Annotated in this window: 54 protein-coding genes, 1 tRNA gene and 1 pseudogene (1 of these 56 running past the window's edge); 20 read left to right on the plus strand and 36 right to left on the minus strand. The window is 72.4% G+C overall.

Annotation, left to right across the window (positions count from 1 at the left end; genetic code table 11):
- Nucleotides 1–164 carry the start of a bacterial proteasome activator family protein gene (locus BU52_RS24855; protein WP_037938192.1) on the minus strand. The gene continues 376 nt to the left of window position 1, outside the view, so 164 of the gene's 540 nt are visible here — the first part of the coding sequence; the start codon lies at nucleotides 162–164; the stop codon falls past the left edge of the window.
- 558 nt (nucleotides 165–722) lie between these two features.
- On the opposite strand from BU52_RS24855, the gene BU52_RS36490 reads away from it, so the two are divergent.
- A complete protein-coding gene (locus BU52_RS36490) occupies nucleotides 723–956 on the plus strand; it encodes a hypothetical protein (RefSeq protein WP_235216414.1) in 234 nt (77 codons plus the stop codon).
- A gap of 30 nt (nucleotides 957–986) precedes the next feature.
- Here BU52_RS36490 and BU52_RS24865 read toward each other — a convergent pair whose 3' ends face one another.
- A complete protein-coding gene (locus BU52_RS24865) occupies nucleotides 987–1970 on the minus strand; it encodes an NAD(P)H-quinone oxidoreductase (RefSeq protein WP_037938281.1) in 984 nt (327 codons plus the stop codon).
- A gap of 121 nt (nucleotides 1971–2091) precedes the next feature.
- Between BU52_RS24865 and BU52_RS34045 the strand changes: the two are divergent.
- Nucleotides 2092–2418 (plus strand): annotated as a pseudogene (locus BU52_RS34045) (ABC transporter permease); the annotation flags it as partial.
- A 6-nt stretch (nucleotides 2419–2424) separates the two neighbouring features.
- Here BU52_RS34045 and BU52_RS24870 read toward each other — a convergent pair.
- The 6 genes from BU52_RS24870 to pdhA all read right to left on the minus strand — a co-directional run bounded on the left by BU52_RS24870 (nucleotide 2425) and on the right by pdhA (nucleotide 9467).
- Nucleotides 2425–3522, minus strand: coding sequence for a potassium channel family protein (locus tag BU52_RS24870; RefSeq protein WP_037938194.1), 1098 nt, complete (start codon nucleotides 3520–3522; stop codon nucleotides 2425–2427).
- Entirely contained in the window at nucleotides 3519–4859 is a 1341-nt protein-coding gene (locus tag BU52_RS24875) for a molybdopterin molybdotransferase MoeA (RefSeq protein ID WP_037938196.1), read from the minus strand. Before BU52_RS24875 ends, BU52_RS24870 begins: the two co-directional genes overlap by 4 nt.
- Entirely contained in the window at nucleotides 4856–5806 is a 951-nt protein-coding gene (locus BU52_RS24880; protein ID WP_037938198.1) for an NTP transferase domain-containing protein, read from the minus strand. Before BU52_RS24880 ends, BU52_RS24875 begins: the two co-directional genes overlap by 4 nt.
- 84 nt (nucleotides 5807–5890) lie before the next feature.
- Nucleotides 5891–7324 (minus strand): dihydrolipoamide acetyltransferase family protein, encoded by a 1434-nt coding sequence (locus BU52_RS24885; RefSeq protein ID WP_037938201.1) that lies wholly within the window; start codon nucleotides 7322–7324, stop codon nucleotides 5891–5893.
- A complete protein-coding gene (locus tag BU52_RS24890; protein ID WP_037938202.1) occupies nucleotides 7324–8328 on the minus strand; it encodes an alpha-ketoacid dehydrogenase subunit beta in 1005 nt (334 codons plus the stop codon). Before BU52_RS24890 ends, BU52_RS24885 begins: the two co-directional genes overlap by 1 nt.
- A complete protein-coding gene (pdhA, locus tag BU52_RS24895; RefSeq protein WP_037938203.1) occupies nucleotides 8328–9467 on the minus strand; it encodes a pyruvate dehydrogenase (acetyl-transferring) E1 component subunit alpha in 1140 nt (379 codons plus the stop codon). Before pdhA ends, BU52_RS24890 begins: the two co-directional genes overlap by 1 nt.
- A gap of 185 nt (nucleotides 9468–9652) precedes the next feature.
- Between pdhA and BU52_RS24900 the strand changes: the two genes are divergently transcribed.
- Entirely contained in the window at nucleotides 9653–10138 is a 486-nt protein-coding gene (locus tag BU52_RS24900) for an Lrp/AsnC family transcriptional regulator (protein ID WP_037938206.1), read from the plus strand.
- 36 nt (nucleotides 10139–10174) lie between these two features.
- Here the strand turns inward: BU52_RS24900 and BU52_RS24905 are convergent, their stop codons facing one another.
- Both BU52_RS24905 and BU52_RS24910 read right to left on the minus strand, forming a co-directional pair.
- Complete coding sequence (locus BU52_RS24905) at nucleotides 10175–10765, minus strand: TetR/AcrR family transcriptional regulator (RefSeq protein ID WP_037938208.1); 591 nt, start codon at nucleotides 10763–10765, stop codon at nucleotides 10175–10177.
- Nucleotides 10762–12276: a 3-hydroxyacyl-CoA dehydrogenase gene (locus BU52_RS24910; protein WP_037938209.1), complete on the minus strand. Its 1515-nt coding sequence runs from the start codon at nucleotides 12274–12276 to the stop codon at nucleotides 10762–10764. Before BU52_RS24910 ends, BU52_RS24905 begins: the two co-directional genes overlap by 4 nt.
- Nucleotides 12277–12437: 161 nt before the next feature.
- Between BU52_RS24910 and paaN the strand changes: the two genes are divergently transcribed.
- On the plus strand, nucleotides 12438–14129 hold the full coding sequence (gene paaN / locus BU52_RS24915; RefSeq protein WP_037938210.1) for a phenylacetic acid degradation protein PaaN: 1692 nt from the start codon (nucleotides 12438–12440) through the stop codon (nucleotides 14127–14129).
- Nucleotides 14130–14145: 16 nt separating this feature from the next.
- Here paaN and BU52_RS24920 read toward each other — a convergent pair whose 3' ends face one another.
- Genes BU52_RS24920 through BU52_RS24930 form a run of 3 tightly spaced genes read right to left on the minus strand, consistent with a single transcriptional unit; the run spans nucleotide 14146 to nucleotide 17127 of the window.
- Nucleotides 14146–14931 carry a TrmH family RNA methyltransferase gene (locus tag BU52_RS24920; RefSeq protein ID WP_037938211.1) on the minus strand — a complete coding sequence of 262 codons (786 nt, stop codon included), beginning with the start codon at nucleotides 14929–14931 and terminating at the stop codon, nucleotides 14146–14148.
- A gap of 10 nt (nucleotides 14932–14941) precedes the next feature.
- On the minus strand, nucleotides 14942–16189 hold the full coding sequence (locus BU52_RS24925; protein ID WP_037938212.1) for an HTTM domain-containing protein: 1248 nt from the start codon (nucleotides 16187–16189) through the stop codon (nucleotides 14942–14944).
- Nucleotides 16186–17127: a DUF5819 family protein gene (locus tag BU52_RS24930; protein ID WP_037938214.1), complete on the minus strand. Its 942-nt coding sequence runs from the start codon at nucleotides 17125–17127 to the stop codon at nucleotides 16186–16188. The genes BU52_RS24925 and BU52_RS24930 overlap by 4 nt, the downstream gene beginning before the upstream one ends.
- Nucleotides 17128–17442: 315 nt before the next feature.
- On the opposite strand from BU52_RS24930, the gene paaA reads away from it, so the two are divergent.
- Genes paaA through paaE form a run of 5 tightly spaced genes read left to right on the plus strand, consistent with a single transcriptional unit; the run spans nucleotide 17443 to nucleotide 21059 of the window.
- Complete coding sequence (gene paaA, locus BU52_RS24935; protein ID WP_037938215.1) at nucleotides 17443–18456, plus strand: 1,2-phenylacetyl-CoA epoxidase subunit PaaA; 1014 nt, start codon at nucleotides 17443–17445, stop codon at nucleotides 18454–18456.
- Complete coding sequence (gene paaB, locus BU52_RS24940; RefSeq protein WP_037938218.1) at nucleotides 18453–18740, plus strand: 1,2-phenylacetyl-CoA epoxidase subunit PaaB; 288 nt, start codon at nucleotides 18453–18455, stop codon at nucleotides 18738–18740. Before paaA ends, paaB begins: the two co-directional genes overlap by 4 nt.
- A complete protein-coding gene (gene paaC, locus BU52_RS24945; protein ID WP_037938219.1) occupies nucleotides 18737–19471 on the plus strand; it encodes a 1,2-phenylacetyl-CoA epoxidase subunit PaaC in 735 nt (244 codons plus the stop codon). The genes paaB and paaC overlap by 4 nt, the downstream gene beginning before the upstream one ends.
- Nucleotides 19465–20001, plus strand: coding sequence for a 1,2-phenylacetyl-CoA epoxidase subunit PaaD (gene paaD, locus BU52_RS24950; protein WP_037938220.1), 537 nt, complete (start codon nucleotides 19465–19467; stop codon nucleotides 19999–20001). Before paaC ends, paaD begins: the two co-directional genes overlap by 7 nt.
- Nucleotides 20001–21059 carry a 1,2-phenylacetyl-CoA epoxidase subunit PaaE gene (gene paaE, locus BU52_RS24955; protein WP_037938221.1) on the plus strand — a complete coding sequence of 353 codons (1059 nt, stop codon included), beginning with the start codon at nucleotides 20001–20003 and terminating at the stop codon, nucleotides 21057–21059. Before paaD ends, paaE begins: the two co-directional genes overlap by 1 nt.
- A gap of 8 nt (nucleotides 21060–21067) precedes the next feature.
- Here paaE and BU52_RS24960 read toward each other — a convergent pair whose 3' ends face one another.
- From BU52_RS24960 to BU52_RS24975, 4 genes are all read right to left on the minus strand, one after another.
- Nucleotides 21068–21397 carry a rhodanese-like domain-containing protein gene (locus BU52_RS24960; RefSeq protein WP_037938223.1) on the minus strand — a complete coding sequence of 110 codons (330 nt, stop codon included), beginning with the start codon at nucleotides 21395–21397 and terminating at the stop codon, nucleotides 21068–21070.
- Between the two features lie 52 nt (nucleotides 21398–21449).
- A complete protein-coding gene (locus tag BU52_RS24965; protein WP_037938284.1) occupies nucleotides 21450–22289 on the minus strand; it encodes a hypothetical protein in 840 nt (279 codons plus the stop codon).
- Nucleotides 22290–22379: 90 nt separating this feature from the next.
- Nucleotides 22380–23831: a DUF2252 domain-containing protein gene (locus tag BU52_RS24970; RefSeq protein ID WP_051858570.1), complete on the minus strand. Its 1452-nt coding sequence runs from the start codon at nucleotides 23829–23831 to the stop codon at nucleotides 22380–22382.
- Nucleotides 23832–24006: 175 nt separating this feature from the next.
- On the minus strand, nucleotides 24007–24687 hold the full coding sequence (locus BU52_RS24975; protein WP_037938226.1) for a ScbR family autoregulator-binding transcription factor: 681 nt from the start codon (nucleotides 24685–24687) through the stop codon (nucleotides 24007–24009).
- A 233-nt stretch (nucleotides 24688–24920) separates the two neighbouring features.
- On the opposite strand from BU52_RS24975, the gene BU52_RS24980 reads away from it, so the two are divergent.
- On the plus strand, nucleotides 24921–25892 hold the full coding sequence (locus BU52_RS24980; RefSeq protein ID WP_327150825.1) for a ScbA/BarX family gamma-butyrolactone biosynthesis protein: 972 nt from the start codon (nucleotides 24921–24923) through the stop codon (nucleotides 25890–25892).
- A complete protein-coding gene (locus BU52_RS24985) occupies nucleotides 25889–26815 on the plus strand; it encodes an NAD-dependent epimerase/dehydratase family protein (RefSeq protein WP_037938227.1) in 927 nt (308 codons plus the stop codon). Before BU52_RS24980 ends, BU52_RS24985 begins: the two co-directional genes overlap by 4 nt.
- 46 nt (nucleotides 26816–26861) lie before the next feature.
- Here BU52_RS24985 and BU52_RS24990 read toward each other — a convergent pair whose 3' ends face one another.
- Both BU52_RS24990 and BU52_RS24995 read right to left on the minus strand, forming a co-directional pair.
- Complete coding sequence (locus BU52_RS24990; protein ID WP_037938229.1) at nucleotides 26862–27494, minus strand: response regulator; 633 nt, start codon at nucleotides 27492–27494, stop codon at nucleotides 26862–26864.
- 396 nt (nucleotides 27495–27890) lie between these two features.
- A complete protein-coding gene (locus tag BU52_RS24995) occupies nucleotides 27891–28457 on the minus strand; it encodes a rhodanese-like domain-containing protein (protein ID WP_037938231.1) in 567 nt (188 codons plus the stop codon).
- Between the two features lie 86 nt (nucleotides 28458–28543).
- Between BU52_RS24995 and BU52_RS25000 the strand changes: the two genes are divergently transcribed.
- On the plus strand, nucleotides 28544–28822 hold the full coding sequence (locus BU52_RS25000) for a metal-sensitive transcriptional regulator (protein ID WP_037938233.1): 279 nt from the start codon (nucleotides 28544–28546) through the stop codon (nucleotides 28820–28822).
- 26 nt (nucleotides 28823–28848) lie between these two features.
- Here BU52_RS25000 and BU52_RS25005 read toward each other — a convergent pair whose 3' ends face one another.
- From BU52_RS25005 to BU52_RS25015, 3 genes are read right to left on the minus strand one after another with little or no spacing between them, the layout of a single operon-like run.
- Nucleotides 28849–29598 carry a sulfite exporter TauE/SafE family protein gene (locus BU52_RS25005; protein ID WP_037938234.1) on the minus strand — a complete coding sequence of 250 codons (750 nt, stop codon included), beginning with the start codon at nucleotides 29596–29598 and terminating at the stop codon, nucleotides 28849–28851.
- Complete coding sequence (locus BU52_RS25010; RefSeq protein WP_037938236.1) at nucleotides 29595–29954, minus strand: rhodanese-like domain-containing protein; 360 nt, start codon at nucleotides 29952–29954, stop codon at nucleotides 29595–29597. The genes BU52_RS25005 and BU52_RS25010 overlap by 4 nt, the downstream gene beginning before the upstream one ends.
- A gap of 37 nt (nucleotides 29955–29991) precedes the next feature.
- Nucleotides 29992–31356, minus strand: coding sequence for an MBL fold metallo-hydrolase (locus tag BU52_RS25015; RefSeq protein ID WP_037938238.1), 1365 nt, complete (start codon nucleotides 31354–31356; stop codon nucleotides 29992–29994).
- Nucleotides 31357–31542: 186 nt separating this feature from the next.
- Here BU52_RS25015 and BU52_RS25020 point away from each other — a divergent pair, with 186 nt between their 5' ends.
- Nucleotides 31543–31938: a DUF302 domain-containing protein gene (locus BU52_RS25020; RefSeq protein WP_037938241.1), complete on the plus strand. Its 396-nt coding sequence runs from the start codon at nucleotides 31543–31545 to the stop codon at nucleotides 31936–31938.
- 18 nt (nucleotides 31939–31956) lie between these two features.
- Here BU52_RS25020 and BU52_RS25025 read toward each other — a convergent pair whose 3' ends face one another.
- From BU52_RS25025 to BU52_RS25055, 7 genes are all read right to left on the minus strand, one after another.
- Nucleotides 31957–32223, minus strand: a complete 267-nt coding sequence (locus tag BU52_RS25025; protein ID WP_037938242.1) for a metal-sensitive transcriptional regulator — start codon at nucleotides 32221–32223, stop codon at nucleotides 31957–31959.
- 41 nt (nucleotides 32224–32264) lie between these two features.
- Nucleotides 32265–32633: a thioredoxin gene (gene trxA, locus BU52_RS25030; RefSeq protein ID WP_037938245.1), complete on the minus strand. Its 369-nt coding sequence runs from the start codon at nucleotides 32631–32633 to the stop codon at nucleotides 32265–32267.
- 156 nt (nucleotides 32634–32789) lie between these two features.
- On the minus strand, nucleotides 32790–33650 hold the full coding sequence (locus BU52_RS25035; RefSeq protein ID WP_037938247.1) for a sulfite exporter TauE/SafE family protein: 861 nt from the start codon (nucleotides 33648–33650) through the stop codon (nucleotides 32790–32792).
- A gap of 5 nt (nucleotides 33651–33655) precedes the next feature.
- A complete protein-coding gene (locus tag BU52_RS25040) occupies nucleotides 33656–34237 on the minus strand; it encodes a rhodanese-like domain-containing protein (protein ID WP_051858572.1) in 582 nt (193 codons plus the stop codon).
- On the minus strand, nucleotides 34234–35628 hold the full coding sequence (locus BU52_RS25045) for an MBL fold metallo-hydrolase (RefSeq protein ID WP_037938250.1): 1395 nt from the start codon (nucleotides 35626–35628) through the stop codon (nucleotides 34234–34236). The genes BU52_RS25040 and BU52_RS25045 overlap by 4 nt, the downstream gene beginning before the upstream one ends.
- The gene (locus BU52_RS25050; RefSeq protein ID WP_037938252.1) at nucleotides 35625–35981 is read right to left on the minus strand and encodes a rhodanese-like domain-containing protein; all 357 of its coding nucleotides are present in this window, start codon (nucleotides 35979–35981) and stop codon (nucleotides 35625–35627) included. The genes BU52_RS25045 and BU52_RS25050 overlap by 4 nt, the downstream gene beginning before the upstream one ends.
- Before the next feature lie 322 nt (nucleotides 35982–36303).
- A tRNA-Leu gene (locus BU52_RS25055) sits at nucleotides 36304–36387 on the minus strand.
- Nucleotides 36388–36908: 521 nt separating this feature from the next.
- Here BU52_RS25055 and BU52_RS25060 point away from each other — a divergent pair.
- The 6 genes from BU52_RS25060 to pknB all read left to right on the plus strand — a co-directional run bounded on the left by BU52_RS25060 (nucleotide 36909) and on the right by pknB (nucleotide 45090).
- Nucleotides 36909–37763, plus strand: a complete 855-nt coding sequence (locus tag BU52_RS25060; protein WP_037938255.1) for an FhaA domain-containing protein — start codon at nucleotides 36909–36911, stop codon at nucleotides 37761–37763.
- Nucleotides 37764–37773: 10 nt separating this feature from the next.
- Nucleotides 37774–38283, plus strand: coding sequence for an FHA domain-containing protein FhaB/FipA (locus BU52_RS25065; protein ID WP_037938256.1), 510 nt, complete (start codon nucleotides 37774–37776; stop codon nucleotides 38281–38283).
- Nucleotides 38284–38376: 93 nt separating this feature from the next.
- Nucleotides 38377–39963 (plus strand): Stp1/IreP family PP2C-type Ser/Thr phosphatase, encoded by a 1587-nt coding sequence (locus BU52_RS25070; protein ID WP_200881278.1) that lies wholly within the window; start codon nucleotides 38377–38379, stop codon nucleotides 39961–39963.
- 27 nt (nucleotides 39964–39990) lie between these two features.
- Nucleotides 39991–41427, plus strand: coding sequence for an FtsW/RodA/SpoVE family cell cycle protein (locus tag BU52_RS25075; RefSeq protein ID WP_037938259.1), 1437 nt, complete (start codon nucleotides 39991–39993; stop codon nucleotides 41425–41427).
- The gene (locus tag BU52_RS25080) at nucleotides 41424–42899 is read left to right on the plus strand and encodes a peptidoglycan D,D-transpeptidase FtsI family protein (protein ID WP_037938260.1); all 1476 of its coding nucleotides are present in this window, start codon (nucleotides 41424–41426) and stop codon (nucleotides 42897–42899) included. The genes BU52_RS25075 and BU52_RS25080 overlap by 4 nt, the downstream gene beginning before the upstream one ends.
- 169 nt (nucleotides 42900–43068) lie before the next feature.
- The gene (pknB, locus tag BU52_RS25085) at nucleotides 43069–45090 is read left to right on the plus strand and encodes a Stk1 family PASTA domain-containing Ser/Thr kinase (protein ID WP_037938261.1); all 2022 of its coding nucleotides are present in this window, start codon (nucleotides 43069–43071) and stop codon (nucleotides 45088–45090) included.
- Between the two features lie 84 nt (nucleotides 45091–45174).
- On the opposite strand, the gene BU52_RS25090 is transcribed toward pknB, so the two are convergent.
- The 5 genes from BU52_RS25090 to BU52_RS25110 all read right to left on the minus strand — a co-directional run bounded on the left by BU52_RS25090 (nucleotide 45175) and on the right by BU52_RS25110 (nucleotide 48850).
- Complete coding sequence (locus tag BU52_RS25090; RefSeq protein ID WP_037938263.1) at nucleotides 45175–45945, minus strand: class E sortase; 771 nt, start codon at nucleotides 45943–45945, stop codon at nucleotides 45175–45177.
- A gap of 13 nt (nucleotides 45946–45958) precedes the next feature.
- On the minus strand, nucleotides 45959–47062 hold the full coding sequence (locus tag BU52_RS25095) for a class E sortase (RefSeq protein ID WP_037938266.1): 1104 nt from the start codon (nucleotides 47060–47062) through the stop codon (nucleotides 45959–45961).
- On the minus strand, nucleotides 47059–47697 hold the full coding sequence (locus BU52_RS25100) for an aminodeoxychorismate/anthranilate synthase component II (protein WP_037938267.1): 639 nt from the start codon (nucleotides 47695–47697) through the stop codon (nucleotides 47059–47061). Before BU52_RS25100 ends, BU52_RS25095 begins: the two co-directional genes overlap by 4 nt.
- Nucleotides 47694–47855 (minus strand): hypothetical protein, encoded by a 162-nt coding sequence (locus tag BU52_RS25105; protein ID WP_200881280.1) that lies wholly within the window; start codon nucleotides 47853–47855, stop codon nucleotides 47694–47696. Before BU52_RS25105 ends, BU52_RS25100 begins: the two co-directional genes overlap by 4 nt.
- A gap of 215 nt (nucleotides 47856–48070) precedes the next feature.
- Nucleotides 48071–48850 (minus strand): DUF881 domain-containing protein, encoded by a 780-nt coding sequence (locus BU52_RS25110; protein WP_037938270.1) that lies wholly within the window; start codon nucleotides 48848–48850, stop codon nucleotides 48071–48073.
- Nucleotides 48851–48991: 141 nt separating this feature from the next.
- On the opposite strand from BU52_RS25110, the gene crgA reads away from it, so the two are divergent.
- A complete protein-coding gene (crgA, locus tag BU52_RS25115) occupies nucleotides 48992–49246 on the plus strand; it encodes a cell division protein CrgA (RefSeq protein ID WP_037938272.1) in 255 nt (84 codons plus the stop codon).
- 278 nt (nucleotides 49247–49524) lie between these two features.
- Here the strand turns inward: crgA and BU52_RS25120 are convergent, their stop codons facing one another.
- Together BU52_RS25120 and BU52_RS25125 are read right to left on the minus strand one after the other, a co-directional pair.
- A complete protein-coding gene (locus tag BU52_RS25120; RefSeq protein ID WP_037938274.1) occupies nucleotides 49525–50412 on the minus strand; it encodes a rhomboid family intramembrane serine protease in 888 nt (295 codons plus the stop codon).
- 109 nt (nucleotides 50413–50521) lie between these two features.
- A complete protein-coding gene (locus BU52_RS25125) occupies nucleotides 50522–51049 on the minus strand; it encodes a peptidylprolyl isomerase (protein ID WP_037938277.1) in 528 nt (175 codons plus the stop codon).
- Nucleotides 51050–51058 lie beyond the last annotated feature (9 nt).

Genomic DNA, 51058 nt, shown 5'->3' on the forward strand with positions numbered 1-51058 from the left:
ATGCTGCCGATCCGCATGACCTTCGCCGGCTGTTCGACCTGCTCCGTCACCGGGGTCTCGCGGGACTCCTCGTCCCCGCTGCCGCCGCTGAGCGCCATGCCGTCCTGGCCGACTACCAGGATCTGGGGATTTTCCGGCGACCGTTCGTTCCTCGGCATCTCCATGACCTCATTGTCTCGCACGCCCGTGGTCCTCCCGGGGGTGCCCCCGGAAGTCGGCGTCCGCCCGGGGTCCACCGGACGGCGGCATCCGGAATGCCCGGTCGATGGAGCGGTGCGAGGCTGTTGGGCGTCCATCCGGCCCATCTTGCCGACGGTGTGACCGAGCACCGGACGGCGCGGGAGGTCACGGTCGTGACTCCATGGCTGCGTGTAGTGGGGGCGGCGGTTGTTCTGGGGGCGGGGGCGGTGGTGCTGCCGTACGGCCCCGCCGTGGGGCCGCCGGCCACGACGGTGGCGTACGGGGCCGTGGGGGCCGGCGCCGAGCCCGCGTCCCGTCCTCCCTCGTCCTCGTCGTCGTCCTTGTCGTCGCCCTTGTCGTCGCCCTCGTCGTCACCCTCGTCGTCGCCCGCCGAGAGGCCGTCGCGGGCCGGGAGCCGGCCGGGTGAGGGCCGCGAACGGCCCGGACGGCACGAGCCGCGGGACACCGCGCCGCACGGGCGGCACCAGCGGGGCGAGGCGGAGCGCGGGGAGACGGACACCCGCGGGACCGAGCGTCCGGACGTGCCGCGCCCGCGGGGCGAGGAGGCCGTCCCCCGGGTGCCCGGCCGGGACGGCACGCCGTCCCGGGGGGCGGCTCCGGTGCCCTCCACGACCTCGCGGACGGCGGAGCCGAACGCGGTCGCGGACGCCGGGCCCGTCCCGCGCATCCTCCCTCTCGGCAGCGGCCTGGTGCTCATCGGCCTCGGCTTCGGCCTCGCCTTCGTCGCCCTGCGGATGCGTCAGGCCTCGGGCTGAGGACGGCCCGGCGCGGCGCCCCCGCCGGGTTCAGTTCGGGGTGACCAGCAGGACCTTGCCGACGTGGCCGCTGTCCTCCACCACGCGGTGGGCGGTGGCCGCGTCCGGCATCGGGATCTCGCGGTCGATCACGGGGCGGACATGGCCACCGGCGACGAGCGGCCAGACGTGTTCTCGTACGGCCGCCACGATCGCCGCCTTCTCCTCCAAGGGCCGGGCCCGCAGCGAGGTCGCGCTGATGGCGCCCCGCTTGCCGAGGAGGGCGCCGATGTTCAGCTCGCCCTTGACGCCGCCCTGCATACCGATGATCGCCAGCCGGCCGTTCACGGCGAGGGCCCGGACGTTGCGGTCCAGGTACGCGGCCCCCATGTTGTCGAGGATGACGTCCGCGCCGACGCCGTCGGTGGCGCGTTCCAGCTCGGCGACGAAGTCCTGCTCGCGGTAGTTGATCAGGATGTCGGCGCCGAGTTCGGCGCAGCGCTCCAGCTTCTCCTTGCTGCCCGCGGTCACGGCGACCCGCGCGCCGACGGCCTTGGCGAGCTGGATCGCCATGGTGCCGATGCCGCTGGAGCCGCCGTGCACGAGCAGGGTCTCCCCGGGGCGCAGATGGGCGACCATGAAGACGTTCGACCAGACCGTGCAGACGACCTCCGGGAGCGCCGCCGCCTGGTCGACGGCGAGCCCCCCGGGGACGGGCAGCAGCTGTCCGGCCGGGACGGCGACCTTCTCGGCGTAGCCGCCGCCCGCGAGCAGCGCGCAGACCTCGTCGCCGACGGCCCAGCCGCCCACCCCGGGACCGAGCGCGGCGATCCGGCCGGAACACTCCAGACCGGGATAGGGGGAGGCGCCGGGCGGGGGGTTGTAGAAGCCCTGCCGCTGGAGGATGTCGGCCCGGTTCACGGCGCCGGCCACCACCTCGACCAGCACCTCGCCCTCGCCGGGCACGGGATCGGGGACCTCGGCCCACACCAGCGCCTCGGGTCCACCGGGTTCGGGAATCGTGATCGCATGCATGAGGGGACGGTACCTCCGGCGGCGGGGGCGACGGGTGCGGCCGGCGGACATCCCCGTGCGGGACCGATGAGTTCGCGCGGCCGTGCAGGTCTCTCCCCGCGTGGCCCGAGCACGCGGAAGGATCACGATGTACACCGGCGTCTCGGTCGACGCGGACATCGGGAAGGGTGTCTTCGACCGGTTCCGCAGCCTGCCGATCTGGCGGCCGTCGACGATGGTCGGCCATCTGCTCGGCGACGCCCTGCGCCACACCATCGCATCCGTCGTGATGCTGGCCGTCGGCATGATCCTCGGCTACCGGGCCGACGGCGGGGTCGTCGGCGTGCTCGCCGGGATCTCGCTGCTGGTGCTGTTCTCGTTCGCCTTCTCGTGGATCTGGACGATGTCCGGGCTGATGCTGCGCACCGAGAAGTCGGTGATGGGCGTCAGCATGACGGTGATCCCCCCGGGGGCCTCAGCCCCGGGGGAGCGGGCGGATGTCGGGGGCGATCTGCGTGCCCGGTGTCGCCCGCACGATCGTGATCAACCGGTCCGTCAGCTCCAGCCTCCCGACGTCCGGATCGTCGTAGCCGAGCACCCGGTGCCCGCGAACGACACTCACCACCAGGTCGTTCGTCTCCCGCGGGGTCTTGCCCACCTCGGCCTTTATGACCGGCCTCTCCACGATGTCCAGCCCGGTGCCCTGCTGGATGAGGTCCTCCATGACCATGCCGGCCGACGGGCTGAGCACCGAGAGGCCGAGCAGCCGCCCGGCCGCGCTGGCGCTGGTGATGACCGCGTCGGCGCCCGACTGCTTCAGCAGCGGGGCGTTCTCCTCCTCGCGCACCGCGGCCACGATCTTCGCGCCCCGGTTGAGCTGGCGCGCCGTGAGCGTCACCAGGACGGCCGTGTCGTCGCGCTGCGTGGCGATGATGATCTGCCGCGCCCGGTACACCTCGGCCCGCTTCAGCACCTCGCTGCGCGTGGCATCCCCTATGACGCCCGCGTAGCCGTCCGCCGTGGCCGCGTCGATCGCCTTCGCGCTCGGATCGACCACCACGACCTGCTCCTTGCGGAGCCCCGTCGCACAGACCGTCTTGATCGCGGACCTGCCCTTGGTCCCGAACCCGACGACAACGGTGTGATCGCGCAACGTGGACCTCCAGCGGTTCAGTCGCCACTCCTCCCGGGTGCGTTCGGTGAGGGCCTCGAGGGTGGTGCCGACCAGGATGATCAGGAACAGCACACGCAACGGCGTGATGACGAAGATATTGGTGAGCCGGGCGGCGTCGCTGACCGGCGTGATGTCGCCGTACCCGGTGGTGGAGAGGGTGACGGTCGCATAGTAGAACGCGTCGAGCAGGTCGAGGGATCCGTCGGAGTTGTCGTTGTAGCCGTCGTGGTCGGCGTACACGACGAACGCCGTCACCACGAGCACCACCAAGGCCATCGACAGCCGTTTGGCGACCTGGCGGATCGGATGCTCCACCATCTTCCTCGGGAGTTTCACCCGATGCGTCACCAGATGTTCGTCCGCCTGTCGGGCGATGGCGTCCTGGCCCGGAAGTTTCACGTGAAACACACTCCGATACCCCCGGACGCCCAGGGCAGGTCCAGCAGTTCCGCCTCCGCGCCGGGCTTCGCCCCTCCGGGAGGTACGACGGCGAGCGCGTCGGCCGCCGCGACGCCCCGCAGCATGGCCGGGCCGTTGTAGAGCAACGGCAGTGCCCGGTCGCCGCGCAGGGCGACGGGGACCAGCCGCGTGTCGTACGGGTGTCCCTGCACCCCGTCCCGCAGCGTCAGCGTGTACGACTCCGGGGCGGGGCGGGCCGCGAGGGTCCGCAACAGCGGCTCGGCGAGGGTGAGCAGACCTGACACGGCGGCGAGGGGGTTGCCCGGCAGGCCGACGAGATGCTGGTTCTCCTTGGTGCGGGCCAGCAGCATCGGATGACCGGGGCGCACCCTGACCCCGCTCACGAGGAGTTCGGCGCCGATGCGGCGCAGCGTGGGATGCACATGGTCCACGGGGCCGGCGGCGGTGCCGCCGGTGGTGACGACGACGTCGGCGTCGCAGGCGGTGATCGCCTCGTGGAGCGCGTGCTCGTCGTCGCCGACCCGGCGCACGTCGGTGACCTCCGCGCCGAGTGCGCGCAGCCAGGGCGGCAGCAGCGGACCGAGCGCGTCCCGGATCAGCCCGTCGTGCGGCAGTCCCGCGCCCAGCAGCTCGTCACCGAGGACGAACACGGCGGCACGGGGCCGGGGGACGGCCATGAGCGTGTCGTATCCGGCGGCGGCGGCCATGCCCAGGACCGGCGGGGTCACCAGAGTGCCCACGGGCAGCAGCTGGTCACCGCTGCGGCACTCCTGGCCGCGGGGGCGGATGTCCTGGCCGTGGGTGACGGTGTGCGGTGCCCGGTCGGCGGTGGTGACGTGCAGCCGGCCCTTGTCGTCGGTGCGGCCGTGTTCGCTGCGGAGCACGGCGGTGGTGTCCGGGGGGATGCGGGCGCCGGTGGCGATGCGGACGGCCTCGCCGTCGGTGAGCGGCGGGTGCGCGGCGTGCCCGGCGAGGACGCCCTCCTCCCGTACGTCCCAGGGGCCGGGGCCGGAGACCGCCCAGCCGTCCATCGCGGAGGTGTCGAAGGAGGGCAGGTCGGTGAGGGCGGTGAGGGGGGTGGCCAGGGTGAGGCCGAGGGCGGAGGCGAGGGGGACGGCCACGGGAGTCAGGTATCCCGTACGGCTGCCGTGGCGCGGGGCGCGTGCGGCGATGGTCCGGGCCTCGGTCCAGTCCGTGGCGTGGTGGCGCGGGGTGCCGCCGGGGGTGTGGTCGGGTCGTTGCTTCACGAGGGCGAGCGCCTCCTCGACGTCGAGGTCATCGGCGTCCTCTTCGGCCCGGGTGGCATGCGCGGTCATTCTGCGTCCGGGCGGGTTTCGGGGGCCGCGTCGGGCGCGGTGCCGCCGGCCCGGTCGTCCTCGTCCGCCCAGCGTACGGCGAGCGCCGCGGCCTTGCGGGCCGCCTCGGCGACGGCCTCGCGGTCGCCGCCGGCCCGGGCGGCCGCGTAACCGACGAGGAAGGTGGTCAGCGGAGCGGCGGGCCTGGCCACGCCGTGGGCGGCGTCGCGGGCGAGGTCGAGCAGCACGCCGGTGTCGACGTCCAGGTCGATGCCCAGCTCGTCCTTGACTGCGGAGATCCATTCGTCCAACACGTGTCCATGCTCCCTGATGCGTGCCCTGGCGGTGGCGATGTCGTCCCAGGTGTCGCAGTCGAAGGACGCCACCGGGTCGGAGATGCGGGTGAGGCGGAGTGCGCCGGTCAGCCGGCGCAGGGGAAGTCCGGTCAGCCCGCCGTGCCGGCCGGTGAGCGCGGCCAGTTCGCGGCGCAGAGACGAGGTCCGGTATGCGGCCACGAGCGGCTGGTCCCGGCCGTCGGAGTCGGTCAGCAGCACGCCGTCGGCCGTGCCGCCGCGGAGGGCCGTCAGCAGTCCCTCGACGGTGCGCCGGCCGAGGAACGGCAGATCGGCGGAGAGGAGGACGACATGGCCGGCGGTGGTGTGCCGGAGTCCGGCGTCGAGCGCGGCCAGGGGTCCGCCGCCCGGGGGCTCCTCGCGGGCCCAGATCACGGGCCGGAAGGTGGGGCGGGGACCGGCGACGACGACCGTGGTCCGGGCGTCGGCGCAGGCCGCGAGCACCCGGTCCAGCAGTGCCCGTCCGCCGACGCGCACACCGGGCTTGTCCGCGCCCCCGAGCCGGCGGGCGGCACCACCGGCGAGCACGACGGCGTCGTACGCGGCGCCGGACCCCCCGCGACGATCGCCGGAGGGACCGTCGGAGGAAACACCGGGTGGCTGGTACTCGGTCACCCCCCGAGTATGCGTGCCCCCGCGATCACAGAGAACGCGGGGGCACGCGGACGCGGCCGGGGAGCCCCGGGAGCAGGAGCGGACTCACAGCGTCCGCAGCAGCACCGCCGGTTGTTCCACGCAGTCCGCCACGTACCGCAGGAAGCCTCCCGCCGTGCCGCCGTCGCACACCCGGTGGTCGAAGGTGAACGAGAGCTGCACGACCTGCCGCACCGCCAGCTCGCCCTCGTGCACCCACGGTTTGGGGACGATGCGGCCGACGCCGAGCATGGCGGCCTCGGGGTGGTTGATGATCGGGGTGGAACCGTCGACGCCGAACACGCCGTAGTTGTTCAGCGTGAAGGTGCCGCCGGTCAGTTCCGCCGGTGTCAACGTCCCGGCGCGGGCCGCCTCGGTCAGCCGGGCGAACTCCGCCGTGAGCGACTCCACGTCCCGCGTGTGCGCGTCGCGGACGACGGGTACGACCAGCCCCCGTTCGGTCTGCGCGGCGAAGCCGAGGTGCACCTCGTCGTGGCGGACGATCTCCCTGGCCCCGGTGTCGACCGAGGAGTTGAGATCGGGGAAGCGGGCCAGCGCGGCGGTGCAGATCCGGGCCAGCAGGGCGAGGACGGAGATCTTCGGCCCACCGGCCGCGTTCATTGCGGCCCGCGTCCGCATCAGTTCGGTCGCGTCGGCGTCCACCCAGCAGGTCGCGTCCGGTATCTCCGTGCGGCTGCGGGAGAGCTTGTCGGCGACGGCACCGCGGATGCCCTTGAGCGGCACCCGGGTGACGGCCGGCGTGCCCGCGGTGGCCGTCGCCGGGGCGGCGTGCGTGAGCGGTTCGGCGGGCCTTCCGCCGGTGCGGCCGCCTTGTGTGGCGGCAGCACGCAGGGCGTACTCCACGTCCGCCCGCAGGATCAGCCCGTCGGGACCGGAACCGGTCATCTCCCGCAGGTCCAGGCCGTTCTGCCGGGCCAGCCTGCGCACCAGCGGGGAGATCACCGGGACGGGGCCGTCCGCGGCGCCGGGGGCGGCGGCCCGCGTGCCGGCGGCCGGCTTCGCCGTCCCCGTGGGCCTCGGCCGCCCGTTCGCCGCGGGTGCGGCGGGCGCGGCGGGTGCGGCGGGTGCGGGCTCCGCGGGGCGTACCCGGCGGCGACGGGCCGGTGCCTGGGAGGTGCCGTAACCGACCAGGACGTTGCCGGAGCCCTCGGCAGCCGGTGCCCTGTCGGGTGCCCCCTCGGAGCCGGCGGCGCCGGAGGCGTCCGCGCCGCCGGCCGGGCGCTCCTCGGCCGCCTCCCCCACCGCCACCGTCAGCAGCGCGGCGCCGACGGGCAGTTCCGTGCCCTCGGCGCCGAAGCGGGCCGTGACCACGCCGCCGTAGGGGCAGGGCACCTCCACCATCGCCTTGGCCGTCTCGACCTCGACGACCGGCTGGTCCACGGCGACGACATCGCCGACCTCGACCAGCCAGCGCACGATCTCCGCCTCGGTGAGCCCCTCACCGAGGTCGGGCAGCTTGAACTCCAGCACCTGTGCCATCAGCTCTCGGCCTCCCACTGCAGGCGCCCCACGGCGTCCAGGATCCGGTCCACACCGGGCAGGTGGTGACGCTCCAGCATCGGCGGCGGATACGGCAGGTCGAACCCGGCCACACGGAGCACCGGCGCCTCCAGGTGGTGGAAGCAGCGCTCCGTGACCCGGGCCGCGATCTCCCCGCCCGGGCCGCCGAAGCCGCCCGATTCGTGGACCACGACCGCGCGTCCCGTCCGCCGTACCGAGGCGCACACCGTCTCGTCGTCGAACGGCACCAGCGAGCGCAGATCGACGACTTCGAGGTCCCAGCCCTCGGACCGGGCCGCCTCGGCCGCCTCCAGGCATACGGGTACGGACGGCCCGTAGGTGATGAGCGTGGCGCTCCTGCCGGAACGCCGCACCACCGCACGGCCTATCGGTTCAACGGTCGCCGGCTCCTCCGGGTTCCAGGAGTCCTTCGACCAGTACAGCCGCTTGGGCTCGAGGAAGACGACCGGGTCGTCGGAGGCGATGGCGGCGCGCAGCAGACCGTAGGCGTCCGCGACGGTCGCGGGCGTGACGACATGGAGCCCCGGAGTCGCCATGTAGTACGCCTCTGAGGAGTCGCTGTGGTGCTCGACCCCGCCGATGCCGCCGCCGTAGGGGACGCGGATGGTGATCGGGAGGGGCATCTTCCCGCGCGTGCGGTTGCGCATCTTCGCGACGTGCGAGAGGAGCTGCTCGAACGCCGGGTAGGCGAACGCGTCGAACTGCATCTCCACGACCGGCCGCAGCCCGTACATGGCCATGCCCACGGCCGTGCCGAGGATGCCCGCCTCGGCCAGCGGCGTGTCCGTGCAGCGGTCCTCGCCGAACTCCTTGGCCAGTCCGTCGGTGACCCGGAAGACACCGCCGAGGGTGCCGACGTCCTCGCCCATGACGTGCACGGACGGATCGGCGGCCATGGCGTCGCGCATGGCCCGCGTGAGGGCCTGCGCCATGGTGGCCGGTTTGACGGCGACGGTGGTCATCACTGCGCCCCTTCCGGCTCGGCCTCGGCAGCCAGCTCGGCCCGCAGCTGCTCCCGCTGCTCGACCAGCTGGGGGGTGGGCTCGGCGTAGACGTGGGCGAAGAGGTCCATGGGGTCCAGCGCGGCGTCCTGGTTCATGTGGGCGCGCAGGGCGGCGGCCATGGTCTCGGCGTCCTGACGCGCCCTCTCGACACCGGTCTCGTCGAGCAGCCCGCGCTCGGTCAGCTCCCGCTCCAGGAGCGCGATCGGGTCGTGCTGCTTCCAGGTCTCGACCTCGGCGTCGCCGCGGTAGCGGGTGGCGTCGTCGGCGTTGGTGTGGGCCTCCACGCGGTAGGTGATCGCCTCGACCAGGGTCGGACCGCCCCCCTCACGGGCGCGGCGCACGGCGGCGGCCAGGACTTCGTGCACGGCGGCGGCGTCGTTGCCGTCGACCAGACGCCCGGGCATGCCGTAGCCGACGGCCTTGTGGGCCAGCGACGGGGCCGCGGTCTGCTTGGCGAGCGGTACGGAGATCGCGAAGCCGTTGTTCTGCACGAGGAAGACCACCGGCGCCTGCCAGACGGCCGCGAAGTTCAGCGCCTCGTGGAAGTCGCCCTCGCTGGTGCCGCCGTCGCCGACCATGGCGAGCGCGACCACGTCGTCGCCCTTGAGGCGGGCGGCGTGGGCGAGACCGACGGCGTGCGGCAGCTGGGTGGCGAGGGGGGTGCTCAGCGGCGCCACGCGGTGCTCGCAGGGGTCGTAGCCGGTGTGCCAGTCGCCGCGCAGCAGGGTGAGGGCCTCGACGGGGTCCACGCCGCGCGCGACGACGGCGAGGGTGTCGCGGTAGCTCGGGAAGAGCCAGTCGCGCTCTTCGAGGACCAGCGCGGCGGCGACCTCGCAGGCCTCCTGGCCGGTGCTGGAGGGGTAGACCGCGAGACGGCCCTGCTTGGTGAGGGCGGTGGCCTGCGCGTTGTACCGGCGGCCCTTCACCAGTTCCGCGTACAGCCGGCGCAGCAGCTCCGGGTCGGCCCCGGCGGCGGCCTCGGTGCCGAGGACGCGGTACGGCTCCGCGTCGGGCAGCAGCGGCGCGGGGTCGGTACGGGGCTGCCAGGCGGGCGGCGGGGTCGGCCGGTAGGCCCCCCGCTGCTCCATGACCGTCATGACGGCACCTCCTCGTGGGACGTCGGAGGCGCGGCGTCTGTGACGCGCCTCACCAACCGATTGTTCGGTCGTCGGCACATTTTGGCTACGGGTGGCACCAGGCTGTGGACAAACGGTTCTCCACAGCCTGAGATGGATGCAGGACGTCCACGGCTGAGAGGTGGGGGCGGGTGGCATCTGAACAAATGGCCGAGGGTCAGGAGGGGACCGGGCCGCTTCCTCCCGCGCGGCCCCTGGACGCCATCGACCAGGACATCCTGCGGATGCTCCAGGCGGACGGCCGCGCGTCCGTACGCTCGGTCGCCGAGCGGGTCCATGTGTCCCGCGCGAACGCCTACGCGCGGATCAACCGTCTCGTCGAGGACGGCGTCATCCGCGGCTTCGGGGCCCGCGTCGACCACGAGCGGGCCGGTCACGGGACGTCCGCGTACGTCACCCTGAAGATCGTCCAGAACAGCTGGCGCACGGTCCGCGAGCAGCTCAGGCGGCTCCCGGGGGCCTCGCACATCGCGCTGGTGGGCGGCGACTTCGACGTCCTGCTGCTGGTGCACACGCCCGACAACCGGGCGCTGCGCGAGCTGGTGCTGACCCGCCTCCAGGCGATCCCCGAGGTGCTCAGCTCACGCACCCTGCTGGTGTTCGAGGAGGAGGACCTGGAGCCGCAGGGCTGAGCGGGGCCGGAACGCCGCCGGCCGGCCCGGGACGTCTCAGCCGGCTCTGCGCAGTCCTCCGAAGGCCAGCCGGGCCACCGCGTCGGCCACCTCGCGCTCGTTCATGCCGCGCCCGTCCGGCCGGTACCACTCCACGATCGAGTTGATCATCCCGAAGACCAGCCGGGTCACCAGGCGCACCTCTATGTCCTCGCGCACGTCCCCGTCGGCCGCCGCGGCCTTCAGCAGCGCCGCCACCCGGTGGTCGAACTCGCGCCGCCGCTCCAGCGCCCACCGCTCGGTGTCCGTGTTGCCGCGCACCCGCAGCAGCAGGGTCACGTACGGCAGCTCGGCTATCAGCACCTCCACCATGCGCCGTACGACGTACTCCAGACGCTCGGCGGCACGCCCCACGCACGCCTGCTCCTCGTCGAGGATGCCGAAGAGCCCGTCCAGCGCCCGGCTCACCGCGCGGCGCAGCAGTTCCTCCTTGCCGGCCACGTGGTGGTAGATCGACGACTTGGAGATGCCGGCCGCCCTGGACAGGTGCTCCATGGAGGTGCCGTCGTAGCCGCGTTCGTTGAACACCTGGACGGCGACGGACAGCAGCGTCTCCGGGGTGTACGTGTCGCGCCTGGCGGTGGTCATGAGGTGCCCTCCCGCCGGTCCGAGGCGTAGGCGTGGCGGTACAGGGCGAGGGAGGGCGCGTAGCGGCCGGACTGGTCGCACTGGTGCAGGTTGTCCAGCACGGAGCAGGCCCAGCCGCTCCCGAGCCGGCGGCTCCACTCCAGCGGGCCCAGCGGGTAGTTCACACCCAGCCGCATCGCGGTGTCGACGTCCTCCTCGGTGGCGACGCCCTTGGCGACGGCGTCGACCGCGAGGTCGATGATCCGGGCCACCGTCCGCGCGACGATCATGCCGGGGACGTCCCCGATGACGCTGACCTTCTTGCCGAGCGCCTGGAACAGCCCGGTGGCCTCGGCGACGGTCGCCGGGGAGGTGTTCCGGGCGTGGGACAGGGCGATCCGCGTGGCCCCGCGGTAGTCGAGCGCGAGGTCGAAGTAGACGACGTCGCGGAACTCCACGGAGGTCTGGCCGTCGGCGAGCACCAGCTGGCCGCCGCCGGGCAGCACCAGGCGGGTGCCGTTGTCCTCGTCCTCCTCGCGCACCTCGATTCCCGCCTCGCGGATCAGGGCGAGCAACTCCGACGCGGGCCCCAGGTCGCCCTCGGCGACGACGTACGCGGGCGGTTCGGCGGGCTCGGCGGTGTGCGGTTCGGGGCGCTCGGCGCCCTCGCCGTGGTCGTACCAGCCGTGCCCGGTCTTGCGGCCGAGGCGGCCGGACTCGACCAGACGGCGCTGGGCGAGCGACGGGGTGAAGCGCACGTCCTGGAAGAAGGACCGCCACACCGAGTGGGTGACCGACTCGTTGACGTCCTGGCCGATCAGGTCGGTCAGTTCGAAGGGGCCCATCCGGAAGCCGCCGGACTCCCGCAGGACCGCGTCGACGGTCGCCGGGTCGGCGCCCTGGGACTCGTACACCGCGAAGGCCTCGGCGTAGAAGGGCCGGGCGACACGGTTGACGATGAAGCCGGGAGTGTCGGCGCAGGCGACCGGCGTCTTGCCCCAGGCGCGCGCCGTCTCGTACGCGCGGGTGGCGGAGGTGACGTCGGTGGCGAAGCCGGAGACGACCTCGACGAGCGGCAGCAGCGGCGCGGGGTTGAAGAAGTGCAGGCCCACGAAGCGGCCCGGCGCCCGCAGGGCACCTCCGATCGCGGTGACCGACAGCGACGAGGTGTTGGTGGCGAGCAGGCAGTCGTCGGGCACGACGTCCTCCAGCGCGCGGAACAGCTCCTGCTTGACGTCGAGACGCTCCAGGACGGCCTCGACGACCAGCGCGCAGCCGGCGAGCCCGGTGAGCTCGTCGACGGGCCGCAGACGGGCGCGCGCCGCGTCCCGTTCGTCAGCGGTGAGGCGCTCCTTCTCCACCAGCCGGTCGAGCCGGGCACCGATCGCGTCGGCGGCCTGACGGGCCCGGCCGGGAGCGGCGTCGTACAGCCGCACGGGGTGGCCCGCGACCAGCGCGACCTGGGCGATTCCCTGGCCCATGGTGCCGGTGCCGACCACGGCCACGGGACTGCTGAGGTCGAGTGCTGTCATGAGCGCGATCCTCCCGCACGCGGTTGTCCACAGATGCGGCGGACCCCCTTGTCCCGACCGATCGTTCGGTTACTCTAACTCTGACCGCCCGTTCATGACTATGTTTCCGCACCGGTCCAAGAGCTCGACGAGGAGCTCCTGAGACGAGGAGTTGGTCCCCCATGGCCGCCGAACTCACCGCGCACGAGCTGATCTCCCGGCACCGTCCCACCCTGGACCGGGCGCTGGAAGCGATCCGCACGCGCGCGTACTGGTCCCCGCACCCCGAGCACCCCAAGGCGTACGGGGAGAACGGCAGCCTGGACATGGCGGCCGGCAAGGCCGCCTTCGACGCCCTGCTCGGCACCCGCCTCGACCTCGGCCAGCCGGGCACGGACGGCTGGGTGGACGGCGAGACCTCTCCGTACGGCATCGAGCTGGGCGTGAGCTACCCGCACGCGGACCTCGACGAGCTGCTGCCGGCCATGAGGGCGGGGATGCGGGACTGGCGCGACGCGGGCGCGGAGACCCGCGCGGTGGTCTGTCTGGAGATCCTCAAGCGGATCAGCGACCGGACGATGGAGTTCGCCCAGGCGGTCATGCACACCTCCGGCCAGGCGTTCATGATGGCGTTCCAGGCGGGCGGCCCGCACGCGCAGGACCGCGGCATGGAAGCGGTGGCCTACGCGTACGTGGAGCAGATCCGCACGCCCGACACCGCGGAGTGGACCAAGCCGCAGGGCAAGCGCGACCCGCTCGCGCTCACCAAGCGGTTCGTCCCGGTGCCGCGCGGCATCGGCCTGGTCATCGGCTGCAACACCTTCCCCACGTGGAACGGCTACCCGGGCCTGTTCGCCTCCCTCGCCACGGGCAACGCGGTGCTCGTCAAGCCGCACCCGCGTGCGGTGCTGCCGCTCGCGCTCACCGTCCAGGTGGCCCGCCGGGTGCTCACCGAGGCCGGCTTCGACCCGAACCTGGTGGCGCTCGCCGCCGAGCGGCCCGGCGAGGGCATCGCCAGGACGCTGGCCACCCGCCCGGAGATCCGGATCATCGACTACACCGGCTCCACGGAGTTCGGCGACTGGCTGGAGAACAACGCCCGCCAGGCGCAGGTGTACACCGAGAAGGCCGGCGTCAACTCGGTGCTCGTGGAGTCGACCGGCGACTACCGGGGGATGCTGGCCAACCTGGCGTTCTCCCTGTCGCTGTACAGCGGCCAGATGTGCACCACCCCGCAGAACCTGCTCATCCCGCGCGACGGCATCACCACCGACCAGGGCCCCAAGTCCTTCGACGAGGTCACGGCGGACCTCGCCCAGGCGGTCGACGGCCTGCTCGGCGACGACGCCCGGGCGAACGCGCTGCTGGGCGCGATCGTCAACCCGGACGTCAAGGCCCGTCTGGAGGCGGCAGCCGGGCTCGGCGAGGTCGCCCTCGCCTCCCGTGAGATCGCCAACCCCGAGTTCCCGGGCGCGGTGGTGCGCACCCCGGTGATCGTGAAGCTGGACGGTTCGAAGCCGGACGCCGAGGCCGCCTACATGAGCGAGTGCTTCGGCCCGGTCTCCTTCGCCGTCGCCGTCGACTCGGCCGGCGACGCGGCGGAGCTGCTGCGGCGCACGATCCGCGAGAAGGGCGCGATGACGGTCGGCGCCTACACGACCTCACCGGAGGTCGAGGAGGCCGTCCAGGAGGTCTGCCTGGAGGAGGCCGCCCAGCTCTCCCTGAACCTCACCGGCGGGGTGTACGTCAACCAGACGGCCGCCTTCTCCGACTTCCACGGCTCCGGCGGCAACCCGGCGGCCAACGCGGCCCTGTGCGACGGGGCGTTCGTGGCCAACCGGTTCCGCGTGGTCGAGGTGCGCCGGGAGGCGTAGGCCGTCCGTCCCGCCGCTACGCGGGGGCGCCCCCGGTCGCGCTCCAGTGGTACAGCGTCATGGCCACACTGGTCGCGAGGTTGTAGCTGGAGACCTGGGGGCGCATGGGCAGCGCCACCAGGTGGTCGGCCCGCGCCCGCAGCTCGGGCGACAGTCCGCTGCGCTCGGAGCCGAAGGCGAGCAGCGCGTCGTCCGGCAGCCTCAGGGAGCGGATGTCCTCGCCCTCCGGATCCAGCGCGAAGACCGGCCCGGGCGGCAGTTCCTCCACGGTCAGCCGCTCCACTGCGGTGGCGAAGTGCAGCCCGGCCCCGCCGCGCACCACCGTGGGGTGCCAGGGGTCGAGGGTGCCGGTGGTGACGACTCCGGTCGCCCCGAAACCGGCGGCCAGCCGGATCACCGCCCCCGCGTTGCCGAGGTTGCGCGGGTTGTCCAGGACCACCACGGGCGCGGTGCGCGGCGTGTGCGCCAGCTTCGCGAGGCTGCCCGCGCGGGAGGGGCGTACCGCCAGGGCGGCCACACCGGTGGGGTGCGGGCGCGGCACGAGGGCGGCGTACGTCCCCTCGGGTACCTCGGTGAGCAGCGCCGCCAGCGCCTCCCGTACGTCGGGGGCCAGCTCGCCGGCGAGCGCGAGCGCGGCTCCCCGGTCCGCGGCGATCGCGACCGGCACCTCTGCCCCGAAGCGCACCGCGTGCTTGAGGGCGTGGAATCCGTCGAGCAGGACGGCGCCGTCGGCCAGACGGCGCCACGCGGCCACGGGGCCGGCCGGATCCTCGGACCGGGCCGTGCGGGCGGGGTCGTTCATGGCGTGCAGCCTACGTGCGCGGCCCCGGCACCGCGCCGGGTACCGGTGCCGCCTCCGGCGAGGTCTCCCCGGCAGCCCGACCGGCCGGGGACCGCGGTCCCGGGACCGGTGCCGCGTCCCGGCGCGGGCTCAGCCGTCCACGCGCGCGTGCCGTCAGGCCGCCCAGGCGGCGCAGGAAGGACGTCGGCAGGAAGACCGCGTCGGCCGCGATCATCGCCAGGGAGAAGAAGGGCAGCCCCAGTACGACGGCGATCACCGCGTGCTCGAGAATCATGAAGGACAGCAGGGCGTTCTTGACCCGCCGGTTGAACAGCGTGAACGGGAAGGCGACCTGCACGGCGACGGTCGCGTAGGTCACCAGCATCACGAGGGTGCCGCTGGCCGACAGCAGGTCCGCGAGGGCCGGCCAGGGGGAGAAGTACTCCAGGTGGAGCGGGTAGTAGACGGCGGTGCCGTCCTGCCAGCGGGAGCCCTGGACCTTGTACCAGCCGGCCGTGGCGTAGATCAGGCACGCCTCCGCCATGATCACGAGCAGCGCGCCGTTGTGCACGATGTTCGCGACGACGTCCAGCAGGATCCGCGGCTGTCCGGTCCGCGGGCGGCGCCCGGCCAGCCACCACAGCGCCTGCGCGAGCCACACCGTCCACAGCAGCGCCGGTATGAACGGGTCGCCGTCCGTCCGGCCCGCCAGCGTGGCCAGGAGCAGCAGGAAGCCCAGCACGCTCCACAGGGCCGGTCCGACCCGGTCGCGCGGCCGCTCGCCCCCCGCGCGTGCCCGCGCCGAGCGGCGCGCCCGCCGCGCGTCCAGTGACCAGACCTGGCCGCAGCGGGTGAACACCAGGTAGACCGACATCAGGTGGAGGACGTTGTCGCCGCCGTCCCCCATGAAGACGCTGCGGTTCTGCAGGGACAGCACGCCCACCATGAACAGGACCGACATGGTGCGGGTGCGCCAGCCCAGCAGCAGCAGCAGGCTCCACAGCACGGCCAGCGCGTAGACGGCCTCGAACCAGAGCCGGCCGTCCGACCAGAGCAGCACCGTGAAGGCGTCGTTCGTGGTGACCAGCTGGTCGGCGAGGTCCCATTCCCAGGGCCCGTCGGGGCCGTAGAGCTCCTGGCGGTGGGGGAACTCGCGCAGCAGGAACAGCAGCCAGGTCAGGCTGAAGCCGATGCGGATCACGGCGGTCTGGTGGGGGCCGAGCGCGGAGTCGGCGACGCGGGCGATCACCCGGGACAGCGCCAGCGACAGGCGGTTCACCCGATGCCTCCCCGGGACTCGTCCCCGGGCACGGACCACCAGGGCAGGACGCGGTACGCGGGGGTGGTCGGTATCTTCTCGTCGCTCCAGTCCGGGGGCGGCACGTTGGCGGTGCGCGAGCGGACCTGGACCCGCGCGACGACGCCGTCCGGGCCGGCCGCGTCCGCGCGGTCGAGGCGCATCACCGTGATCCGGCGGAGGTACGCCTCGGACAGCGCTCCGCGCAGGCCCACCGGGCGGTCGTCGCTGTCGTGCGTGGAGACGAAGAAGTCCCAGGCGCGGCGCAGTTCGTTCTGCTGGGTGTGGCTGGGCGCCGGGTTGCCGTCGATGGCCCGGCCGTCCCGCGCCGACAGGTCGTACCAGCCGGTGGTCCGGGACGACCCGTCCGTGGTGCGGATCTCGGCACGCACCTGGACGGCGATGTTCTGCTGCAGGGGGTTCGGCGCGAACAGCTTCCAGTTCTGCTCGAACTCCGGGTAGATCCAGCTGTCGATCGTCTCGCGGTGCTGCTTGCTGACCGTGTTCAGCGGCGCGACGTGCAGGAACGTCAGGCCCAGATGGGCGCAGACCCCGACGGCGACGACCGCGAGCGCCACCGCGGCGCCGAGCTGGTAGCGCAGGGAGAGGGCGGCGACCCCGGTACGGGGTTCGGCCGGGGGACCGGCTCCGGGGCCGGGGCCGGCCTCGCTGCCGGTGTCAGGGCCGCTCCCGGGTCCCGCGCCGGGGTGGGCTCCGGAACCGCCGTCCTGGCCGGGCCCGGTGCCGGGGGTGCGCGCCCCGGGCGGGCGGTCCGCCGGGCCCGCGGAGTCCCGCGGCGGGGTCCCGGGGGCCGGTGGACGGACCGCGGGCACGGGGCCGGGCGGAGCGGCGTCGGAGTGCGGTGCGCCCGGCCCGGCAGGCCCGTGCCGGGCGTCCGAGCCCTTGTCGTACGCGTTCATCCCGCCCCGATCCACCGATCCCGGTCCGTCACTGCTTCCGCCCCCGCCGCGGGGCTCCGTCCACCGCCCCGCGCCTCCGCTCCGCCGCGTCGCACGGAACGGTACTCAGCGCCGGCCGCCCGGGCACAGTCCTGCCGGGCCCCGGATCCGTGGCCGTCACCACATAGCGGCGCGGGCACCGTCGTGCGCGGACGGCCCCCGCAGGTTATCCACAGCGGTTGACACCTCGCGGCGCCCGTCTCACCATGGAATCGCACGAACCGAACGATCGGTCGGGAGCGTGCTCCGGGAAGCATTCAGGTCGAGGGGGACCTCATGGCGACAGCAGCCGCCCGCGACACGGCGGGCAGCCGGGCGTTCGACGCACGGGCCGACGCGGACGACACCGCGGACCACGAGCGCGCGTTCGACGCGGCCGTCGCCGCCGACGAGCGGATCGAACCGCGCGACTGGATGCCGGACGCCTACCGGGCCACGCTCGTCCGGCAGATCGCGCAGCACGCGCACTCCGAGATCATCGGCATGCAGCCCGAGGCCAACTGGATCACGCGGGCGCCCTCGCTGCGCCGCAAGGCGATCCTGATGGCCAAGGTGCAGGACGAGGCAGGGCACGGGCTCTATCTCTACAGCGCCGCCGAGACACTCGGCACCAGCCGCGAGGAGTTGCTCGACAAGCTGCACACCGGCCGCCAGAAGTACTCCTCGATCTTCAACTACCCGACGCTGACCTGGGCGGACGTCGGCGCCATCGGCTGGCTCGTGGACGGCGCGGCGATCACCAACCAGGTGCCCCTGTGCCGCTGCTCCTACGGCCCCTACGCCCGCGCCATGGTCCGCGTCTGCAAGGAGGAGTCCTTCCACCAGCGCCAGGGCTACGAGCTGCTGCTGGCCCTCAGCAAGGGCACCCCCGAGCAGCACGCGATGGCCCAGGACGCGGTGGACCGCTGGTGGTGGCCGTCCCTGATGATGTTCGGCCCGCCCGACGACGAGTCCCCGCACTCCGCGCAGTCGATGGCCTGGAAGATCAAGCGGCACTCCAACGACGAGCTGCGCCAGCGCTTCGTCGACATCTGCGTCCCGCAGGCCGCGTCCCTCGGCCTCACCCTCCCCGACCCCGACCTGAAGTGGAACGAGGAGCGCGGGCACCACGACTTCGGCCCGATCGACTGGGCGGAGTTCTGGGATGTCCTCAAGGGCAACGGCCCGTGCAACGAAGAGCGGCTGTCCCGGCGCAGGCGTGCCCACGAGGAGGGCGCCTGGGTCAGGGAGGCGGCAGCGGCCCACGCGGCCAGGCAGACGAACGGCGAGACAGGAGCGACGCGAGCATGACTCACACCGACTGGCCCCTGTGGGAGGTCTTCGTGCGCTCGCGCCGGGGACTGTCCCACACCCACGCCGGCAGCCTGCACGCACCCGACGCGGAGCTCGCCCTGCGCAACGCCCGCGATCTGTACACCCGGCGCGGCGAGGGCGTCTCGATCTGGGTCGTGCCGTCGTCCGCGATCACCGCCTCCTCGCCCGACGAGAAGGACCCGTTCTTCGAGCCGTCCGCCGACAAGCCCTACCGGCACCCGACGTTCTACGAGATCCCCGAGGGGGTGCAGCACCTGTGACGACGACATCCGCCAAGGACACCGCCGCCACGGCGGCCGCGCTCGCCCTCGGTGACGACGCGCTGGTGCTCTCCCACCGCCTGGGCGAGTGGGCCGGCCACGCCCCCGTGCTGGAGGAGGAGGTCGCCCTCGCCAACATCGCGCTGGACCTGCTCGGCCAGGCCCGGGTGCTGCTGTCGATGGCCGGCGACGAGGACGAGCTGGCCTTCCTGCGCGAGGAGCGCGCCTTCCGCAACCTCCAGCTGGTGGAGCAGCCGAACGGCGACTTCGCCCACACCATCGCCCGCCAGCTGTTCTTCTCCGCACACCAGTACCTCCTGTACGGGGAACTGGCCTCCGGCGACGGCCCGTTCGCCCCACTGGCCGGCAAGGCCGTGAAGGAGACCGCCTACCACCGCGACCACGCCGAGCAGTGGACACTGCGGCTCGGCGACGGCACGGACGAGAGCCACGCCCGGATGCAGCGTGCCGTGGACGCGCTGTGGCGCTACACCGGCGAGATGTTCCAGCCGGTCGAGGGCGTCGACGTCGACTGGACCGGCCTGGAGACGGCGTGGCTGGAGTGGACCGGAGAGGTGCTGCGCCGCGCCACGCTCACGGTGCCCGAGGGCCCGCGCACGGGAGCGTGGACGGCCGGCGCGGGCCGTCAGGGCCTGCACACCGAGCCCTTCGGCCGGATGCTCGCCGAGATGCAGCACCTGCACCGCAGCCACCCGGGGGCGACATGGTGACCACCCCGCTGGAGGCGGAACTCCTGGAGCTCGCCGGCTCGGTGCCCGACCCCGAACTGCCGGTGCTGACCCTGCGCGAGCTGGGCGTCGTGCGCGCGGTGCACGCGCGCGGGACGGACACCGTCGAGGTCGAGCTGACCCCGACGTACACCGGCTGCCCGGCCATCGAGGCGATGAGCCTCGACATACAGAGGGTGCTGCGCGACCACGGGGTCCTCGACGTCACCGTGCGCACGGTGCTCGCGCCCGCCTGGTCGACCGACGACATCACGGACGAAGGACGCCGCAAACTGCGGGAGTTCGGCATCGCTCCGCCACGCGTACGGCCGGCCTCCGGGCCGGTCCGGGTGGGGCTGGGGCCGACCCGGACCCGCGAGAGCCGACCGGGGGACGAGACGGATCCCGTCCGCTGCCCGCACTGCGGGTCCGCCGAGACCGAGCTGCTCAGCCGCTTCTCGTCCACCGCGTGCAAGGCGCTGCGCCGCTGCCTGGTCTGCCGTGAACCGTTCGACCACTTCAAGGAGTTGTGATGGCCCGCTTCCACCGGCTCCGGGTGGCCGCGGTCGACCGGCTCACCGACGACTCCGTCGCCCTCACCCTCGCCGTCCCCCCGCACCTGCGTGAGGAGTACCGCTACGTCCCCGGCCAGCACCTGGCCCTGCGGCGCACCGCCGACGGCCGGGAGATACGGCGCACCTACTCCATCTGCTCCCCCGCCCCCGACGGCGAGGCGCCGAGCACCCTGCGGGTCGGCGTGCGGCTGGTCGACGGCGGCGCCTTCTCCACGTACGCGCTCAAGGAGATCGACCTCGACGACGAGCTGGAGGTGATGACCCCGGCCGGCCGTTTCACGCTCCCTCCCGCGCCCGGCCGGTACGCGGCGATCGTCGGCGGCAGCGGCATCACCCCGGTGCTGTCGATCGTCTCGACGCTCCTCGCCCGCGAGCCGGAGGCCCGGTTCTGCCTGATCCGCAGCGACCGGACGACCGCCTCGACCATGTTCCTGGAGGAGGTCGCCGACCTGAAGGACCGCTACCCCCAGCGGCTCCAGCTGGTGACGGTGCTCTCCCGCGAGGAGCAGCAGGCGGGGCTGCCGTCCGGTCGGCTGGACCATGAGCGGCTGGCGGGACTGCTTCCCGCGCTGCTGCCCGTGGAGCGCGTGGACGGCTGGTTCCTGTGCGGGCCGTACGGACTGGTCGAGGGCGCCGAGCGGGCCCTGCGCGGGCTGGGAGTCGCCCGCTCCCGCGTCCACGAGGAGATCTTCCACGTGGACGCCGGCACGGCACCCGTCTCCACGACGCCCGCCCCCGCCCACAGTACGGTCACCGCCCGGCTCGACGGACGCGGCGGCACCTGGCCCGTCCAGGCCGGGGAGTCGCTGCTGGACACGGTGCTGCGCAACCGGCCCGACGCGCCCTACGCCTGCAAGGGCGGCGTGTGCGGGACCTGCCGCGCCTTCCTCGTCTCGGGCGAGGTGCGGATGGACCGCAACTTCGCACTGGAGTCGGAGGAGACCGAGGCGGGTTACGTCCTGGCCTGCCAGTCGCATCCGGTGACGGAGACGGTGGAGCTGGACTTCGACCGGTAGCGGCCGCCCTACAGGACGTGCCCCGGCTGCCCGTCGTCGGTGACGACGGGACGGCCGGCGGCCTCCCACACCTGCATGCCGCCGTGCACGTTGACGGCGTCGATGCCCTGCTGGGCCAGGTACATCGTGACCTGGGCCGACCGTCCGCCCGAACGGCAGATCACGTGGACCCGGCCGTCCTGCGGGGCGGCCTCGGTCAGCTCGCCGTAGCGGGCCACGAACTCGCTGACGGGGATGTGCAGCGCCCCTTCGGCGTGGCCGGCCTTCCACTCGTCGTCCTCGCGGACGTCCAGCAGGAAGTCGCCGTCCTCGAGGTCCGCGACCTGGACCGTGGGCACACCAGCTCCAAAACTCATGCCCCCGACGCTACCCGACCCGGCGTGCGCCGTCTCAGGCCAGCAGGGCCGCCAGCTCGGTCTCGCGTTCGGTCACCTGGGCCCGCAGTCCGTCGGCGATCTCCTCCAGCAGCGCGTCGGGATCGTCCGGGGCGAGGCGGAGCATCGAGCCGATGGCGCTCTCCTCGAGGTCCCTCGCGACGAGCGTGAGCAGTTCCTTGCGCCGGGAGAGCCATTCGAGGCGGGCGTAGAGCTCCTCACCTGCGCTCGGGACGCGCTTCAGCTCCGGGCCCGCGGCCCACTCCTCGGCGAGTTCCCGCAGCTCGGCCTCGCTGCCGCGGGCATAGGCGGCGTTGACCCGGGTGATGAACTCCTCGCGGCGGGCGCGCTCCTCGTCCTCCTGCGCCAGGTCCGGGTGGGCCTTGCGGGCGAGCTCGCGGTAGAGCCTGCGGGCCTCCTCGCTGGGCCGCACCCGCTGCGGGGGGCGGACCGCCTGCCCTGTGAGCATGGCCGTGGCCTCGGGGAAGAGGCCGTCACCGTCCATCCAGCCGTTCATCAGCTCCTCGACCCCGGGGATCGGCATGAGCCTGGCGCGTGCCTCGTCGGCCCGGCGCCGGTCCTCGGGATCGTCGCTGCGGGCGGCCCGGGCCTCAAGGATCCGGGCGTCCAGTTCCTCGAGTCGGGCGTACATCGGGCCGAGCTTCTGTTCGTGCAGCCGGGAGAAGTTGTCCACCTCGACGCGGAACGTCTCCACGGCGATCTCGAACTCGATCAGCGCCTGCTCTGCCGCCCGTACGGCCTGCTCCAGCCGGTCCTCGGGCCGCGCCGCGCCACCGCCGGGCGTCCGCTCCGCGCCGGCGCCACCGCCACCCTGCTCACCTTCCGAGGTCGTCACCCGGACAGCGTAGGCCACCCGGCGGGGCGCCCGCCCCGCTCCGGCGGCCCGCTGCCCGGCCGGAGGCGCACGATCGTCCCGGGCGCCCGCTCACACCCCCGTCTCCGCCGCGATCCGCCCGGAGCGCACCGCCGTCACCAGGTCGGCGTGGTCCGCCTCCGTGCGGTCGGCGTAGGCGACGGCGAAGGCGGCCACCGCCTCGTCCAGCTCGTCGTTCTTGCCGCAGTAACCGGCGATCAGGCGGGGGTCGGCGCTGTGGGAGTGGGCGCGGGCCAGCAGGGCGCCGGTCATCCGGGCGTAGTCGTCGACCTGGTCGGCGGCCAGCGCCGCCGGGTCCACACTGCCCTTGCGGTTGCGGAACTGGCGCACCTGGAAGGGCCGGCCGTCGACCGTCGTCCAGCCGAGCAGACTGTCGCTCACCACCTGCATCCGCTTCTGGCCGTGCACCACCCGCATGCCCTCGTGACCGGCCTCGGGAGTGGGGAAGCCGACCGCCGGCAGATGCGGCACCAGTGCCGAGGGACGGGCCTCCTTGACCTGGAGCACCAGGGGCTCGCCCCGGTGGTCCAGGAGCAGCACGACGTACGAGCGGGTGCCGACGCTGCCGGTGCCGACGACGCGGAACGCCACGTCGTGCACCGCGTGCCGGGCGAGCAGCGGATGGCGGTCCGGGGGGAGCGTGCCGAGGTACTGCTCCAGGGACGCGGCCACCAGCGCGGCCTCGGCGTCCGGTGTCCGGCGCAGCACCGGCGGCGCGTCGACGAAGCGGCGCCCGCCGTCCGCGGTCTCCTCGGTGGACTTGGCCGCGAACCGGCCGCTGGTGTTCGCACGTGCCTTCTCGGAGACCCGCTCCAGCGTGCCGAGGAGGTCGTGGGCGTCGGTGTGGGAGACCAGTTCCTCGTCCGCGATGGCGTTCCAGGCGTCCAGCGCCGGCAGCTTGGACAGCAGCCGCATCGTGCGCCGGTAGGCGCCCACGGTGTCGTGAGCGGCCGCGCGGCAGGTGTCCTCGTCCGCGCCGGCTTCCCGCCCGGCGAGCACCAGGGAGGCGGCGAGCCGCTTGAGGTCCCACTCCCAGGGGCCGTGCACGGTCTCGTCGAAGTCGTTCAGGTCGATGACGAGGCCGCCGCGCGCGTCCCCGTAGAGACCGAAGTTCGCCGCGTGGGCGTCACCGCAGATCTGTGCGCCGATCCCGGTCACGGGGGTGCGGGCCAGGTCGTGGGCCATGAGGCCTGCGGAGCCGCGCAGGAAGGCGAACGGGGTGGCCGCCATCCTGCCGACCCGCAGCGGTGTCAGCTCGGGCAGCCGGCCGCGGCCGGACTCCTCGACGGCGCTCACGGCGTCGGGGCGGGAGGCATCCGGGTCGAAGGCGGCGTGCGCGTCGCGCGGGACCTTCTCGCGCAGGGCCTTGCCCTCCGCCTTGGGCGAGCCCGCGGCGGGCCACTCGGCGAAGCCGGGCACCCGCGGCAGCCGCCGCACCGCACCCGTGCCGCCGGTCCCGGCATCCTCCCCGGTCCCCGTCCTCCCGGCACTGCATTCGGTCACGGCAACCGCCTCCCCCGTACACCCGCGCGTCGTCCACGGACACCTGTGCGCCGTACACACGCCTCGCCATCGATCGTGCCGACCGTACCGCCGGTGGCCGAAACGTGTCAGGCCCCTGTGGACAACTCACGGCGTGTGGACCACCGGGTGGCCCCAGGGGGCCGCGCGCCGGCGCCTACCCCGCCTCCGCCTCCGCCACCGTCCGCTCCTCCCGCTCCTCCCGATCCTCCCGCTCCTCGGCGAGCAGCCGTCCGGCGCGGTCCGGTGAGATGTCCAGGCGGGCCAGCACCGCGGGAACGGCGACGCCCGGCAGCATGTGCTGGAACAGCACGACGACCCGGTGCTCAAGGTCCTGCCGCTGGCAGCGCAGCTGGGACAGGAGCTGCACCCCCGAGAAGCTCGCGACCAGCAGTTCCGCCGTCTCCGTGGCGTCGACGTGCGGCAGCAGCTCGCCTCTCGCCTTGGCCTCGGCCAGCTGCCGGGTGGTCTGGTCGATCCACATGCCGAACGCCGGGGTGCGGTCCAGCCCCAGCGCCCCCTGGTCCAGGGCCAGTCCGACGCTGGCCCGCACCAGCGGCTCGGTCCTCAGCCGCAGCGCCAGTACCAGGCCGGAGTCGACCAGCTCCTGCAGCTTGCTCGACTGGGGCGGCAGGGAGATCGCCAGCTGCTCCTCGAACACGCCGAGCGCCAGCTCCTCCTTGGAGCCGAAGTGGAAGTAGAGCGCGCCCTTGGTGACCCCGGCCCGCTCCAGGATCTCCCCGATGGTCGCCGAGGTGTAGCCGCGTTCGTCGAAGACGGCCGCCGCCGCCTCCAGGATCGTCCGCCGGGTGCGGATCGCGCGCTCCTGTCGCGCCATCGATGCCTCCTGATCTGCGTGGACTCTCGTGGATCTCATGGGGCGCACCGTGCGGGCGCAGTGAAGCGGGAGTGAAGGCCGCCGTGCGGTCCGACGCGCCGTGCGGGGCACTCGGCACACATCCGGCGATGTGGATCACCCTTGGAAAAAAACCATCCCGTCCGTATCTTAGTGCGAACCGACCGGAGCCAGATTGCCGATCCCGGGGGTTCCTCATGCCGCAGCCGCATTCCTTGAGCACGCCCATGGAGGATCAGGCCGGACGAGAGGGCTCGCCCGCGATCGCCGCGGGAACCGCCCCGTTACGCATCCGCGTCACACCGGAACTGGCCCACCGCTCCCGCGCGGCGGACGTCTTCCCGGTGGAATGGGTCCGGATCTCGGCCGACCGCTTCCGCGTCACCGCGCACTGGCCCGCCGACCACGGCTTCTTCGGCCCCGTCGACGACCGCCACCACGATCCGATGATCGTCGGTGAAACGTTGCGTCAGACCTCGATGGCCCTCGCCCACGCCGAGTACGGCGCCCCCGCCGACACCCATTTCGTCATGCGCGACCTGGAGATCTCGACGGATCCGGCCGCGTTGCTGCTCGCCGAGGCGGCCGAGCCGGTCACCGTGGACGTGGTCTGTTCCGAGGTGCGCCGCCGGGGCCGCGGTCTGAACGGCATGCGCACGACCATGGAGTTCCGCCGCGCGGGCCGGCTCGTCGCCCGCGGCACCGGCAGCACGGGCTGCACCTCACCGGCCGCCTACCGCCGCATCCGGGAACGCCAGTTGGCCGCCCAGGGCGCCCGAATACCGCTGCCGGGCCCGGTGCCGCCCGCGCGGGTGGGCCGCGCCCGCGCGGAGGACGTCGTCCTCGCATCGTCCGGCCGGCCCGAGACCTGGCTCCTGCGCGTCGACACCGGGCACCCGGTGCTCTTCCCGCGCCCCAACGACCACGTCCCCGGCATGGTCCTGTTCGAGGCCGCCCGCCAGGCGGCGACCGCGGCGTCGGGCCGGCGGCCCTTCCTGCCCTCCGACCTGTCCGTCTCCTTCAGCCGCTACGCCGAACTGGACAGCCCCTGCTGGATCGACGCCGAGGTGCTCGACAAGGACGAGGACGGGGTGACGGTGCGGGTGTCGGGGCGGCAGGACGACGAGCCCGTCTTCGCCGCCACCCTCACCTGCTCCCCCGGCGCCCCGGTGCGGTCGCTGACGTGACCGTCGACCTCCTGCTCACCGGCGCGACGGGCTTCATCGGCAGCCGGGTCGCCACGGCGGCCCGCGAGCGCCCGGGGGTCCGCGTCCGGTCGCTGTCCCGCCGTGCGCAGGGCGGGCGCCAGGACCCCGGGACGGTGCCCGGTGACCTGGCCGACCCCCGTACGCTGCGCGGCAGTTGCGCCGGCGTCGACGTCCTCGTCCACTGCGCCTCCCGTGTGGGCGGCGACCCGGAGTCCGCCGCGGCGGTCAACGACCTCGGCACGCGGGCCCTGGTGGAGGAGGCCGTACGGAGCGGGGTGCGCCGGATCGTGTACGTGAGCACCGCCTCGGTCCACGGCCGTGGCCCGTTTCGCGGCGTACGGCCCGGCGCGGTCCCGGTCGCTCCCGTCTCCGCCACCAGCCGCACCCGCGCCGCGGCCGAGCGGCACGTGCTCGGCGCGGGCGGACTGGTGCTGCGTCCCCACCTTGTCCACGGCGAGGGCGACCGCTGGATGGTCCCCGGACTGGTCGGGCTGCTGCGGGAGTTGTGCGCGGTGCCCACCGGCTGCGCGGCCCTCCACTCGATGATCGACGTCGGCACCCTGGGCCGGGCGGTCGTCGCCGCGGCGCTGTCCCCCCACCACGGGCCCGGCGCCCACTACGTCGCCCATCCGGATCCCGTCCCCTCCGCGGACCTGCTCGCGGCCGTGTGCGCGCAGGTGGAGCGGCCCGGCGACGGTGCCACGGTGGACGTGGCCACGGCCCGCGCGCGGGCCGCCGGCTCCCCGCGCGCGCTGCACCACCTGGACCTGCTCACCGTGGACCACTGGTTCGCGGACGACGGCTTCTGGAAGGACCTGGACTGCTCACCGGGTGCGGGCTTCGCCCCGGCCTTCGCGCGGTCGGCCCCCTGGTACCGGGCGCACCTGGCCGGCGCCGGATGAACCGTCCGCCCGGTGTGCGGCGCCCGTCACGCGGCGGTACGCCGGCTCACGCCCGCAGATAGGCCGGTACCGCCAGGACCCGCCGGTGCGTCCCGTCCCCCGGCGGCAGGTCCAGCTCGGAGAAGATGCCGCCGATGTGCTTGCCGACGGCCGCCTCGGACACCACCGGCTCACGCGCGATCGCACCGTTGGACCTGCCCTCGGCGATCAGCGCCAGCACCTCGCGCTCCCGCGGGGACAGCCGCTCCGGCGGATCACGCCGCCTGCGCAGCAACTGCCGTACGACCTCGGGGTCCACCACCGTGCCGCCGGCCGCGACGTCGCCCAGCGCGGCCACGAACTCCTCGACGTGGCCGACCCGGTCCTTCAGCAGGTAGCCGACGCCCGTGCCGTCACCCGAGTCCAGCAGGTCGGAGGCGTACCGGCGCTGGACGTACTGGCTGAGGACCAGGACGGGCAGGGCGGGCCGCTCGGTGCGCAGCCGCACGGCCGCGTGCAGGCCCTCGTCCTGGAAGCCCGGGGGCATCCGGACGTCCGTCACCACGATGTCCGGGTCGTGCTCCCCGACCGCGGCGACCGGCGCCCCGGCGTCGCCGACCGCCGCGACGACCTCGTGCCCGCACCGCTGGAGCAGACCGGTCAGGCCCTCCCGCAGCAGCACGCTGTCCTCGGCCGGCACGACGCGCAGCGCCCGGCCGTCCGTCAGGGGGAGCAGGGGGCGTCACGGCGGTCTGCGCCGCCCTCGCCACGACCACGGCGGTCGTCCGGGCCGCGGTCGCCCTGCGATCGGCCGCCCTGCGCGCGTAGGGCCTGTCCGGCGGATCATGCCGGAGACGTGAGGACCGGCACGCCTGTCTGCGGCGTTGTCGTCGGTCGCCGACTCCGCCCTCCCGGCTTCTCCCCCATGAGCGGGGGGGCGGCGACCGCGTCGACGCCCTCCTCCGTCTCGCGGCCGGCCGCACCAGCCCTCGCTCACCTGGGCCTCAGCGCACCGCCGGTTCCCTCCGGCTTGTCCCGCCGGACAGGCCCCAGGCGGCCGGGACCCCCGCCCCGGCCGCCGTGCGGACGGCCGGGGTCACCGGACGAGGGCCTGCAGGGTGGCGTCCAGGTCGGCGGTGCGGGGCCGGTTGTGCGGGAGCTTGGAGAGGACGGCGGCCATGCCGCAGGTGTCGGTGACGGCGGAGAAGACCAGGCCGCTGCCGATCGCCGCGGACAGCCAGCGGGCGGGCCGGTAGCGGGTGCCGAGCGCGAGGCCGGCCACGACGAGGGAGCCGGCGGCGAGACGGACCTGGCGCTCCATGGGCCAGACGGGCCTGGCGGTGCCGTCACGGTCGACGCGGTGCCCCGCGGCGGCCCAGGCACTGGTGCCGCCGGTGAGGGTGGTGGCGGCGATGTCGGCGGCCGCGAGTTGCTCGCAGGCGGTGACGGAGCGGTTGCCGGAGGCGCACACCATCAGCAGATCGCCGCGGGCGGCTACCGTTTTGAGGGCGGGCAGGGCGGTGTGCAGGTGGTCGAGGGGGATGTTGTGGGCGCCGGGCAGGTGACCGGCGGCGTACTCACCGGGGGTGCGCACGTCGATGACCGTGTAGGTGCTCAGACGCTCGGCGGCCTGGGCGGGGTCGATGGTGGCGGGGGTGCTCATGGGGAGGGGAGCTGCCTTTCGTCTCTTCGTCCGGAATGGTGCCGAACGGACTAGAATACCCTATGGGGTATCAATGAGGAGGATGCGTGGAACTGGACATGGCGGCCGACGAGCTGAAGAGCGTGCTCAACCGGCTGCGACGGGCACAGGGGCAGATCGCGGGGATCATCCGGATGATCGAGGAGGGGCGGGACTGCGAGGACGTGATCACCCAGCTCGCCGCGGTCTCCCGGGCGCTGGACCGGGCCGGGTTCGCGATCATCGCGACGGGGCTGCAGCACTGCATGGCGGAGGGCGGACAGGTGAACGGGGACCGGGACGTGATGCGCGCCCGCCTGGAGAAGCTGTTCCTGTCGCTGGCCTGAGCACCGTCTCCGGCCGGAGCACCGGCTCATGTCACCGCGTCGGCGAGCATGAAGGCGGCCACGGCCAGCAGGACCACCGCGAAGACGCGCTGCAGGCCGGGTCCTGAGACCTTCGCGGCGAGGCGTTTGCCGTCCCACGCGCCCAGGACGGCGGCCGCGATGAAGGGGCCGATCACCGCCCAGTCGAGGGAGACCGCCGCGCCCGAGCGGGTGGCGAGCGAGGCCAGGGAGTTGGCCGTGATGACCAGCAGGCTGGTGCCGACGGCGGCCCGCATCTCGAAGCCCAGGACGGTGACCAGGGCCGGCACGGCGAGGAAACCGCCGCCGACGCCCAGCAGTCCGGTCAGCGCGCCCAGTCCCGCCCCCGTCACGGCGGCCCTGCCCGGCCGTACCGGGCGGGCCCTCCTGCCGGCCGGGTCGGCGGGCCTGAGCATCTTCAGTGCGGCGACGGCCGCGACCACCGCGAAGGCGAGGGTGAGGACGGCCTGCGGCAGACGGGCGGCGGCGGCTCCCGCCAGCGCCGCCGGCAACAGGCCCGCGGCGGCGAACGCCGCGCCGGCTCTCCACCGTACGTTTCCCGCGCGGGCATGGGCGTACAGCGCGGTCAGCGAGGTCACGGTGACGATGACGAGGCTGCCGGTGGTGGCCGCGGCGGGGGAGAAACCGAGCAGGTAGATCAGGGCGGGAACGGCCAGGACGCTGCCGCCGCCGCCGAGCGCGCCGAGCGCCAGGCCGACCACGGCCCCCGCGACCAGGGCCAGGACCAGTGCGCTCACGCGATCCGGCCGCCCTGCCCGCGCTCGTCGACGACCGGCAGCCCGGCCGTCGCCCAGGCCTTCATGCCGCCGGTGACGTCGACGGCGTCGACGCCGCGGGAGGCCAGGAGCTTGGCCGCCTGCTGCGAACGGTGCCCGGAGCGGCAGATCGCCACCACCGGCCGGTCCCGCACGTCCGGCGGCAGGGCGGCTCCGGCCAGCAGCCGGGTCAGGGGCAGGTGGACGGCGCCGGGCGCGTGCCCGGCCCTCCACTCCGGCACCTCGCGCACGTCGAGCAGGACGGCGGTGCCGTCGCCCGTGCGGGTGCGGGCCTGCTCGGGGGTGAGGCGGTCCGTGCCGCGTCGGAAGAGGAACATGGTCGTGCCCTTGGCTTGGGGTGGGCGGATGGGGTGATCAGTGGCGGGTCACGGTCAGGCCCGCCTCGCCGGCGGCGTCGAAGCCGTCGTCGACGGCGACCACGTCCCGTCCGGCGGCGTCCAGCAGGGAGGCCGCGATCGCCGCGCGCATGCCGCTCGCGCAGTGCACCCACACGGTCCCGGCCGGCACCTCGCCGATCCGGCCGTGCACCTCGTGGACCGGGATGTGCACCGACCCGTCGATGTGGCCCCCCACGCGTTCGGAGGTCCGCCGCACGTCCAGCACCACCACGTCCTCGCCGCGCTCGCGCACGCCGGCGAGGTCGGCGAAGCGGGCGCGCGGGAAGGAGGCGGCCTGTTCCCCCTCGCGGACCCAGGCGGCGGGGCCGCCGGTGGCGGCGGCCGCCGGGCGGTCGATGCCGACACGGGCCAGTTCCCGCTGCGCGTCGGCGATCTGCCCGGGGGTGTCGGCGAGCAGGGTGACGGGCTTGCCCCACGGGATCAGCCAGGCCAGGTAGGTGGCGAGCTTGCCGTCCCCCTCGAAGTTGAACGATCCGGCCACGTGCCCCTCGGCGAAGGCCACCCGGCTGCGCAGGTCCACCACCCACTCGCCCGCCGCCAGCCGCCGCGCGATCTGCCCGGCGTCGGCCGGCTCCGGCGGGGTGAGGTCGACGGGCACGGGTCCCGCGGTATTGGCCGGGCCCATGTGCGCGTAGTACGCGGGCACGTCGTCGAGGCCGGCCAGCACCCGTTCCACGAAGGTGTCCACGTCCAGGGTGAGCGCGTCGTTGGTGGCGCGCTCCTTGCCGATCGTGGTCGCGTCCCCCTCGGCCTGGGAGGAGGAGCAGAAGCTGCCGAAACCGTGGGTGGGCAGCACCGGGACCTCGTCGTCCAGCTCGTCGGCCAGGCGGTGCGCGGAGGCGTGCTGGGCGCGGGCGAGCTCCTCCGTCAGCCGGGGCTCCACCAGGTCCGGGCGGCCCACCGTGCCGATCAGCAGGGAACCGCCGGTGAACGCCGCCACCCCGCGCCCGTCCTGCTCCAGGACGTAGGAGGTGTGGTGCGGGGTGTGGCCGGGGGTCGCGACCGCGCGCAGGGCCAGGCGCTCGTCCACCTCGACGGTGTCGCCGTCGGAGACCGGGGCGCGGGCGAAGGACACGTCGGCCGCGGCCGGCACCAGGTAGGAGGCGCCGGTGACGCGGGCCAGTTCCAGGCCGCCGCTGACGTAGTCGTTGTGCACGTGGGTCTCGGCGACGTACGCGATGCGCACCCCGCGTTCCACCGCGGCGGCGATCACCTGGTCGATGTCGCGCGGCGGGTCGACGACGACCGCCCCGCGGGCGCCGCCCGCCAGATAGCTGCGGTTGCCCAGACCCTCGAACTCCAGGGTGTCGACGAAGAACACGGCTACGGCTCCTCCACAAGAGACTGTGTACCTCGGGGGGTGTCCGGTCCACTCACCCTAGCAGGAATACCTAGGGGGGTATTTCAGGGCCTGCCCGGGCGACCGGTCCGGCATCGCGTCCCCCGCGACGGGTACCCGGCGGGGTATCAAGGGAATCAGGTATCCGCACCGAGGGAGCAGCGCACCGTGTCCTACGACCGCACCGTCCGCCTGGCCACCACCGACTTCGGCGCCGCCGTCGCCGCCGTCCGCCGGGCCCTCGCCGACCAGGGATTCGGCGTCCTCACCGAGATCGACGTGACGGCCACCCTGAAGACCAAGCTCGACCACGACATGGAGGACTACCTGATCCTGGGGGCCTGCAACCCGCCCCTCGCCCACCGGGCGCTGGAGGCCGACCGCTCCATCGGCCTGCTCCTGCCGTGCAACGTCGTCGTGCGCCGCGACGGTGACCACACGCTCGTGCAGGCCCTCGACCCGGGCACCATGGTCACCCTGACCGGCCTCGACGCCCTCGGGCCCGTCGCCGAGGAGGCCACCGCCCGCCTGGACGCCGCCCTCGCCGCCCTGTCCGCCCCCTGACCCGCCCGGGCCGGAGGGTCAGGAGAGGGAGAGGAAGAGCTTCTCCATCTTCTGGGTGTCGAGGCTGTCGGCGCCGCCCTCCTGGCTCAGGCACTCCTTGAGACCGCTGGCGACGATGGCGAAGCCGGCCCTGTCCAGCGCGCGGTTGACCGCGGCGAGCTGGGTGACGACCTCCTCGCAGTCACGCCCTTCCTCCAGCATGCGCACGACGCCGGCGAGCTGGCCCTGTGCGCGCTTGAGCCGGTTGGCGGCCGACCGCACCTGGTCGGCGGGGAGCTGGACCATGGGTTCTTCCTTTCACGGGGCCGGTCCGGGACCGGCCGCGGTCACTGACCGGGGCTCTGGGTGGCGAGGGAGGCGCGGACCTCGGCCATGTCGAGCCCGCGGACGGCGGTGATCAACTGGTCCAGCGCCTGCGGCGGCAGGGCGCCGGGCTGGGAGAAGACCAGGATCCCTCCCCGGAAGGCCATCAGCGTGGGGATCGAGGTGATGTCCGCCGCTGCGGCCAGGGCCTGCTCGGCCTCGGTGTCGACCTTGCCGAAGACGATGTCGGGGTGGGCCTGGGACGCCTTCTCGTAGACGGGGGCGAACATCCGGCACGGTCCGCACCAGGAGGCCCAGAAGTCGACGAGGACGATGTCGTTGCCGGTGACGGTGCTCTCGAAGTCGGCGGCGGTGAGTGCGACGGTGCTCATCGATCGATCCCTTCCCTTTTACCGGACTGGTGCCGTTTGATACCCCCTGGGGTAAAGAACACCGGAACGGGACGGCCCATTCCCCGGACCGCACGGCATACCGCTGCCCCGACGCGCCGAGGGGGCGTGCGCCGGGGCAGCGGGGGAGGGTGACCGCTAGGTCCGGTGGACGGTGCGTCGCAGCGGACAGCGGGCGACGAGGCCGTAGCAGACGCCCGCACCGGCGCCCAGCGCGGCGATGGCCGCCAGGATCGGGACCGCCACCTGGGCGGGGGCCTGCTGGACCAGGACGAAGGTGCCCATGGCCAGCACGAACCAGGCGAAGAGCCGGGACAGGACGTGGGCGGGGACGCGCCCGGCCAGCCGCGCTCCGACGTAGCTGCCGACGACGGCGAACCCGGTGACGGCCAGGGTCAGGGTCCAGTCGATCTGGACGCTCGACAGGTAACCGGCGAAGCCCGCGGCGGACTTCATCGCGATGACCAGCAGTGAGGTGCCGATGGCCACCGGCATGGGCAGGCCGCCCAGCAGGGCGAGGGCGGGGACGACGAGGAAGCCGCCGCCGGCACCGACGAGGCCGGTGGCCAGGCCGACGGCCGCGCCGTCCAGCAGGACCCGCCCCACCGGCAACTGCCGGTGGGCCCGGTCGGGGTCGACACCTCGGCGGCCCCGGAGCATGGCGGCGGCGGTGACGATCATCATGACCGCGAAGGCGATCAGCAGGACGGCGTCGGGAATGTGACCGCCGATCAGCCCGCCGGTGTAGGCGCCGGCCATGCCGGCCGCTCCGAACAGGACGCCCGTGCGCCAGCGGACCCGTCCGCCGCGGGCATGGTTGATCATGCCCACGGCGGAGGTGACGCCGACGACGAACAAGGAGGTGGCGATGGCCTCCTTGGCGTCCATGCCCGCGACGTAGACCAGCAGCGGCACGGTCAGGATCGACCCGCCTCCTCCGAGCAGTCCGAGGGAGACGCCGACCAGCAGCGCGAGGACCAGGACCAGCGTCAGCGTCATGGCGGTCACCTGCCGTCGGCGAGCTGGGCGACGGCCTTGCGCGGGTCGAAGGACGGGGTGCGGTTCCACGGCATCTTCGACAGCATCACACCCATGGCACAGGTGTTGCTGATGGCGGCGAAGGCCAGCCCGCCGCCGACGAACGCGGACAGCGCCTGCAGACCGGGGACGAGGAAGCTGCCGAGGGCGCCGACCAGCACCAGGGAGCCGGCGACCAGGCGGACCTGGCGCTCCATGTCCCAGCGCTCCTGACCGTAGTTGGTCGGCGCACCGGACTTCTCCCAGGCCGTCATGCCGCCCGACAGGACCGCCAGGCCGGGGAGCCCGGCCTCGGCGAGGGCGCGTTCGGCCTGGCCGGCGCGCTGGCCGGAGCGGCACACCAGCACCACGTCGGTGTCCAGGTGCCGCGTCAGCTCCTCGCGGTGCTCGCGCAGGGTGTCCAGCGGGACGTTGTAGGAGCCGGGGATGTGGGCGCCCTCGAACTCGACGGGGGAACGGACGTCGAGCAGGCGCGGCGGGTTGGCGGAGTCGAGCCGGGCACGCAGGTCGTCGATGGTCAGGCTGCGGGGGGTGGTGGGGGTGGTCACGCGTTGATCTCCTGTCGGTTGTCGCGGGTGGCGGGGATGCCGGAGCGGCACAGCCCCAGGTCGAGGGCGTTGTCGAAGCTGTCGTCGACGGCGACGACGTCACGGCCGCGGGCGTGGAGCAGCGCGGCGACGACTCCGGCGCGGTAGCCGCCGGCGCAGTGCACCCAGACGCGGCCCGCGGGGATCTCCTCGAGGCGGCCCGGCACCTCGTGGACGGGGATGTGCACCGAGCCCGGTATGTGCGCCTCGGCGCGCTCCTGGTGACGGCGCACGTCCAGGACGACGAGGTCGTCGCCGCCGAGAGCGGCCTTCAGGTCGCCGAAGCCGGCACGCTCGTAGGAGGCCAGGGGCTCGCCGCCGGCCCAGTCCTCGGGCCCGCCGGTGGCCATGGCGGCCGGGCGGTCGATGCCGATGCGGACCAGCTCGCGCTGGGCCTCGGCCACGTCGTCGGCGGTCTCGCCGAGCAGGGTGACCGGAGTGCCCCACGGGATCAGCCAGCCCAGGTAGGTGACGAACTGGCCGTCCAGACCGAAGTTGAGGCTGCCGGCGAGGTGCCCGGCGGCGAAGGCGGTGCGGTCGCGCAGGTCCACCACCCACTCTCCGGCCTCGATCCGGCGCCGCAGCTCGGCCGGGTCCGCCACGGACGGCGCGGACAGGTCCGGCCTGCCGGGCCCGCCGGAGTTGGCCGGGCCCATGTGGGCGTAGTAGGCCGGAAAGGCGTCGAGGCCCGCCAGGAGCTGCCCGACGTAGGCCTCCTCGTCGGCGGTGAGCGCGGTGTTGGTCCGCTTCTCCTCGCCGATGGTGCTGGACAGGCCGGCGGCCTGGGTCGCGGAGCAGAAGGAGCCGAACCCGTGGGTGGGGTAGACGGCGGTCTCGTCCGGGAGTTCCTCGGCCAGCCGGTGCGCCGAACGCCACTGGGCCCGCACCAGGGTGTCGGTGTGGTCCGGGCCCAGCAGGTCCGGCCGTCCCGTGGTGCCGTACAGCAGGGAGCCGCCGGTGAACACCGCGACCTGCTCGCCGCCGGCCTCCAGCGCGTAGGACAGGTGGGTGTGGGTGTGGCCGGGCGTGTGGATCACCCGCACCCGCATGGTGTCGCCGACCTCGATCACCTGGTCGTCGCGGACCGGGGTCCGCTCGTAGGAGACCTCGTCGTCGGCGTTCACGAGGTACTGAGCGCCCACTTCGCGGGCGAGGGCCAGGCCGCCGGTGACGTAGTCGTTGTGGATGTGCGTCTCGAACACGTGGGTGATCCGCACTCCGGCGGCGGCGGCCAGCGCGGTGACGCGGTCGTAGTCGCGCTGGGGGTCGACCACCAGGGCCACGGAACCGTCGTGGGCGAGGTAGGTGCGGTCCCCCAGGCCGGGGGTCTCGACGGGCAGGACGGTGATCATCGCGTCTCCTCGGAGGTGGCGGGGGCGGTGGGGGCGCCGGGCTCGTCGCCGGTGGCGGCGGGGCGGCCCTCGTCGATCCAGGCGGCGGTGCCGCCGCTGACGCTGTGGGCGTCGTAGCCCAGGTCGCGGAGCAGGGAGGTGGCCTGTGCGCTGCGGCCGCCGCTCTGGCAGATCACGTAGACCGGGCGGTCCTTGGGCAGCTCGCTGAGGATCAGCGGGAGGTTGGGAAGCGGTGCCGAGCGGGCGCCGGGGACGTGACCGGACCGGTACTCGCCGCCGTTACGGACGTCGACGACGAGGGCGCCTGCCGCCTGCGCCTCGGCGAACCGCTGCTGGTCGATCTCGGGAACCATGCGGGGAACTCCTGCTCACTTGCTTTCAGAAATACCCTGGGGGGTATGCCTGAGCCCAACCGTAACAGGATCGGGTTTATGCCCCGGGGGGTATCTCGAAGTGACGAGCCTCACATGAGCTGTCGCTGTCGGCAGAGGGCTCCCGCGCGGCACCTCGGACACGCGTCGACGCACAGGGCCCCGCCGTGAAAAAGATCACGGCGGGGCCCTGGTGAGGTGCGTCCGGAAGAGCGCGAGGCGGCCACAAGCGTCTCGGCAACGAGAAACGGGCCCCGGTCGGAACTTTCGTCTCCGACCGAGACCCGTTCATCGGTTCTCGTTGTGCGCGAGGGGGGAGTTGAACCCCCACGCCCTTGCGGGCACTGGAACCTGAATCCAGCGCGTCTGCCTATTCCGCCACCCGCGCATTGGGTGTGTCTTCGAGCCCTTGCCCCGTGGGGCCTTGCGCCTTCCGACACCCAGAACATTAGCACGCTGGCCGGGGTGGATTCACATCCCTTTCCTCCGCCCCGGCCCGGCCGGCGGGGGCCTCCCACGGCGTCCCGCCACCGGCCGGGGCCGCCGCCCGCCGGACCCGCCGGGGCGCGCGCCGTGCAACGACGACGGCCGCGCCACGTATCAACCTCGTACCGGTGACCCCCGTCTTCCCATGAGCCGGGCGGAGTCCACAGCCGGGTGCGGGACACTGGTCTTCGGCCCCCTCTACGATCCATGGCAGCACGACGCGCACGAGCACGGCCCGAGGAGTTCGGAGGGGAGCCCCGAAGGGAACTCCGTCAGGGCGTCGACACCCGGCGACCGGGCGGACAGGGGGAACCAGCCGATCGAGCGGCGCGTGGATACGATCAGTAAGCAGTACCGGGTAAGCGGTGCACGGAACGGTGCACGGGGCAGTACACAGGACAGCGGCGACGGAGGAGGTGCCCCATGGGAGTCCTGAAGAAGTTCGAGCAGCGTCTCGAAGGTCTGGTCAACGGCACCTTCGCCAAGGTGTTCAAGTCCGAGGTGCAGCCCGTGGAGATCGCGGGAGCGCTCCAGCGGGAGTGCGACAACAACGCCACCATCTGGAACCGCGACCGCACCGTCGTACCCAACGACTTCATCGTCGAACTGAGCACCCCGGACTTCGAGCGGCTCAGCCCCTACTCCGGGCAGCTCGGTGACGAGCTCGCCGGCATGGTGCGCGACTACGCCAAGCAGCAGCGCTACACCTTCATGGGCCCCATCAAGGTGCACCTGGAGAAGGCCGAGGACCTCGACACCGGCCTGTACCGGGTGCGCAGCCGTACGCTCGCCTCCTCCGCCAGCCAGGCCCCCGGAGCCGCGGGTCCCGCCGGCGCCCCGCCGGCCGGCCGTCCCGGCGGCTACGGCTACCCGCCCGCCGCAGCGGGCGCCCCGCCGATGCCCGCGGCGCCGCCCCCCGGCGGCCGTCCCGGCGGGTACGGCTACCCGCAGCCCGCGGGCGGTCAGCGACCCCCCGCCGCCCCCGCGCCCGGCGGACGCACCCGCTACTGGATCGAGATCAACGGCACCCGCCACCAGATCTCCCGCGCCACCCTGGTGATGGGCCGCAGCACCGACGCCGACGTGCGGATCGACGACCCCGGCGTCTCCCGCCGGCACTGCGAGATCCGGACCGGAACGCCCTCGACGATCCAGGATCTCGGATCCACCAACGGCATCGTGGTGGACGGACAGCACACCACCCGCGCTACGCTCCGCGACGGCTCGCGGATCGTCGTGGGCAGCACCACCGTTATCTATAGGCAAGCCGAAGGGTGAAGCGGGGGCAATGTCAGAGCTGACCCTCACGGTCATGCGGCTGGGGTTCCTGGCCGTACTGTGGCTGTTCGTGATCGTGGCCGTGCAGGTCATCCGGAGTGACCTGTTCGGCACCCGCGTCACCCAGCGCGGATCCCGGCGGGACTCCGGCCGGGCGCAGCAGGCCGCGCGCCAGGCGCCGCCGCAGCAGCGCCAGCAGTCCGGCGGCGGACGCCGCGGCCGCAACACCCCCACCAAACTGGTCGTGACCGAGGGCACCCTCACCGGCACCACCGTCGCCCTCCAGGGACAGACCATCACCCTGGGCCGGGCACACGACAGCACGATCGTGCTGGACGACGACTACGCCTCCAGCCGGCATGCCAGGATCTACCCGGACCGCGACGGCCAGTGGATCGTCGAGGACCTGGGCTCCACCAACGGCACCTACCTGGACCGGACCCGGCTGACGACCCCCACGCCGATCTCGCTGGGCGCACCGATCCGCATCGGCAAGACCGTCATCGAGCTGCGGAAGTAGTGCTACACCAATGAATGAGCGCGAGCGGAGCGAGCACGCAGTGGGGACCCCCACCCAGGGTCCCGGCGCGCTCCCGACCGGAGGGTGGGCAGTGTGGCTCGACACGACCGGCTGTACCCGGAGCCGACGGGCGAGGTGCGCATGAGTCTGTCCCTGCGCTTCGCCGCCGGATCGCACAAGGGCATGATCCGGGAGGGCAACGAGGACTCCGGGTACGCCGGTCCCCGCCTGCTCGCCATCGCCGACGGCATGGGCGGCGCCGCGGCCGGCGAGGTCGCCTCCTCCGAGGCGATCTCCACCATCGTGGCGCTCGACGACGACGTCCCCGGCTCCGACCTGCTCACCTCCCTCGGCACCGCCGTCCAGCGGGCCAACGACCAGCTGCGCATGATGGTCGAGGAGGACCCCCAGCTCGAAGGCATGGGCACCACCCTCACCGCCCTGCTGTGGACCGGTCAGCGCCTCGGCATGGTGCACGTCGGCGACTCCCGCGCCTACCTCCTGCGCGACGGCGTCCTCACCCAGATCACCCAGGACCACACCTGGGTGCAGCGTCTGGTCGACGAGGGCCGGATCACCGAGGAGGAGGCCACCACCCACCCGCAGCGCTCCCTGCTGATGCGGGCCCTGGGCAGCGGGGAGCACGTCGAGCCCGACCTGTCGATCCGCGAGGTGCGGGCCGGCGACCGGTACCTGATCTGCTCCGACGGCCTGTCCGGCGTGGTCTCCCACCAGACCCTCGAGGACGCCCTGGCCGGCTACCAGGGTCCCGAGGAGACCGTCCAGAACCTGATCGAGCTGGCGCTGCGCGGCGGCGGCCCCGACAACATCACCGTGATCGTCGCCGACGTCCTGGACCTCGACACCGGTGACACCCTCGCCGGGCAGCTGTCGGACACCCCCGTGGTGGTGGGCGCGGTCGCCGAGAACCAGAACCAGCTCCACGACAACGGCATCATGCAGACCCCGGCCGGCCGCGCCTCCGGACTCGGCCGCCGGCGCTCCCAGGGCGGCGGCGAGTTCGGCCCGCCCGGCAGCGGCGACGTCACCGGCTTCATCCCCACCGACGGCTTCGACTACGGCGACGACGACTTCGTCAAGCCCGCCAGGAACCGCAGGTGGCTCAAGCGGTCCGTGTACGGCCTGCTCGCGCTCGCCGTCGTCGGCGGCGGCCTGTACGGCGGCTGGCGCTGGACCCAGACGCAGTACTACGTCGGCACCAAGGACGAGCACGTCGCGCTGTACCGGGGCATCAACCAGGACCTCGCCTGGGTCTCGCTCTCGGAGGTCGAGAAGGACCACCCCGAGATCGAACTCAAGTACCTGCCGCCGTACCAGCGGAAGCTGGTCGAGGCGACGATCGTCGAGGGCGACCTCTACGGCGCGCGGGAGAAGATCGAGGAACTCTCGGTGCAGGCCTCGGCGTGCCGGAAGCAGGCCGAGCGGCGCGCCGCCCAGAGCGAGAAGAACGCGAAGACCGGTGAGGGCGAGGCCGGAGGCACCACGGGAACCACACCCGTCTCCTTCGCGTCCAAGGCCTCGCCGGCGCCGAGCCCCTCGGGCTCGACGAAGGCCCCGGAGCAGACCACGCCCCCGTCCACGACCGCACCCACTCCCAGCCCCGGCCCCAGCCTCTCGGAGGAGGAGCAGAAGGTCGTCTCGCTGTGCGGTAAGCAGTAGGCAAGCCGTGAGAGGCCCTGTCACACGATGAGCAGTACTACGAACCCGTCGACGCAGCACACGTCCACCATCGGTGCGATCGGCGCACCCAGCCGCCGCAACACCGAGCTCGCGCTCCTGGTGTTCGCCGTCGTCATCCCGGTCTTCGCCTACGCCAACGTGGGACTGGCCCTCGACGACGAGGTGCCCGCCGGGCTGCTGAGCTACGGTCTCGGCCTCGGCCTGCTGGCGGGCGTCGGCCATCTCGCCGTACGGAAGTTCGCCCCGTACGCGGACCCGCTGATGCTGCCGCTGGCCACCCTGCTCAACGGGCTCGGTCTCGTCGCCATCTGGCGCCTCGACCAGTCCGAGCTGCTGCAGAAGATCGGCCAGGCCGGCACGGCCGCGCCCCGGCAGCTGATGTACACCGCGATGGGCATCGCCCTGTTCGTCGGCGTACTGATCTTCCTCAAGGACCACCGCGTCCTGCAGCGCTACACCTACATCTCCATGCTCGGGGCCCTGTTCCTGCTGCTGCTGCCGCTGGTGCCGGGCCTCGGCCGGAACATCTACGGCGCCAAGATCTGGATCCAGGTCGGCAGCTTCTCCATCCAGCCCGGTGAGTTCGCCAAGATCGTCCTGGCGGTCTTCTTCGCCGGCTACCTGATGGTGAAGCGGGACGCCCTCGCGCTCGCCAGCCGCCGCTTCATGGGGCTGTACCTGCCGCGCGGCCGCGACCTCGGCCCCATCCTGGTCGTCTGGATGGTCTCGATCCTCATCCTGGTCTTCGAGACCGACCTCGGTACCTCGCTGCTGTTCTTCGGCATGTTCGTGATCATGCTGTACGTCGCCACCGAGCGGACCAGCTGGATCGTCTTCGGTCTGCTGATGTCCGCGGTGGGCGCCGTCGGCGTCGCCAGCTTCGAGCCGCACATCCAGCAGCGCGTCGACGCCTGGCTCGACCCGATGAAGGAGTACACGCTCTCCCGCGCGGGCGTCGGCGGCCACTCCGAACAGGCCATGCAGGCCCTGTGGGCCTTCGGCTCCGGCGGCACCCTCGGCACCGGCTGGGGCCAGGGCCACTCCGAGCTCATCCGGTTCGCCGCCAACTCCGACTTCATCCTCGCCACCTTCGGCGAGGAACTGGGCCTGGCCGGCCTGATGGCACTGCTGCTGCTGTACGCACTGATCGTCGAGCGCGGCGTGCGCACCGCCCTCGCCGCCCGCGACCCGTTCGGCAAGCTGCTCGCCATCGGCCTCTCCGGCGCCTTCGCGCTCCAGGTCTTCGTCGTCGCCGGCGGCGTCATGGGCCTGATCCCGCTGACCGGTATGACGATGCCCTTCCTGGCGTACGGCGGTTCCTCCGTCATCGCCAACTGGGCGCTGATCGGCATCCTGCTCAGGATCAGCGACACCGCGCGCCGACCGGCTCCCGCACCCGCCGCCAACCCCGACGCCGAGATGACCCAGGTGGTCCGCCCGTGAACAAGCCCCTGCGCCGGATCGCGATCTTCTGTGGCCTGCTCATCCTCACCCTGCTCATCCGGGACAACTGGCTGCAGTACGTCCAGGCCGACGAGCTGAGGACCGACGAGAACAACCGCCGCGTGGCCATCGAGCGGTACGCCTCACCGCGCGGCGACATCATCGTCGGCGGCGAGCCCATCACCGGGCACACGACCACCAAGGGCGACTTCAAGTACAAGCGGACCTACAAGGACGGCGCCATGTGGGCGCCGGTCACCGGCTTCGTCTCCCAGGCCTTCGGCGCCAACCAGCTGGAGTCCATCGAGGACGGCATCCTCACCGGCAACGACGACCGCCTCTTCTTCCGCAACACGCTCGACATGCTGACGGGCAAGAACAAGGAGGGCGGCAACGTCGTCACGACCCTCAACGCCGCCGCCCAGAAGGCCGCCTACGAGGGCCTGAAGAAGCAGGGCGGCAAGGGTTCCGTGGTCGCGCTCGAACCGTCCACCGGCAAGATCCTCGCGCTGGCCTCCTTCCCTTCGTACGACCCGTCCACGATCGCCGGCGACAGCCTCGACACGGACGCCGAGGCGTGGAAGAAGCTGCAGAAGAAGAACAACCCGGACGACCCGATGCTCAACCGGGCACTGCGCGAGGTCTACCCGCCCGGCTCCACCTTCAAGGTCCTCACCGCGGCCGCCGCGCTGGAGCACGGGCTGGTCGACGACGCGGACCAGAAGACCGACACCCCGCTGCCGTGGATCATGACGGGCACCAGGACCGAGCTGAAGAACGACGGCGACCTGCCCTGCAAGGACGCCACCCTGCGTGAGGCGCTGCGGGTGTCCTGCAACACCGTCTTCGGCAAGGTCGGCGCCGACCTGGGCAACGACAAGATGCTGGAGACGGCGAAGAAGTTCGGCTTCACCGAGGAGCAGTTCACCCCGGTCCGCGCCAGCGCCTCCGTGTTCTCCGACAACATGGAGCCCTCGCAGGTCGCGCTCTCCTCCATCGGCCAGTTCAACACCGCGGCCACCCCCCTGCAGATGGCCATGGTCTCCGCCGCCGTCGCCAACAACGGCACGCTGATGAAGCCGTACATGGTCGACGAACTCCAGGCCCCGAACCTCGACACCATCGAGAAGACGGACCCGGAGACGCTGAGCGAGCCGATGTCGGCGAAGAACGCCCAGATCCTCCAGTCGATGATGGAGACCGTCGTCAACGACGGCACCGGCCGCAACGCGCAGATCCCTGGCGTCACGGTCGGTGGCAAGACGGGCACGGCCCAGCACGGCGAGAACAACAGCAAGAACCCCTACGCGTGGTTCATCTCCTACGCCAAGGGCGACGACGGCAGCTCGCCCGTGGCCGTGGCGGTCGTCATCGAGGACGAGAACGCCGTGCGTGGCGACATCTCCGGTGGTGGTCTCGCGGCACCGATCGCCAAGAGCGTCATGGAGGCGGTCGTCAAGGGCAAGCGGTGACCCCGGTCACGTCTGCTTCACATCGGTGCACGTTGCGGTACCGGTCCTGTATCGGCTGACGTACGTGGCCAGGTCACACAGAGCGAGCCGGGTACGGTATGCCCGGACGGCAGCCTCCGGCGGCACGCGCGTGCCGCCCGGGACCGACGGAGAGGGCTGGTAGGTAGCTATGGAAGAGCCGCGTCGCCTCGGCGGCCGGTACGAACTGGGCCAGGTGCTCGGTCGCGGTGGCATGGCGGAGGTCTACCTCGCGCACGACACCCGCCTCGGCCGCACCGTGGCAGTGAAGACGCTGCGCGCCGATCTCGCGCGCGACCCGTCCTTCCAGGCCCGGTTCCGCCGGGAGGCCCAGTCGGCCGCCTCGCTCAACCATCCCGCGATCGTCGCGGTCTACGACACGGGCGAGGACTACATCGACGGGGTCTCCATCCCGTACATCGTCATGGAGTACGTCGACGGCTCCACGCTCCGTGAGCTCCTGCACAGCGGCCGCAAGCTGCTGCCGGAGCGGACGCTGGAGATGACCATCGGCATCCTCCAGGCGCTGGAGTACTCCCACCGGGCCGGCATCGTCCACCGTGACATCAAGCCCGCGAACGTCATGCTGACGCGCAACGGCCAGGTCAAGGTCATGGACTTCGGCATCGCCCGCGCGATGGGCGACTCCGGCATGACGATGACCCAGACCGCCGCCGTCATCGGCACCGCGCAGTACCTCTCGCCGGAGCAGGCCAAGGGCGAGCAGGTCGACGCGCGTTCCGACCTCTACTCCACCGGCTGCCTGCTGTACGAGTTGCTGACCGTCCGCCCGCCGTTCGTGGGCGACTCCCCGGTCGCGGTCGCCTACCAGCACGTACGGGAGGAGCCGCAGCCGCCGAGTGTCTTCGACCCCGAGATCACGCCCGAGATGGACGCGATCGTGCTGAAGGCGCTGGTCAAGGACCCCGACTACCGGTACCAGTCGGCCGACGAGATGCGCGCCGACATCGAGGCCTGCCTCGACGGCCAGCCCGTCGCGGCGACCGCCGCCCTGGGCGCGGTCGGCTACGGCGGCTACGGCGGCTACGGCGACGACCAGCCGACGACGGCCCTGCGCTCGGACGCGGGCGCCGGTGCCGCGACCTCGATGCTGCCGCCCATGAACCCGGACGACGGCGGCTTCGGCTACGACGACCGCCAGAGCCGCCGCCGCCCGCCGAAGAAGAACAACACCTCGACGATATTGCTGGTCGTGGCGGGCGTCCTGGTCCTCATCGGTGCGATCCTGATCGGCCGCTGGGCCATCAGCGGCAGCGGAGGCGTGGACAACGACAAGGTCGCCACCCCGAACTTCATCGGTGAGACCAAGGCCAACGCCGAGAAACTGGCCGTCAACGGGGACCTGAAGCTCAGCTTCGAGGAGAAGCCCTGCGAGAACCAGAGCAAGGGCAAGATCTGCTCGCAGAACCCGACGGCCGGCACGAAGGTCCAGAAGGAGTCCACGGTCGACCTGGTGGTCTCCACCGGCGCGCCCAAGGTGGCGGTGCCGAGCGTCGTCGGCGACAGCGTCGAAGACGCCAAGGCCGAACTCGAGGGCAAGAAGTACGAGTTCGTCGTCGAGGTCGAGCAGGAGGTGAGCGCCGAGAAGCCGGGCACCGTCCTCAAGCAGGACCCGGGTCTCGGCGAGGAGGTGGAGAAGGGCACCACCGTCACCCTCACCGTCGCGAAGGAAGAAGCCAAGTCCACGGTCCCGGACGTCATCGGCAAGACCTGTGACGAGGCCAAGGCCCAGATGACGGCGAACAACCTCACCGGCAACTGCACCGAGGAGGAGATCGACGACCCGAACCAGGTCGGCAAGGTCCTGCGCACCACGCCGGCCGCGAACACCCAGGTCGACAAGAACTCCCAGGTCCAGATCGTCGTCGGCAAGGCCAAGCAGAACCAGCAGGTCGCCGTGCCGAACGTGAACGGCCAGACCCTCAAGGACGCCCAGAAGATGCTCCAGCAGGCCGGACTGGCGGTCGGCAACGTCGCCGGCTCGCAGGACCCCAACTCCCGTGTCTTCGGATCCAACCCGCCCCAGGGCACGCAGGTGGAGAAGGGCTCGGCGGTCACCCTGTTCACCGCGGACCAGGGCGGTGACAACGGGGGCGACAACGGCGGTGGCGGCTTCTTCGGCGGCCTGACCGGCGGCAACGAGGACGGCTGACCCGCCCCACCCCGCACGGCAGGAGCCCCGGCCCTCTTCTCGGAGGTCGGGGCTCCTGTGCGTCGCGGGTGGCCCCGCGGGACGTCAGCGCAGTTCCCTCGGCGGTGTCCGGTTCTCGTCCACCTTCTCCGTGCGGACCAGTTCGCCCCAGACGATGTAGCGGTACTTGCTGGTGTACACCGGCGTGCAGGTGGTCAGCGTGATGTAGTGGCCGGCCTTCGTCCTGCCGGACCCCTTCGGGATCTTCCCGAGGACGTCCACGTTGTACTTCGAGGTCTCGGGAAGGATCGCGTAGGTCTTGTAGACGTACCACGTGTCCTTCGTCTCGAAGACGATGGGGTCGCCCTTCTCGATCCGGTGGATGCCGTGGAACTTCGCGCCGTGGCCGTCCCGGTGGGCCGCGAGGGAGAAGTTGCCCTTCTCGCCGGAGGTCGGCAGGGTCGCCTTCACGGGGTCGGTGTAGTAGCCGGCGACACCGTCGTTGAGGACCTTCATCGACGTGCCCTTCTCGACGAGGATCTGGTCGCCGGTCATGGCGGGCACGTACAGGAAGCCGATGCCGTTCTTGCTGTCGTAGGACGCGGGCCCGCCGCTGCCGCCGCCGCCGTCGTCGGACTCCCGGGCCCAGGAGTCGCGCACCTTGTCCGCCTGCCGGTCCGCCGCCCGGTCCGCGACGACGTTCGTCCACCACAGGGAGTAGACGACGAACAGGCCGAGCACCAGGCCCGCGGTGATGAGGAGTTCCCCGAAGAAGCCGACCACCATGGCCACCGGCCCCGTACGGCGGCGCGCCCGCGGCGGCGAGGACGCGGGCGGGTCGGTGTGCTGTGCGGTGTCGTCGGCGGTCGCTGCCACGTTTCCTCTGCCCTTAACTGACGAGCGCATCCGGCTTGCCCTTGCTGCGCGGCCGTTCCTCGACCATCTTGCCCCAGACGATCAAGCGGTACTTGCTGGTGAACTCCGGGGTGCACGTGGTCAGCGTGATGTAGCGGCCCGGCCCGGTGAAGCCCGACCCCTTCGGCACCGGGTCGAGGACGCTCACGTTGCTCGGCGGGGTCACCGGCAGCATGGACGCCGTCTTGTAGACGAAGTACTCGTTCTGGGTCTCCACGACGATCGGGTCGCCCGGCTCCAGCCGGTTGATGTACCGGAACGGCTCCCCGTGCGTGTTGCGGTGGCCCGCGAGCCCGAAGTTGCCGGTCCTCGCGTCCGGCATCGCCGTCTTCAGCGCGCCCTCCGCGTAGTGGCCCACCATGCCCCGGTCGAGCACCTTCTTGCTGCTGATGCCCTCCGCGATCGGCACCACCACGTCCAGCTTGGGGATGTGCAGCAGCGCGAAGCCCTGCCCCGGCTCGAACGCCCCCGGCTTCCGCTCGCCGTTCGCCCAGTCGTTCTGGAGGTCGCTGACCTCCTTGCCGGCCTGCGCCTGCGCCCGCACGTTCGTCCACCACAGCTGGTAGGTGACGAACAGCAGCATCAGCACGCCGCAGGTGATGAACACCTCGCCGATGGCCCGGCTGGCGACGACCGCCGGACTCGCCTTGCGCGCCCGCGCCTGCCGGCGCGCCTCCACACGGGACAACGGCGCCCGGGAGGCCCCCTCGGAGGCCCGTGACACCCCCTCCCGGCCCCCGGAGGCCCCTGGCGCCTTGTGGGAGCCCCCACGGCGCCCGTGGCGCTTCCTGGCGGCCTTCCTGCGGGCCGCGCGGCCGCCCTCGGTCCTCGCCGCCGCGGAATCGTGCCGCACGATCCGCTCCGGCGGCTCCGGGACGCGCAGCGCCACGGTCTCCTCGTCGACCGGCGGCAGATACGCGGTGCTGCCGGAGGCGCCGCCGTAGGGACCGGGCGGCGCGCTGTCGTGCAAGCCGTCCCCGTACGCGCCCGGCGCCCCGTACGGCTGCCCGCCGTACGGGGTCCCCTGGCCGCCGGCCCCGTAGGCGCCGGACTCGCGCTCGGGGCGCAGCGCGGTCACGCCGTGGACCTGCCCACCACCGGGGCGAGCCCCGCCGACCTCGCCACCGCGCCCTGGTCCCCGCACTCCACCAGCCAGTTGGCCAGCATCCGGTGCCCGTGCTCGGTCAGCACCGACTCGGGGTGGAACTGCACCCCTTCGACGGGCAGTTCACGGTGCCTCAGTCCCATCACCGTTCCGTCCGGCGTCCGGGCCGTGACCTCCAGCTCCGCCGGCACCGTGGCCGGCTCGGCGGCCAGTGAGTGGTAGCGGGTCGCCGTGAACGGGGAGGGCAGGCCGGCGAAGACGCCCTTGCCCCCGTGCGTCACCGGCGAGGTCTTGCCGTGCAGCAGTTCGGGTGCGCGGTCCACCACGCCGCCGTACGCCACCTGCATCGACTGCATGCCGAGACAGACGCCGAAGACCGGCACCCCGGTCGACGCGCAGTGCCGCACCATGTCCACGCAGACACCGGCCTCCTCGGGGGTGCCGGGGCCGGGAGACAGCAGAACCCCGTCGAATCCGTCCTGCGCGTGCGCCGTCGACACCTCGTCGTTGCGCAGGACCTCGCACTCGGCGCCCAGCTGGTACAGGTACTGGACCAGGTTGAAGACGAAGCTGTCGTAGTTGTCGACGACGAGAATGCGCGCGCTCACTGGTTGTCCACCGTCACATCGTTGAAGGGCAGCAGCGGCTCGGCCCACGGGAAGACGTACTGGAAGAGGACGTAGACCACGGCGACGACCAGTACCAGTGAGATGAGTCCCCGCACCCATCCGTTGCCCGGCAGATGCCGCCAGATCCAGCTGTACATGCCGTCCCTTCCGTCGTACCACGGCACCAGACCCACGCCGTACGCCAACAGACTAGCGGCGCGGACCCTTCGGTTTCCCGGCCTCCACAGGGTGTGCGAAGTCCGTACGAGCCCGGCCGCCTGCACCCACCTGTACGTGGCGCGGGGCCGATCGCCTCGATGCCGACGCATGTTCCACGTGAAACAACGACGGGCGCCCTGTGGGCGTACGGCCGCTACTCGACGGGCTTCGCGTACTGCAGGTCCACCGTGCCGGAATAGCCGGGCAGCGTCACGCTCCCCTCGTCCTCGACCTTCCAGCCGAGCCCGTAGACGTTGACGTACACCATGTAGTTCTGGATGGCCGGCGAGGCCGCGAGCGCCTTCTTCAGCTTCTCCGGATCCCCGACCGCCGTGATCCTGTACGGCGGTGAGTAGACGCGTCCCTGGAGGATCAGGGTGTTGCCCACACAGCGCACCGCGCTGGTGGAGATCAGCCGCTGGTCCATGACCTTGATGCCCTCGGCGCCGCCCTGCCACATGGCGTTCACCACGGCCTGGAGGTCCTGCTGGTGGATGACCAGGTAGTCGGGCTGCGGCTCGGGATAGCCGGGCAGCTTGGCGGTGGCGTCCGGCGGGGCGTCGTTCAGGGTGACCGTGATCGCCTCGCCCTTGAGCTTCTGCGTGCCGGCGCGCCTCTCCAGGTCGGCCAGCTTGTCGTCCTCGGCGCGGGTGCTCCCGTCGTCACGCTCGGCGAGCGACTCGATGTCCTCGCGCAACGCCCCGTTGGACTCGTCGAGCTCGCCGTTCTTGCGGCTGCGCTCGTGGATCAGATCGGAGAGCTTCAGCATCGAGGCGTCCGTGCGGATGTTGGTGCCCTTGGCCGTGTCGAAGCTGGTGAAGAAGATGAGCCCCGCCAGGGCGAAGACACCCGCGGTGAGGATCCGCACGGGCCGGACTCGGCGCCGGCGGGCGGGACCGGATCCCGGTCCGGGGAAGTCGGCGGAATTGCTCAACGTACCCTTATCTCCTTCTGCGCCGCGGAAGCACTACGCTAACGGACGCCCGGGGGAGCACTCGGAGTCCCCTTGTACGCTGCCCCGAGCCCGACCCAGTTCCCTGCGCGGCCACGCAGCGCATCGACAGGAGAGACCCTCGTGCCGAAGTCACGTATCCGCAAGAAGGCCGACTACACGCCGCCGCCGGCGAAGCAGGCGACCGCCCTCAAGCTGACCAACCGCGCCTGGGTCGCGCCGGTGATGCTCGCTCTGTTCCTCATCGGCTTGGCCTGGATCGTCGTGTTCTACGTCACCGACGGTTCGCTTCCCATCGACGCCCTGGGCAACTGGAACATCGTGGTCGGCTTCGGCTTCATCGCCGCCGGCTTCGGCGTCTCGACCCAGTGGAAGTAGCGCCCGCCACACGGTGGGCGCCGCCCTGCCCAGAGCTGTCCGCAGCTCTGGGCAGGGTTATCCCCTGAGTTATCCACAGGCGTTGTCCACATGTGGATAGGCAACTCGATCTGTGGATAACCTCCCGGATGTTGACGCCGGTGTGACAGAAACACCGGCAATCGAAAATACGTTCGCACACGGTCTGAGCTGCACCAACGCAGGTCGATCACCTGAGGCGCAGCGCGTCACGCACCCTATGCACAAGATCCGGCACCGTCTGTGGACAAACCTCGTCCTCAGGTGAGCTGCGCCGTCCTCAGCAGGCTCAACAGGACCACCACAGTGAGCACCAGCGCACACGTCCCGTACTGCACCAGCGCCCGCCGCTCACGCGGGGCGTGAACCATGGCGTACCCGATCACGACACCGGCGACGAGCCCTCCGATGTGAGCCTGCCAGGCGATGTCGTTCCAGCCGAACGTGAAGATCAGGTTGATCACCAGCAGGGCGACGACCGGCCGCATGTCGTAGCGGCGCCGGCGCATCAGTACCGCGGTCGCGCCGAACAGTCCGAAGATGGCACCCGACGCGCCGAGCGAGGCCGTGGTCCCCGACGCCAGCAGATAGGTCAGCGCGCTGCCCGCCAGGCCGGAGAGCAGATAGAGCGCCAGGTAACGGGCGCGTCCGAGGGCCTCCTCCAGCATGCCGCCGAGCCACCACAGACCGAGCATGTTGAAGCCGATGTGCCAGATCTGCTCGTGCGTGAACATCGAGGTGACCAGGCGGTACCACTCGCCGTCGGCCACACCCCGGGTCGCCTGGAACGGCGCCGGCGGCCACTCACCGATGAGATACAGCTCGGACAGCAGCGACGGCCGGATCTGCACGGCCAGGAACACCGCGAGATTGATCCCCAGGAGGATCTTGGTCACGAGCCGGGGGTCGGCGGCGACGGTTCCGCCGGCGATCGTGCGGGGCACGGAGGCCGTGGGCGGGTGCCCCGTGCCCGAACCTCCCCGGACACAGTCCGGGCACTGGAAACCGACCGAGGCGTCGACCATGCACGCGGGGCAGATCGGCCGCTCGCACCGGGTGCAGCGGATACCGGTCTCACGGTCCGGGTGGCGATAGCAGACGGAGACGCTCCGGGCGTCCTGCGGGCTGCCGGCAGCCTGGTCGTCCATGGGATCCCCTAGGTCGTGTGGAAAAGCCCCGCCCCGCCCATCCTTACGGATGAGCGGGGCGATTGGTTCCCTTCACGGGCTTTTCGCACCCCGGGAGGGGACGGGGTACTCAGCCCTCGCGGATCTCGACCGACTCGATCACCACGTCGTTCACCGGGCGGTCGGTGCGCGGGTTGGTCTGCGTCGACGCGATGGTGTCGATGACCTTCTGGCTCGCGGCGTCGGTGACCTCACCGAAGATGGTGTGCTTGCGGTTCAGCCACGCCGTCGGGGAGACGGTGATGAAGAACTGCGAGCCGTTGGTGCCCGGACCGGCGTTGGCCATCGCCAGCAGGTAGGGCTTGTCGAAGCGCAGGTCCGGGTGGAACTCGTCCTCGAACTGGTAGCCGGGCCCACCGGTGCCGTTGCCCAGCGGGTCACCGCCCTGGATCATGAAGCCACTGATCACCCGGTGGAAGACCGTGCCGTCGTAGAGCTTGTCGGTGGACTTCTTACCGGTCTGGGGGTGGGTCCACTCCCGCTCGCCCTTGGCGAGCTCGACGAAGTTCTTGACCGTGATCGGCGCCTGGTTCGGGAAGAGCCGGACCTCGATGTCGCCGTGATTGGTCTTCAGGGTGGCGTAGAGCTGCTCAGCCACGATGTGCCT

The sequence above is a fragment of the Streptomyces toyocaensis genome, assembly GCF_000725125.1.
Classification (GTDB): Bacteria; Actinomycetota; Actinomycetes; order Streptomycetales; family Streptomycetaceae; genus Streptomyces; species Streptomyces toyocaensis.

Bases quoted from the DNA above. Each gene is read 5' to 3' on its own strand.
- paaN (WP_037938210.1), top strand. From the start codon at position 12,438: ATGGCCGCCGAACTCACCGCGCACGAGCTGATCTCCCGGCACCGTCCC.
- BU52_RS25035 (WP_037938247.1), bottom strand. From the start codon at position 33,650: ATGACGCTGACGCTGGTCCTGGTCCTCGCGCTGCTGGTCGGCGTCTCC.
- BU52_RS25045 (WP_037938250.1), bottom strand. From the start codon at position 35,628: ATGATCACCGTCCTGCCCGTCGAGACCCCCGGCCTGGGGGACCGCACC.
- paaB (WP_037938218.1), top strand. From the start codon at position 18,453: ATGACTCACACCGACTGGCCCCTGTGGGAGGTCTTCGTGCGCTCGCGC.
- BU52_RS25065 (WP_037938256.1), top strand. From the start codon at position 37,774: ATGTCAGAGCTGACCCTCACGGTCATGCGGCTGGGGTTCCTGGCCGTA.
- BU52_RS25105 (WP_200881280.1), bottom strand. From the start codon at position 47,855: ATGTACAGCTGGATCTGGCGGCATCTGCCGGGCAACGGATGGGTGCGG.
- BU52_RS24865 (WP_037938281.1), bottom strand. From the start codon at position 1,970: ATGCATGCGATCACGATTCCCGAACCCGGTGGACCCGAGGCGCTGGTG.
- BU52_RS25025 (WP_037938242.1), bottom strand. From the start codon at position 32,223: ATGGTCCAGCTCCCCGCCGACCAGGTGCGGTCGGCCGCCAACCGGCTC.
- BU52_RS24930 (WP_037938214.1), bottom strand. From the start codon at position 17,127: ATGAACGCGTACGACAAGGGCTCGGACGCCCGGCACGGGCCTGCCGGG.
- paaD (WP_037938220.1), top strand. From the start codon at position 19,465: ATGGTGACCACCCCGCTGGAGGCGGAACTCCTGGAGCTCGCCGGCTCG.
- pdhA (WP_037938203.1), bottom strand. From the start codon at position 9,467: ATGACGGTCATGGAGCAGCGGGGGGCCTACCGGCCGACCCCGCCGCCC.
- BU52_RS24890 (WP_037938202.1), bottom strand. From the start codon at position 8,328: ATGACCACCGTCGCCGTCAAACCGGCCACCATGGCGCAGGCCCTCACG.
- BU52_RS25010 (WP_037938236.1), bottom strand. From the start codon at position 29,954: ATGTTCCTCTTCCGACGCGGCACGGACCGCCTCACCCCCGAGCAGGCC.
- BU52_RS24910 (WP_037938209.1), bottom strand. From the start codon at position 12,276: ATGACAGCACTCGACCTCAGCAGTCCCGTGGCCGTGGTCGGCACCGGC.
- BU52_RS25060 (WP_037938255.1), top strand. From the start codon at position 36,909: ATGGGAGTCCTGAAGAAGTTCGAGCAGCGTCTCGAAGGTCTGGTCAAC.
- trxA (WP_037938245.1), bottom strand. From the start codon at position 32,633: ATGAGCACCGTCGCACTCACCGCCGCCGACTTCGAGAGCACCGTCACC.
- BU52_RS24885 (WP_037938201.1), bottom strand. From the start codon at position 7,324: ATGGCACAGGTGCTGGAGTTCAAGCTGCCCGACCTCGGTGAGGGGCTC.
- BU52_RS24920 (WP_037938211.1), bottom strand. From the start codon at position 14,931: ATGAACGACCCCGCCCGCACGGCCCGGTCCGAGGATCCGGCCGGCCCC.
- BU52_RS24995 (WP_037938231.1), bottom strand. From the start codon at position 28,457: ATGAGCACCCCCGCCACCATCGACCCCGCCCAGGCCGCCGAGCGTCTG.
- BU52_RS24975 (WP_037938226.1), bottom strand. From the start codon at position 24,687: ATGGCGCGACAGGAGCGCGCGATCCGCACCCGGCGGACGATCCTGGAG.
- BU52_RS24875 (WP_037938196.1), bottom strand. From the start codon at position 4,859: ATGACCGCGCATGCCACCCGGGCCGAAGAGGACGCCGATGACCTCGAC.
- BU52_RS25120 (WP_037938274.1), bottom strand. From the start codon at position 50,412: ATGGACGACCAGGCTGCCGGCAGCCCGCAGGACGCCCGGAGCGTCTCC.
- BU52_RS25075 (WP_037938259.1), top strand. From the start codon at position 39,991: ATGAGCAGTACTACGAACCCGTCGACGCAGCACACGTCCACCATCGGT.
- pknB (WP_037938261.1), top strand. From the start codon at position 43,069: ATGGAAGAGCCGCGTCGCCTCGGCGGCCGGTACGAACTGGGCCAGGTG.
- BU52_RS24900 (WP_037938206.1), top strand. From the start codon at position 9,653: ATGGCCGAGGGTCAGGAGGGGACCGGGCCGCTTCCTCCCGCGCGGCCC.
- BU52_RS24905 (WP_037938208.1), bottom strand. From the start codon at position 10,765: ATGACCACCGCCAGGCGCGACACGTACACCCCGGAGACGCTGCTGTCC.
- paaE (WP_037938221.1), top strand. From the start codon at position 20,001: ATGGCCCGCTTCCACCGGCTCCGGGTGGCCGCGGTCGACCGGCTCACC.
- paaA (WP_037938215.1), top strand. From the start codon at position 17,443: ATGGCGACAGCAGCCGCCCGCGACACGGCGGGCAGCCGGGCGTTCGAC.
- BU52_RS25050 (WP_037938252.1), bottom strand. From the start codon at position 35,981: ATGGTTCCCGAGATCGACCAGCAGCGGTTCGCCGAGGCGCAGGCGGCA.